This is a genomic window from Spiroplasma sp. DGKH1 (genome assembly GCF_040940205.1).
Lineage (GTDB): Bacteria > Bacillota_I > Bacilli_A > Mycoplasmatales > Mycoplasmataceae > Spiroplasma.
Window position 1 is genome coordinate 1 of sequence record NZ_JASTWG010000008.1, and the last position, 57,671, is coordinate 57,671.

Genomic DNA, 57,671 nt, shown 5'->3' on the forward strand with positions numbered 1-57,671 from the left:
AGGAATGAGTCCTGTTGAATACAGAAAATCATTCCTATAACTTATTTTTAATATGTCTACTTTTCTTGACATATTCACAAAACTATTTTTTTGCTTAGGTGTTATATACACTCAATTTTTAATTTTATATTTTTATTTTCCTAAAAAAAAAAAAAAAGCAATTAATAAATTTAAACAAAATAAATATAAAAAATTTTATTTTTATGGAAATTATCTATTTATACTATTTAAAAAAGCATCATTATCTGAACAAAAAATAATTTGTTAAACATAAAATTATAAATTAAATTTAATTTTTATATGATAAATAATATAATAAAGATAACGGCTCATTATTTATCCAATAACTAATAAAAAAACTAATAATATTAATAATTCTTTTTAAAAATCTCTTATAAAATTTAAGGACCTATTAATTTTAATAATTAAAAATATTCTATATAAATTCATACTATTAAAAGATAATCAAGACATTAAAATATAATAATAAAATATTAGCTACTAATAATTTTAATAATGTTGTATTTATTATATTTTCTTAATTCCTACATAATAAAAGTAATTATATAAAGGAGAAAAGAATATTATGAAAAATTTATTAGGCATACTTAGAAACAATAGTTATTGGAATAACACCAATCATAACATCAACTAATATTATTAATAATGCTACAAATCTAAATTTAAAAAATAATACAAAAAATGATTTTGATTTTAATTGACACAAAACAATATCAGAAAATAAATTAAAAGAAAATTTAATTGAATCTATCACATTAATAAACAGAAGAATAAAAATTAATTTGGAACTCCTTAATAAAAAAATATGAGATAAAAATATTTATAATATTATATCTAGTTCACAATACATTAGTAGTTTGGAATTACAACTAAAACTTAACTTAATTTCATTTGATATAAATAATAAAGTTAGCTTTAATCAAAAACTCCAAATTTCATATAGTGGAGTATGGACAGAGTCAAAATGGTATTGATTTGGATATTGGAAATTGCATATTGGACACGTTGAATGTGAAATATGATATGAACTACTTAAACTAGGTTCTGCCGGAATTGCAGCAATAAAAGAAGCAATGACTGCTGCAGGCTTTGGGTGGTTATCCGCAGTTTTAGCGGGACTTCTAGCTGCCTATTCTTTCATTTTAAACTTTAGATCAAGGTAATGGCATTTGAATAGACTTTTGAACTACTACTCCTGCCTTTGGTTGAGGAGTTGACTAATCAAAAGAAAAAGGAGAATAAAATAAGGAGAAAAAATATAACCCCATTGATCATTATTGTTCATAATATTGTCTATATTATTGGATCATTATTTCTAATTGGAGTAGGAATCAGTTTAGTACATTATTATTCTCTCTGATACATTTTCATTATTTGCTTTGGAATTGTTGCCACCATTTTAACTACAATTTGATTAATTACAGTGTTATACCATTTAAAGTATTTTGCCTTAGATGATGAGATTAAAGAACAAAAAATTAAAAAAATTCAAAGGATAGAAAAATGGACCCTTAATTTTATTGCGTGATAATACTTAAATTAGTGATAAAACACTTAGTTTCTTAAGTCTTTTTTAATGACTAATTACAAAAAAATAATTATTTTTTTTTCATAATTTTATTATTTTTTCATTGTTTTTTTTATTTTATGTTATAATTTTTTAGATACTAGCAAAACAACTTTTTCTTTCTTATCAGACAATTTTAATAACAATAATTATTAACAAATTAATATTAGCTAACTTATAAAGTTAGGTAGTTTTTAGATAATGAGGTGGAAATATATATGGAGAATGTTAAGAATAAAGTCGTAAATGAAAATAAACAGCAAGTCATTACAAGCAAAAATAAGCAAAATGAAGCTAGTGGCAATTTAAATCATGAAAAAAATAAAATTCCAACGAAAGTTTTTGCGTTGGGTGGTTTAGAAGAAGTTGGTAAAAATACATATTGTATCGAATATGATGAAGAATTAATTATGATTGATGCGGGAGTAAAATTTCCGAGTTCAACAATGTTGGGAGTTGATGCTGTCATTCCCGACTATACTTATTTAAAAGAAAATCAAAAAAAATTAAAGGCCCTTTTTATTACCCATGGCCATGAAGATCACATTGGCGGAATTCCTTATTTATTAAGAGAAGTTAGTGTGCCAATTATTTATGCACCACGGTTAGCAGCTGCTTTAATTCGGGACCGTTTAAAAGAACATAAGTTAGAAGCAACTACAATTGTCAAAGAAATTGATAATATGAGTGTTATTAAAACAAAAAACTTTAAAGTTAATTACTTTGCAGTAAACCACAGTATTCCTGATGCATTTGGAGTAGCAGTGCAAACACCAAACGGAAAAATTGTCTCAACAGGAGACTATAAATTTGACTGAACACCATTAGGTCATAAAACAGATATTGAACGAATGGTAATGATGGGTCAAGAAGGTGTGACCTTATTAATGGCTGATAGTACCAATGCGGAAGTTGAAGGATACACCCCTACAGAAGCTAAAATTATTAAAAATATTGCGGAAATCTTTGTGAAATCAAAAGGTCGGATTTTAATTTCAACCTTTGCTTCAAATGTTCACCGAATTCAGCATATTGTTGAAATCGCTAATAAATGTAACCGGAAAATTTTAGTATTTGGTCGTAGTTTGGATCGGATTATTAAAATTATTCGACAAATGGGACATTTAAAAATTTCTGATAAAGCGTTTATTAAAGCTAGTGATGCTAAAAATTATAAAGATCATGAAATTTTAATTATTTGTACTGGTAGTCAGGGTGAACCAATGGCGGCGTTGTCGCGAATTGCTAATAATCAACACCCTCACATTTCAATTATTCCTGGTGATACTGTTATTTTTTCTTCATCACCAATTCCGGGGAACCGCGCTGATGTTGAAAGAGTAATTAATAAACTAGCACGGAACGGGGCAATTATTTTAGAAAATAGTCCAGTTAACCAATTACATGCCTCAGGGCATGCTTCCCAAGAAGAACAAAAACTATTATTTACGTTATTAAAACCAAAATTCTTTATGCCAATGCATGGTGATTATCGTATGTTAAAACAACATGGCGAAACTGCCGTTAGTGTTAATGTTGAAAAAGAAAATGTCTTTTTATGTGCAAATGGTGATCAAATTAATATTTTAAATGGCAGTGCTTGAATTGGTAAACGAGTAGATGCTGATGCAATCTATGTTGATGGTAAAGACTTATCGGGACAAACAACAGCCGTGGTTCGGGACCGGGAAGTACTATCAAAAGATGGGTTAATTGCGGTGGTAATTTCAATTGATTCCCAAACTAATAAATTATTAGCTCCTCCGCGAATTATTTCACGGGGTAGTTTCTATGTTAAAGATTCGGGAAATATTATTAATGAATCAATCCGTATTACCCAAGAAGCTGTTAATGATGTTTTACAAAACCAAAAACCAACCTTTGGAGCGTTAAAAAATGCAATAAAACAGTCATTATCCCCTTTTATTTACCGTTATAAAAAACGAAATCCGTTAATTATTCCGGTTATCTTAAATAAAAAATAAATGTTAACTTAACATTTATTTTTTTTATTTCGCTGCTTGTTATTGATGATATTGTAAAACATCTGCCGCAATCTGACCATAATAATTTGGGATTTCGCGAATTTTAACAAATCCTTGTTGATAGTATAATTTTAGAGCATTTTGGTTATCAACACGAACTTCTAAGAATATATTATGGTATTGAAAATTATTAATTATATAGTTTAACATTTTACTCCCATAGCCCTGGTGGTGGTATTTTTTAGCCACGGTTAATTTAATAATTTCTAAATCATCCCCACTTTTTAATAAAATAAAATATCCTAAAATAATATTATCGCCCCTGGTTATTTTATAAAAATAATACTGGGGATTATTAATCATTTGAATTAAATTACGATATTTATAATAATGCTGGGGATAATTCTCTTTTTCAAGTTGAAATAAATATAAGGCATCAATATTATTAACGGGTTTAATAATTAGCATTTTAACCGACTGCTTTCTTTAAATATAATGGTTTAATTTCATTTATATCTTTAATTAATTCAAACTTATTTTTTAAGTTAAAATAATTATTTAAATAATCAAACTGGGGATCATCTAACTGATTTTTGATAATTGGAAACTCGGGATATTGTTTAGCAATTTCTAAAATAGTTGGTTCATCAAGAACTTGGCTAGGAATAACCTCATTACCCTTGCTGACAACAGCAAAATAAAACTTGCCCCCTTTGGCATCAAGGAGTGAAACCGCATCAATTCGCCCAACTTGGTAAAGCAGGCTTGTAATTAAGTAAACTTTAACAAGTGGGTTAATTGTTTTAATTGTTTTAGCAATAGTAACTCCTACCCGCACCCCAGTATAACTGCCGGGACCCTTGGTTAAATAAAAATTATTGACATTTTTTAGTTTGTAATGGTGTTTAGCTAATAAAGCATTAATCGCTGGGATTGTTTGTTCGGTATGTTTACGCTCTCCAATAATATGGAGATGGTCAATTAGTTGATCATCTTGTTCAAGAATTAAAGTAAGATATTTACTAGCAGTATCAATAAATAAATTTAACATTGTTATAAAAATTCCTTTCTAATTGCTTGTAATAATGCTTGGTCATTAGTTTCAATAGTAAAAAGACGTGTTTCTTGATCACGAAAAGTAATCGTCAGGCGAATTAGTTCATACTTGGTATCCAAATATTTTTTAATAATATCTGGTCATTCAATAATATTTAAACTATCGACAAACTCATCTAAATATTGGTCTCACTCTTCGGTAGAATCTAGCCCCAATAAGCGATAACTATCCATATGGTTAATTTTTAACCCTCCACGACCAAGATACTGGTTTAAAATCACAAAAGTTGGTGAAGTAACTGGTTCTTGAACATCTAAATATTTCAAAAGGTGTTTGGTAAAAGTAGTTTTCCCCGCGGCTAGTTCACCGGTTAATAAAAGACACTGGTTGGCCTTTACATATTGACTAAAAATTTTTGCTAAGTGCTCTGTTCCATTAAGATTTTGTATTACGACTTCCATTCTTTCCCCTTCTTTTAAATTATTATATCTTGAAAATGCATTAATCATACAATATTCTTAAAATTTATGTAATAATTAATAAGGAATGTATCGGATTAGAAAGGACTTATATTAATGAAAGATATTTTAATTATTGGCGCTGGGCCTGTTGGTTTATACGGGTGAAGTTGTGCTGGAATGTTGGGCTTAAATGGTTATATTATTGAAGGAAACATGTATGTTGGTGGGCAACCTATTGAGTTATACAATGAAAAAGAAATCTATGATATTCCTGGCTTTTTAAATATTAGAGCTAGTAATTTTGTTGATTTATTACATCAACAGGCCCTTAAAAATGGGAACAACATTGAATTAATGTTAGAAACTAACATTAAAAAATTAACTCCTATCCCCGACGGCTTTCACGTTGAGTTAACCAATAACCAAATAATTAATGTTAAAACCATTTTAATTACCACGGGAAATGGTGTTTTTAATCCTATTCACTTAGAACAATTAGATCCAAATCTTATTTATCAAAACCTCAGTTACCGGATGGAAAATGTTAATAACTACCAAAATAAAAAAGTTGTTATTCTGGGCGGGGGGGATAGTGCTTTAGACTGAGCAAACCACCTAGTTGAACATAATATTACAACAGATGTGACAATTGTTCATCGTCGAGACCTTTACCGAGCCAAAGAAGCAAGCGTCCAAAAATTAAAAGCAAATCATATTCAAGAACTCAAACCATATGTTATTAAAGATATTATGGTGGAAAATAACACCGTCAAAGAATTAATTCTTACTAATACGAATGATCAAAGTGAACACTATGTTAGTGCTGATTTATTTCTAGTTCAGTATGGTTCAAAAATGGGTCCAAGTATCATTTCCAGTTTTGACTTAGAATTTGATAAACTGCGTAAAATTAAAATCCAAGCTAATGGAAAAACAAGTAACCCCCGAATTTTTGCAGCCGGGAACATTGCTAGTTATGAGGGTAAATACTATAATATGATGACTGGCTTTGGCGAATGTATTAATAGTTTAGTTAATATTACAAAAGTATTATATGGGGAAAAATATCACCCAGGATACTTAGGACAACATAAAAAATAATAAGAGCTTGCTCTTATTATTTTTTTAACCCCGTAGTTTATATATTTCTTGTTGGGGTTCCAAGTCTTGGGCTCGGTCAAGTTTTTTCCGGGAAGCATCTAGTTTTTCTTCTCGTTCCCAAATTTTTTCATAAGGGTTCTCGGGTTCTTGCAGTTGAATTAATTCATCAACATATTTTTCTTTCCGACGAGTTCGTAATTTAGTTTGCCGTTTTGTTCAAATTCGATAAACAATTGGTAAACGTAAGAAAATCCCCCGGACCGATGTTGGTGCTCATAATAACGAGTTAATACATATTAAGACAATTGAACTTCCTAATATTCCAAAGAAAATTGTCAGTAATTTACCCCAACCCCACACCACACTAATTTGGGCAGGAATATTATTTCAATCCCGAAAATCAAAGATATTAATTGGGTTATATTCTTTGGTCATATATAAATAGTTAACTAAAATAGCAACGATGATGGGGATAATTAAAATCATCCAATTGCGAAAGACCCCTTTAAAACTACTATTATAAGTTAAGAAGATTCAGTTATAGAACCAGAGGTATCCAAACCGCGCAAATGAAATTACACAGGTAATTACCAAAATTGAGTATAATGCTAAGACATAGTTATTAGCCACAAAGCGGAAAATTACCGCAAAAAAGACTGATAAAATAACATTGATAATACCAAAATAAAAGATTGGTTTGGCTGTTTGTTTATAATTAGCTTTAGCATACACTAAAACATTGGCTGGTTCTGAAATTACAATAAAAACTGATGATAAGGCAACTAATAACGAAAAGGTTGGTTTATAAAAGATTTCCCGAAAAACTTGGTATTCTTGGTTTGTTCATTCTTTTAATCCGGAAATAATTTGGGGCGCGTATAAAGCATTAACAAAATATGGGGATAAAATAAACTGGTTAACAAACAAGAACCCGCCAATCATAAAAGCATATGTTTCAAATTTAACATAACTACTCCAGTTAATTCGCCCATTTTTTGCTGTTCACGAAGCAAAAAATTCTTTAAAGGAATTAATTAAAATTAGCATAATACTACGAACACCCACTGCAATTGTCATATATAGCGATAAGGTCGACGAAATGTTTAATCCTAATAATAACGCCACAATAATCACATCAGCATTTAAAAATAATGTTTCGCCAATATTTTTTAACGCGACAATATTACTTGCTTTTACTAGTTGCATATTATCTTTTTGTTTGTAAATTCGGATCCAGGGGTAATGCAATTTAACAAAGAGGATAATCAGACTGGACTTCATCCCCGAATATCCTAAGAAAATTAAGAACGCAAAAACTGGATCCACGGTAATTGAAATTAAATAGAAAATAATAGCATAGACAATTAAATCACAAATCATTAGGATTAACCGGCGCATATGATTATTTTGATCAGCTTGCATTAAATTTTCATAACAACCCGTTCAAAATAAGGCTAATAAGTTTTTTGAGCCAATTGTTAACATAATAATTAACATTTTTCAATAAGGATAACTATCTTTGGTTCCATTATTTCAAGCAACGCCAAAGTCTTTTTCAACAATAAAAGTATAGCCACTATAGACAAGGGCAATAATTGCTAATAATACTAATCCAACAATTCCCCCAATTTTATATTGGTGTTTAGCCGTATTAATAATTTCATTAGCTTTGCGCCAGTCCTTTTGCATTAACGGCTTCATCAGGAAAATCACGGTTAAGACCCCGATTCCCCCTTCGACACCACCTAAAAATGAGACAATGGCAATACTATTCTTAATAAACCCGTTAAACTGGGTTCCATAACTCTGAATTAATAAATACATTAAGGTAAACTGAAAAGCTGTCCCAATTAAAGAAGTAAAAGCACCAATAAAAATACTAATGATTCCTCTTCTGGTTGACATCAATTTCACCGACCTTTCTTATGTTTTATTTTATAATATTTTCCGGGATTTTAAAAACCTTTTCGTTTAAATATGCCAGATGACCAGTTAAATTTGCAAAAACTAACTGGTAAGCATATAAATAGATCATATAATCGGAGGTAATTTTTTTGGCCCCATATTTAACATCATTAACAATAGGATGATGAAGATAACTTAAGGTTGCTCGAATTTGGTGTTTGCGTCCTGTTAGTAAAGTGGCAGTTAGCCATGTTGTGTTAGCAATTATTTTCAGAGTTTTAAACTGGGTTGCACAAGCTTTACTGGTGTTATTCACGAGATGGGGTGTAAAAACCATCTTTTTTAAGTTTTCATTCTTAGTTAAATAACCTTCAACAACTAAATTATCAACTTGATAATTACCTTCACACTTTGCTAAATAAGTTTTATGGACCACATTTTTATTATTTATGTTGGCTAGAAGCACATCCAGAGTTATCTTATTTTTCGCATAAATTACTAACCCCCGGGTAAACTTATCTAAGCGGTGCAGATGCGAAATTACAAATGATTGTTCATGATCATGGTGATACTGATTAGTATTAATTAAATAATTGCGGACCATGCCATCTAAACTTTCGTGAAGATTAGAATGCATTTCAACCCCGTGGGGTTTATCAACAATTAAAATATTATCATCTTCATACACAATTGCTAACTCGCGCGCCGGTAGTTGACTTGGTTGGGCACTATTACGGTTCGTCACAACTAATGCTTTATCAAAAATTAAAATAACATCATTTTCTTGTAACGAATAACTGCGATCTTTAACTACCTTATTATTAACTTTAATTTTTTTATTCCGAAATAATTTATAAATAACTGATAAACTAGTTGTTTTAAACATTTTTTTAATAAAATTAAAGATTGTTTGGTGCGCATCATTTTTATTAACAGTTAATTTAATAATATTATCATTCATAATTAACTAGCAAGGGTGGGAACCGTTAAAATTAGGATAAAGGTAACCGTGTTTAATAAACTATGGGTCATAATTGTATAAGTTACATTTCCCCGGGCAATAATAAATAATGATGCTAACGCAATTGAAGCTCCTAAATAGCCAACAAAGTGTTCCCAGTCCCCAGTTTGAGAAACATGCATTCCCGCAAAATAAATAATTGAGGCAAAATAACTCACCCATTTATTTCCTGTTAAACTAAAGATTCCGTGTCGACAAGCTAATTCTTCAATAATTGGGGCGGTAAAAATAGTATAAACTGCTAAAATAACAACATTTCACCATTTATTTAACCCCGCCAGTAAATTAGCTTGGTTAACAGAAGTTCCGGGGGTAATTTGGGCTTGGGCTAAACCAAAAATATAATTAAACCCAAAGGTTACAATTAAAGCAATAATAACGGTCGGTATTAATAATTTATAGTTCTGTTTAAATGTTAATTTAATTTTCACAAAAATATAAGGGGAAGTTTTCGCTAAGATCACAATACAAATGACATCCGCAATTCATGAGACTACTAAATTAGCAGTCGTATCGGTTTGTACTTTTAAAATCCCCAGAATAACCCCCGCAATTAAACTAATAATATTGGGAATAAAATAAAAGTAATAAAAAGCAATGGCTCCTGTTCGTAATAATTTATCTTGTACCCGCGATAGGACAAAATAACAGCCAACCCCCACGACGATTCAGTTAACAATGTTCATTACTAATACGGCGTTAGGATTTTTGGCAAATAAATAAGTGATTAAAATACTAATAAAAAATGGGGCTAAAATCGCTGTTCCGACAAAGATATAACCAGTATTATTTAAATTAACTAGTTTAAAATCAAACGGATCAACGCGATCAAGCATTGTTTTTTTTAACTGAATTTTTTCATCTCAGCTTTGTTTAGGATTTGTCCAATCATTATTGTTATTAGTATTAACAGTATCCATATGCTTCTCCTTACTTTTCTAAATGTCCTAATAATTATATAATATAACTATTATTTTTTAAAAGTTAGTTTTTATTTTAAAAATCATTTTATTGTTTAAAATTTATCGCTAATTTTTCTTAACTTATTTTTGTTCTTAGGTTAAAATTATAATAATTAAAAACAATGAAAAAAAAAGATCTAGAAATGAGAATTAACGATGAAAAAAATCTTGAAAGTTAAAATTTATTTAACCGCCAATTATCTTAGTTCAGTTAACCAAACCATTAAAACCTTATTAGCCCAGGAAAATATTATTGATTTAGAAAATAATAATATTAATGATAATGGGGAAATTTTAAAAACAAAAACCGCCGCTTTAAAAACAAAGATGATTATTATAGTAATTAAAGTTCCAGCGTTTCTGAATAACAAGTTGGAATTAATTGTTGATCCGGTGGATTGATATATTAATGGTTTTATTACCACAACTGATGTTAAAAGATATTACTACTTTAGTGATGCTCGCATTACTAGTTTACCACCTAGTTTCAGAGCAGTTGCTACTAACTTAGGATATGCTTCTAACTATAATTATTTGGTTGGAAGTGATAATTTTGAAATATCTAATTATACTATTAGTGATGCCATTGCTAAACTACAAAAAGTTACCTTAAATACAATGTTTGAACAAGAAGTTAAAAAATCGCTAGCGATTGCCGCCTTAATATCAAGTGAAAGTTTACGATTCTTCTCAGTACGAAATGCAATTAATCGAATTTTAAATGCTGAAGAAACTAAACACTGGGCTACGGATTTCAAACAAATTGTTACTAATTGAGATACATATAGCAAACAATATTGAAATAGTGAAGATGATAAGAATGCCAAAGCGAATATTACCATCTTATTACGAAGAGATTTAATCCATCTGGATAATGAAAAAAACTAACTATGAATAGTTAGTTTTTTTGTTATTTCTCAATTAATGAAGGTTGCGTCATTTCGGATGGAATTTCTTCTCCTAGTAAGTCTAAAATAGTTGGGGCAATATCAGCAATTGCCGCATCTTTTTGGCGTAATTTTAACCCTGCTTTAGTAATAATAATGGGAACGGGTTGTGAAGTATGTTTTTTGTTTGGTCCGTTAGTTTCATCAATCATAATTTCAGCATTCCCATGGTCAGCAGTAATAATCATAATTCCATTAACTTTTTGCATCGCATCATAGATTTTACCTAAGCATTCATCAACTGCTTTCACAGCTTTAATCGCAGCTGGTAACACTCCAGTGTGGCCAACCATATCGGGGTTAGCAAAGTTTAAGATAATAACATCAAATTCATTACGGTTAATTTCGGCAATTAATTTATCAGTAATTTCATACGCCGACATTTCTGGTTTTAAATCATAAGTTGCTACTTTTGGTGATGGAATTAAATCAGCACTAGCTCCTGGTAACGTAATTTCTTCTTGGGTTGCTAAACCATTTTTAAAATAGTCTTTTCCCCCGTCAAAGAAGAATGTCACATGGGCAATCTTTTCGGTTTCGGCAATTCTTAATTGGCGATAACCTTTTTTACTTAATCATTCTCCTAACCCATTTACAACTTCAATTGGACGAAATGCAATGTGCGGTGAGGCCACTGTTGCTGAATATTCCATCATTGAAACAAAATAAATATCAGTTAATTTAGGATTAAAGAATTCACTAGCATGGTCAACTGGGAAATTAGGGTTTGTCAATGCTGAAGCAATTGCAATTGCGCGGTCGGGACGGAAGTTGGCAAATAGTACCCCATCCCCAGCTTTAAGATAACCATTAGGAGTATTAACATTATAAGCTGGGGTTAAAAATTCATCACTGCGTCCAGCTTGGTATTCCTGGTCAATAAATTGGTAAGGATCAGAAAATTCGGTCCCTTTGCGTGATACTAAAACATCATAAGCAACTTGGACACGATCATATTTTTTATCACGATCCATTCCATAGTAGCGACCACCAATTGTGGCAATTTCCCCAACTTTTAATTCTTTTTGAATGGCAAAAAATTGGTCAAGATAAAGTTTAATACATTCTGGTTTCGTATCACGACCATCGCCAAACAAGTGGAAGTAGATTTTAGTTAAACCTTCTTTGACTGCTAAGCGATAAGCAGCAAACATGTGGTTAATATGCGAGTGAACTCCCCCATCTGAGAATAATCCCATAATATGGAAGGCTCCGTTATTTTTTTTCGCATAATTAATGGCAGCTAAGATTTCTGGATTTTGATTAAATGTTCCGTTTTCAATGGCTTTATTAATTAAAGTTAATGATTCATATTTAATTCTCCCGGCACCAAGGTGAATATGACCAACTTCGGAGTTACCCATTTGTCCTTTTGGTAAACCAACTCATTCTCCGGATGCATGGGCTTCAACCCACGGATATTTTTGTTTTCAAGCTTCAACATTAGTCATATGTGCTTGGGTGACAGCGTTACCTTTACTATCTTTAGCAATTCCTCACCCATCCAAAATTGCTAATAAAATCGGTTGTTTAACTTTCATTATTTTTTCTCCTTTATTTATATAATTACTACTTCACCATTATATAATGTATTTTATGAATTTAGAACATATTTATTAATCATTTTTGCTACCCCAGCATTGGCGGCAATATCAGTAATATCTTTTGCCACATCTTTTAAGGGTTGTTGGGCATCACCCATCGCAATTCCTAACCCAACATTTTTAATCATCGTATAGTCATTCATACTATCACCAATTGCCATAATTTCACTATTATCAATTCCTAATTTCTTAGCAACTCATTCTAACGCAACATATTTACTAATTCCAGGCGCATTAATTTCCGCAGTTCCTGCAGCATCAATGGCAACTTCAATCCCATGTGATCTTACTTCTTTAACAAACTGATCAGTTTCTTTAACATTCATTGCTAAACATTTATATGATTCGTGGGTTATTTTTGGTAATTCCCAATATTGATAATATTTCCCAGTAAAAAAATTACATTCTAAATTATGAGTTCCAAGGGCATCAAAATTAACAATTACTTCATCTAAATTATCAGTATAACATCATAAATCAACATGATATTTATCAGCTAATTTAAATAATAATTGTAAATGTTCATTATTAATAGTTTGGGTATGCACAATTTTTTGGTTAGCAATATCATAAATACAAGCCCCATTAAAACCAATAAAATACTCATTATATTGGTCCATTTTAACTTTATATGCTTCTGGTAAGGAGATAATAACTGGTCGACCAGTTGCAAAAATTACTTTAACTCCTTTTTCTTGCGCACTAATAATTGGTTGGATATTACCTTCAACAACTCCTTTTTGAAATACACAAGCTGTCCCATCCATATCTAACGCTATTAATTTAATATTTGACATTATTTTTCTCACTTTCTAATTAACTTACTACCTATAAATAATACTATTTAATTAATAATTTGTATTGACCATTATTATCTACAAAATTTAAAATCCCTTTGTCTCTTAATATTTGTAGAGTTTTTCTAATTGATTCTTGAATAGTATGCGAATTGGGAAATATTTCTTTAAGTGTTTCTTCATATTTATAAATTTCTTGTAATGAAAAAATATCTCTTTTTATTTCAAATATTATTTTTAGTATCTCCTTATTTCAACCTCGAAATTGTTTTAAAATATATTCTTTATTATCAACTAATAAAATATTGTCACCTTGATTATCATTAATTACTAAATTATTTTTTAAATTAACATATTTTTTCATATTATTAATATTTTCGTAATCCAAATTTATTAATTTTTTCTCATTGTAGTCTAAATCATTTAATATTTCTTTTATTTTCTTATCATCATCTCATATAAAAGTTCCATATTCAAAATTTTTGTTAAATCCATTAAAAGTAAGATTTGATGAAGTAATAAGAGCAGAAGATTCATCAAATATATAAATTTTAGCGTGTAAATTTTCCAAAGCTAAAATATTAATATTATTTTTAATAAGTAATTCTATAGCTTCTAAATCTGAACTTTTATTAATAAAATTTGGCAAATTTCATGATGTAATTATTTTTAATTGAACATTTTTTTGTTTATTATTTAATATTTCAGAAACAATTTGTTTTTTAACATATGGAGAATAAATTATTATACTTTTTTCACATTTTCTAATATATCCCAAAAATAATTCTAAGGACGGATTTTTTATAAATTTGATCATAAAGTTTGCCTTTCGTGCATAATTATTTTAAAAATATTTATTAAATATTTTTATTCATATATAATAATTCTACTATATGGTAATTAAAAATGAAGAAATAATTTTATTATAAATAAAAATACTTTCTTAATTTAAAATATAAAAATAAAGTCAAACTTTTACATAAAAAGCAAATATTAACTTAAGTATTTTCTAAATTCAACAATTTACTTCTTATATTTTTTTATTTTAGTATTTTTATAAAATTATCGATATTTATAGATTCAATATTTGTTAAATCTATATCATATTCTATATATTTAATTTTATCTTCATCAACATTTACATATGTATTTATATTTTGCGCAGAATAAATGTTTATTTTATAATTTTCAATATTAATTTTAAAATTATTTATTAAATTAGAACTTAAAGAAAGCATTTTAATTTTATTTATTAATTTAAGAACATTATCATTTTCAGTAGTAATTTTATCAATTAATTCTATTATACTAATTCCTGAAATTAAATCTTCTACAAAATTAAAAGTTATTAAAAAAGTATTATTTTTATTATAAGTTAATTGCTTATCATGAATTCTGAAAATATTACCTTTAGTGAGCGTAGCTTTTATTTCTAAATACTTTGATATGTCTGTCACATAAAAATCAAATAGATCATTTTCTTTATTATGAAAATATTTTGAGATATTAATTCCTTTTTCATTTAATAAATATATAAAAAATAATTCACCAAAATATCCTAAGAGTTGGTTTTTATTTATAATATTTCCATACTGAAATCATTTTGTTAAATCTGAAATTATTGAATATAAACTTTTGTGGCTATCATTATAATATGCATATTCTTCAAGAATAATGTTAAATAAATGTTCAGATTCTTCTTCTGACAAATCTGTGTTTAATTTAATTATTTCAAATTTATTTTCAATATATTCTTCATCAGTAAAAAGAATTTTACCACTTATATTGCTTTCATATTTTCAAGAATCATATAACTTTTCAGTTACATCATCAAAATTTGATTTTTTAGCAATAATTTTTATATCTCCAATTGTAAACAAAAATAAATTAAATTCTACATTAACTTTAGTATTCATTTTTCTATTCCTTATCTGTTAACTTTATTGTTTTATATGTTTTTGCATAATCTTTAATTTTTTCAATAATATTTATTGAATTTTCAATAACATATTCTGAAAGTATATTATTATATAGATTATAATTAACAAAATATGCTTCTTCATAATTTTTATATACTTGTTGTGTCATAAAAATTTTCATAAATTTATAAAAATTGTTGTCTTTTCGATATCCAAATCATCTTGCTCTTTGTAAAAGAGTATCAATAGGTTGTTTTTGCTGTCTTGATAAAGTTATTACTTCTACTAATAAATTAGGAAAAGTGTAACCTCTTGATATTAATGTCGAACCTATAATAATTTGCAAATTGCTTTCTTTAATTTTATTTTCATAATTTTGATTCCAAATATCTATATTTTCAAACATGTCTGCTAAATTTTTTTTTGCAATATCATATAGCTCTTGAATATTACAATTTATGACAAGTGTTTTTAAAAAAGCACCATCTTCAATAACTTCATCAATTATTGTTTTAAAAATTTTAATATTCATAATTTTATTAAGATGATTAATCAAATTAGTTACAGAACTTTTTATAGATTCTTGCCCACTATTTTTGCTATCACAATTAATTAACATTTGAAAATTATTAAATTTATATTTAATATATTTTAATATTGATGATACTACCAAAAAATATTTAACTGCAGATTGAATATCCTTTTTTTCTATTATTTTATAACAATAACTATTTTTTTTAAAAAAATCTATTCCTGTATAATTTTCACTTGATTCTAATTTTAATATTTTTCTTGGTCAAAGAAAATTATTATGTTTTGCAATAATATTTGCATACGGAGTGGCAGTTATACCTAAATACTTTCCAGAAGACTTAATTAAAATATTATTAATTAATTCATAAATTTTAGTTCATTTTAAAATATAATTTCTTTTAAAATATTTATGGTTACTTTCATTATTAATATTCGGACTCTTTTTATATTTTCCAACAGTAGCATAATCGCATTCATCATCAATTAATAAAATTTTTTTATTTTTTAATAAATCCTCACTAAATTCTATTTCTCTATAAATCTTTTCTAAATTATCATCTTCTTTTAAAGATAAAATTATAACTCTCTCATTATTTTTCATATGATTAGAAAATTCTATTTCTGAATGAGAAGTCTCTAATTTAAAATATGATTTCCTATTTTCAAAAGTATTATACATTCTTGCTTTAAACTGCTCTAATAAATTATTATTAGTTCCACCTAACAAAATAATAAGATCATAATTTAGATCCATAGCTTGGCAAACCGCACCAATTATATTATTTGTTTTTCCAGATTGTACTTCACCTACAATAATTGCAGACTCGTGTTTATAATCTTTGAGTTCAACGTTTATCCTATTAAGATTATTCTGTAATTGAGAAAAATATTTTCTATCATATTTATTATTATTAATATCTTCAATAATTTTATTATAAAAATTATTTATAAAATAATTATTTAATCCTACATCTAAATTATATATTGTTTTATTATCAATAAAACCTTGAATTTCTTTAATTTTTTTAGTCATCTTCTTCTTCCTCTAAATTATATTTTCGAATAAATATTATGTTTGCCAAACGATCAATCAAAAAACTTTTATTATAGTTATTTACTATATCAATTAAATTATTATATGTATTTGAAAGAGTTTTAAGAGTATTGTTTTCTTTACCCTCAATAAAAATTGAAAAAATTAATAATACAAACGCCAATTTATGGAGAGCAATAATCATTTCATCAATAATATTTTCTTTTGAATCTAAAAGTCTAAATATTCTTTCTCAAATAGTATGCTGAATATTTAATCTAATTATATAATCAATATCAGGCTCTTCTGACGATTCATAAGTAAAAAAATCAATATCTTCATTTGGTTTAGTTATATTAATTAGCATAATAGTCATTTCTTTTACATTGTTAAATTGAACATCATAAATAAAAAATTCTGCATCATTAGTAGTGTTTAAAAATTCGTTATAAATTTTGTCTGTTTTTGGTCTATAAACAAAATTAGTATCATTTGAAAAAACTTTTGCTAAATTTTCTTCTGTATTTTTCCCTAAAGAAATCTTTCATTTTTTATTTTTAGAAATAAAATTGATCCACTCTTTAACATATAATTTTACTGATTCTTTTCATTCAATTAAAAAATTGTTAAAATTTTCTTCAGCCTTTTCAGATATTCAGTCAAAACCCTTCTTATTATCTTCTAAAAAGACCAACTCGTGTTTAACAGCTTCATCAAAATTAAATTCTCCAACAATACGAATATCAATTTGGCCAGAACTACCATACTCGGTTTTTAATGTTGCCACATAATTTTGTGAAGAATGCTTGTCTGCAAAATCATTGGGTCCATATCATAAAGCCCTATTCATTTCAAATATAGAAATTCCTTGCTCTTTAATAAAACTGCTGCTTTCACTATTATTTATTCCTACTCACCCATCAACAAATACTCCCTCACGTAATTTGACTTTTTGATGTCACTTAAGTTCTTCTCCTTTTTTAAAAGAATCCAAAAATTTTGCTTTAATTTCTTCTTGAAATTTAGTACTTATTGTTTTATTAATGGGTATATTCTTAATTGCACTAATAAATTGATTTTCTTTTTCTTCTTTTGGTTTAGTAGCAGTAACAAAATCTTCATAATTTTTATCTCAAAAATATTTTAAATTTTCACATGTTATTGAAAATGATGAAATTAAATCTCATTTTTTCCCATTAGAACTAATAAATATTTTTAATCCCTCTTTAATATAATGCGAATATTTTCAACCTAATGACTTTAAAATTTCTTCATATTTTTTTGAAGTTCAATTATATTTTTTAGTACCATGTATTTTAGAAATAATAATTTCTGTCCCATTTTCTAAAATATCGTTAGTTCTCAATAATTTTATTTGATGATTAGAATTTTGAACAGTATAATCAACTCTTCCTTCATCATTGTTATCAGCCATATCAATGTCAAAAATTCACTCTACTGATTCTTTAGAATCAAATGATTTAGAAAAAAACTCTATTTTATTACCAGCTCAAAATGATGCATTTTTCAAACCAACACCATGATGATTCAAATTAGTATTATTCTTTAAATTTATTTTATCTTCTTTACCATGTTTTATGGCATAAGACATTTCCTCTTTTGTAAGACCATACGCATTATCTATAATATGTAGTTCTCGTTTTTCTCCATGACCAATTATGCATATATTTATTTCTAAGCCCTTTACTTTCATATTAGGATTTTCTTTTTTGTTACCAATTCAACTAGAAATTGAATTATCAATATATTCTCCTAACATAACATAATCTTTAGTATTCTTTTGCCTTGCAGATAATAAATCTATAGTTTTTTTATATTCATATTTATCTTCTATTGTTTTCATTTATATAATCTCCAAACTCTCACTTAGTTTTAGTCAAAATAATAATTCGTATAATTTTGTCTCATTATAAGTTTTAAATTTTGCCTTGAATCTTTTATGTTCTAATTCAATAACACCTGCATCACCGTATTTTTTTAATAAATTTAATATAATATCTTTGTTTAAAATGCCATCAGTATTGTAACTAATAAATATATATTTAAAATTTGCATTTTTAATAATAGTTTCTAAAGAATTCAATACCTCATGTTTTTTATTAAATGTAGACTTAAAAACATCCTTTCTAATTCCAGTAATTGAATTCTCATTTATCTGAGGAAAATCATATTTTACTAAAGTTTCATATAAGTGATAATTTGTTGAGTATTGCCTTGAATTATAAGGAGGATCTAAATATAAAATATCACCTTTAATTTTTTTAATTAACTTTAATGAATCCTCATTATAAATTACATTTTTTGCCAACTTATTTTTAGAATTGACTCCATCAATTAATTTTATATTAATTCTTTTTTTAGCACTTTCTTTAAAAGATTTCAAAAAAGCTTCATGTACAGCAACAACATTGCTAACTTTATTCATGGCTTGTAATAAACAATTTAATAAATAAAACTTCTCAATTTCATTAATTATAGAATTTAAATAAAATTTTTCAATCAAAAACCTTGCTCCATCAATAATTTTTGCATTCTCTTCTGTAAAATAAAGCCTTTTAGATAAACTAGCATCTGAATAATTTTTATAAAAAAAACCTTTTTTTGAAAAATTATTTAATTTTTTTTCAATAAGATTTTGCATTTTTAAAAGATCTACATCCTTTTCAAAATTCATTTTATTTAAAATTACTTTGCTATACTCTTGAACATCATTTGATATAACATTCCATCCTTCCTTATAAAATTTAAATGATACATTCCCCATACCAGCAAATAAATCACAAAATATTTTATTATTTTTACATTTTAATTTTTCATCAATAATTAAATTAATATTATCAAATAAAAAATCTAATAAGCCTAACTTTGAACCAATATAGTTCACTCCCAATCACCTTTACTATTTCTATTTGTTTTATAATATTACCTATTAATTATTTTAACAAATAAAGACATGTTAAATTAATAAAATATCTTATTTATTTTTAAACTTACTTTTAATATTACCTTATTTTAAACATTTTTAATGAATAATGACACTAAAATTAAAAATAATATCCCTAAATAGATAAAATTTATAACATTAGATTAAATTATTTAGGTAATAAAAAAACAATTTAGATTTTAAAATTTATATACTAAGTAATTGTATTGTTCTTAAAACATTTAATAATTCTAGTAAAATTAAATTTTACAGTTATGGTTTAATAATTTATTTTTGTTAATTCATTAACTAAACCTAAATCTCATTGATATTCCCCATTCATAATATTTTTTCCTAACATTAAAAAAATTTACCTATTCAAATATATTATTACATAATTTTTATTAATTTAAAGTAGTTTTCTTAATAAAATGACAAGATATTACATTAAATAACAGTTATTATCTACAATAAGTTTTTATGCCGTAAAAGCTATACTCCTCATATTATTTTAAACTTCACATATTTTATTACTAACAAAGATTCCGGTTTAAAGTTCCTTGCTAATCATTGTAACAACGAGAGTTTTCCTAACGGGGATTTATCTAGTTGCCTACCATTATATTGCTCGCCAATCTTTTATCTTGGTACTAAATGATTAATGGAAAATTAAGAGCCTATTATTCAGAGAAATTAAAAGGATTCTTTATTTTAAAATTAAATAAAGAATTCTTATTTTTATAATCTTTTTAAATTAATGAAATAGGATTATTTAGATGAGAACTAATTTAAATATCATTTCTAAAAAACCTTAAATCTATTTTTAGTTCATAATTTATAATACACTAATAAGTTACTACTTTTGTTATTTTTTTAACTAACAAAATATTTAAACCAAAAATACTGATAATTTTTAATTAACGAGCAAATTCTTTTGCGATTTTTTTTCGGCAAGTGATAGACTAAGTAGTTCATCAACATTAAAACTGTCTTGATCGTTTGAACTTGTTTGTTCTGACTCTATACAAGCAGGTTCAAGGCTAAAATATTTTTCGAAATAAGCATTCATATCATTTGTAGAATTAATAATGTCCACTATTTTTGGATCTTTTTCTTCTAAATAAGGATCTAATTTTTCAGTAATTATATTATATGCTTTTTCAAGAATATTATTTTTTTCAAAATTTAAATCAAGTAATTTTTTCAACATTTTAATTTCACTAATATCTATAATCTGAGGGTTTCCATCAACATTGTATTGTGGTTTAATAAATTTGTTTTCAACGATTTCAATATTTCATAAATAAAAATAAGTCTCAAATTTAGTCGACATTTGTTTAGTAAGCGCATCAAGGTGTCCCTTATCTTTGGAAGTACCACTTCAAATTAATGATTGGTTACTATATTCTTCCAAAAGAATGGCTGGTCTTCCGTCCTTATCAATGCACTGCCCATTAATATCTTTCCGATTTTCTCTCCTTACAGCTACAATTTTAAAATAATTCGGAAGTGGTAAATTATCTTGTTTATAAGAAGCTTCTTCTGGTACTAGCTTTTTAAAAGATACTTTAACCCCATTTTCTAAAAATTCATCATCAGGCTGCATTAATTCATCTATATAGTCTTAATTAACAAAATTAAAAGTATTATTTTATTTTAAAATTAAAATAAAATAATACTTATTGTTTTATAATCTTCTTAAATTAATCTTTAAATGCTAAGACATATCCAATACAACTTGGAACAAAAATAATTCCTGAAAATAGCATTGGTAAGATCATTACTGAACGTAATGTTGTTCCTGAAACACTTAAGTCTGGGTTTTTTGTTCATGATACATAATAAGCTGATAGACCCATTACTACTGCACCAATTGCTAATGCTCCTAAGGCATTAATTCCAACTCACATATTTCCTTTTAAGAAAATTAAATTAGTAATTAACATTAAGATTCCACAACCAGCAGCAATCCCCATTAGAACAGCAACTCCGGTGTAGGCATCTGTTACATTATCAAAGTTATAGTTTCCAATTGGTGGAACAATATCATTTTTAATATATAACTGAGCAAATAAAATTATTGAAATAATTCCAGCTGCTAAAATAATCGAACTAAAAATTAATTGAATTAGTTTTTTCATATCTTTTTTTCTCAACTTTCTAATTATGAATAAATGACCTATAGTTCAATATATGAACTATCTTAATTATAAGTTAGTTATTTTAAAGTTGCAAATTAATCTCTTTTAATTAGATTAGCTAAAAAACCAAATAGTATCAATATTTATTTATAATTATCAAAAATTATTTTATTACAATTTTCAAAAAAGTTTATAGGGGCTTTTATTCATCAAAAAAAAGGATTTCTTTATTTAAACAATAAATAAAGAAATACTCATTCTTAATATTCTTATTAATAATCTTCTTTAAAAGCTAAGACATATCCAATACAACAAGGAACAAAAACAAGACCTGTAAATAGCATTGGTAAAATCATTACTGAACGTAATGTTGTTCCTGAAACACTTAAGTCTGGGTTTTTTGTTCATGATACATAATAAGCTGATAATCCCATGATTACTGCACCAATTACTAAAGCACCAATTGAGTTAATTCCAACTCACATATTTCCTTTAATAAAAACTAAATTGGTGATTAGCATTAAAAGACCACAACCGGTAACTATTCCCATCAGCACGGCGACTCCAGTATAAGCATCGGTAACATTATTAAAATTATAATTTCCAGTTGGAGGTACAATATCATTTTTAATATACAATTGAGCAAATAAAATTATTGAAATAATTCCAGCTGCTAAAATAATCGAACTAAAAATTAATTGAATTAGTTTTTTCATATCTTTTTTTCTCAACTTTCTAATATTAATAAATGACCTATAGTTCATTCTATGAACTACCTACATTATAGTTCAAGGCGTTTAAACTTACAAGTTTTTTCTATATTTTTATTATTTTATAACATTTATTTCTTAATATTTTATTTAATAATAGTTCGATTTCAAATATCACTAAGTACATTTATTCATTATTAATAAAAGCTTTATAATTAAAATTAGTATTTTTTAGATGTATAGAAAAGTTAATCTAAATATTGAAAAGACTGGGGAGGAGTTGAAATACCGAATTCTTTTAATTCTTTAGGTACAACATATTTATTAACATTTTTTAATTTATAAGCAATGGCTAGTTCTTTATTATCGTAATATTCAAAGAAAAATTCAATTGCAATGCCAGAAGATTTTTTGGTTTTATTTCATACGACTTCTGGTTTATCAATAATAATCTCTTCAATTTCAGCTTCGGCAACTACTTTTGAAATTGGAGATGTAGAATATATGATCATTTTAGTGGGTTTATGCTTAGTGATAACTTTACGAAATTCATATTCTTTTTCTCCGGATAAAATTTTTTCAACAAATTCTGGATGAATTGATAATAAAATAGCTTTCGACATTCTATATCCTCCCCTCCACTTTTTATCAAATATTAATCATTATATAACTTATTTAATATGATTTTTAATGTAATTAGTCAAATTTTCCAGCGCTTTTTTGCTTACTTTTTTCTGCAAAGCATTACCAAATAATTTACCTGGCATTCCTAACGCTTGGCTAGCTCATTTTTTAAAATTAAAACTATCATTGTGTTTAATGATCTTATCATTTTTAATTTCCATATTACTTGTAACAATGTTGATAACTTGTCGTCTTTTAGGTCCAAATAAATATGATGCTGTTCATACCACATATACATCATCATTTTCTTCTTTTAATTCATATTTAACTTTCATTTTGTTATTTTCTTTATTTGAAATTAAAGATTCTCACATGGCAGTTACATATTCATAATTTAAGTCAGTAAAAATTTCGTCATTAAAAACAACATTTCTATCATATAAATCATTCATCGTTTTTCAGTCAGCATTAGCAAATGCAGTATAGAATTTATTCATTATTTCTTGTTTAGTCATCTTGGGCATCCTTTTCTGATTTTGATTAAATTAATTGGCGGGTAGTTTAATAAAAATATTTTTTTTCAAACTGTTGAGTTAATTATTCCATAATTTTCTCTAAAATACTATTCCTTCCAATAAAATTTGTATTTGTTGAAAATGATTTATCAAAATTATTTATCTATTAAATATTCTATAAAATATTTAATTACTTCTTCCATATTTAATTGTTTTGGTTTTAACTTTCCACTTTGATTAAAATTCATAAACTTATTTTTATATCATTCTAATAAATGTTGGTATTTTTCTTTGGTAAAATCATGAAGGTTAACCTCTGATTCTTTTAAGAATTTTAAACTTATTTCATACCAAGTCAAAGTTGTGTTATAAGGTAAAAACTCTTTTAAATCTCATTGGACACAGCATTCTAAAATTAAAAAGAAATCAGTTTTTACTACTTGAAAACTATTATTTTCAGCATAAAAAGTATGAAAAGTGTTAACATAATGACCCCGGTTGCGCATTTCAATAACTCAGTGATGCATTAATAAATTAAAATAGTTTCTCTTTAAATCTAAAAATGGTTGCATTGCTTTATTATGCGGGTTTACATTCAAACAATAATCATGCATTCCAAATTCTTTTCTTAAGGCAGTTAAGGAAAGATCAGGAGCATATTGATATAGTTCATGAGGAATAATGCGCATATTAATAAGTCCTTTCTATCAATAATGTTAATTAAATTATGATCAAAAATAGTTTTTCAAATTAAAAAGTTATCCTTTTAATTATAATCAATTTATTTTAATTTAGGTAAAAATAATGATAATAAAGATAACTTTTATTAGGAATGTTATTAATTAGTTAGCTTTCCATGAGATTAATTTGTTCTTGAATACTACTGTGATTAATTTTTTGAATTAAAATCCCATAGGCAATACCATAAATAATGCCAATTAATACAAAAGTAATTGGAATTAAGATTCAAGGTAAGTTTAACGGTATTACAATGTTTGCCACATCTAAACTAGTCATTACAATTGCTTTAATTATAAACCAGGTTCCAAAAACGCCAATTAACCAAGCTATGAACACAAATGGGGTAAAGATTCCTAAGGTCATACTATTAATCTCTCGTTTCCGATAACCCATTGTTTTTAATACAGCAATAAATTTTAGATAGGTTGTTAAAAATGCTTCAGTAATGATAAAGACAACAATAACTGCGGCAATAATCATTAGGCAAACAAATAAGGTCGATAAAATAATGGAAATATTAGCTAATTTAATAATGATGTCTTTTTTGATTCCAATATAATCACTAAGGCTACTATTAACCGCGGTGGTAAATTTTCCAGTAAAGAAATTGCTTAATAAGAAATCACCATTGGGACTCACAACATTATAAACTGTTGTTTGGGTATATGGTTCATAATCTTTACTATACTGCCCATTAAACCATGCTTTAGTATTAGTTTGCTGGTCATTCACTAAATTATAACCCATAATTTGGTTGGCATAGGTTTGGTCTAAGAAGATGCGAGGACGATCATATGATTCTTGAACTCCCACGATTTGGTAATGCACTTCTTTGCGGACATTATTAACTTTTAAAAATGGATTTGTAGTATGTAAAATATCGCTACTCATTGCCACATGGTATCAATTATTAGGAAAAGTTTGGAAAGATGATAACGGGTCATTAATAATATAATCATAATCAGTATTATATGGTTTAATCACATAATACTCTTTTAAGCCGTTCCCATCATCATAATTTACTTTATCGACTACCTTTTGTTGAGGATTTGTCGGATTAGTTTCAAATAATTTTGGTAAACTAACACCAGATGTATCACTAGTTAAATTCATATTCCAGTCACTAGCATCTACTTCCGAAGTGGGAATTAATAGTTCAACATTAGATAATTGATAATACGGCCTAATTTTGTTATCTTCTTGATAACCAAATTGAACTGGAAAGGAATTACTATCATTATTAATAGTCAATTTTGATAAATCAAGGTTTTCTTTTTGTAAATCAATTAGATTACTTGTATCATGGAAATCTCCACTCGCATTATAGAATCAGTAGGAACTACTACTATTATTTTCGCTGCCAATGGTTTGATAACTTTTTGTGCGGGAATTATAAAATTGCAAAGTTGGAACTTCAACAGTTGTTGTAATTTGATCATCTGGTTGTCAACCATATTTTTTTTGGGCAATACTATTGACCACCACCGGAATTGTTGGAGGTAAACTATTACGATCATTGTTAAATAAATCATTACGTAATTTATTTTTCATTAAAATTGTTTTATTATCGGCACTAATACCATAAGTATCAACACTAAAGTTATTAAACTGCGAACGGTATCTTGTAAATAAATCATCTTGGGTTACTTGATAAGCCTGGGTTCCAAAGATAAAGGCAAATTCACGTTGACGTTCTTCATTCCCATTTCAAATTTGTTTAATGTCCGGGGGCAAAATACTTTCGGTTGCCACCGAAAAACAATAGCGCCAACTTTCATATGGTTTTGTATTATCAAAGGGAATTGGTTCTTTCCCGAAAGCAGTTGGGACAACTGTACATAATAACGTGGAAATCGTGTAATTTAAATCATCATCTAAGTAATGGTCGGATAATGCTTTAAAAATTCCTAATGATAAAGCTGCACCCCGGGCTGTTGCAAAATTATATAAAACTGCATTTCGTAAATCATCTTCATAATATTTAATGGCCGCCGGAGGCAAGTTTCAAATATCTAATCAATATTTTTTAGCACTTCCAATCGGGACAATATTACCATTTTCATCTAATGTATTCCCATCTTTATCATATAAATATTCTTTAATATAGTTAGGAAAAACACTATTATTCCGAATTGGGTAAGTTGGGTCGGCACTCTCAGCACTATCAGGACCTGTTCAATTATATAATTGGTAACGCGTTAGAGGATTATTCCCAATAATCCCGTTGTAATTAGTTTCATTATTATAATCAAGATTTTTATAATAATCTTGACTTACTTGTTTTAAAGAAGTTGGAATAATAATAGCGCCGGTTAACCCAATCGTTGCTAGTAATAGAACAATAAATAATAACCCAATGTTTTTTAATGAGACACTTAATAAAATTACTTTAAACCGATTAGTAAATTTTTTAAAATGAATACGTTTTAGTAAATGAGTCAACTTATTCTCAGAATTTAAATTACTATTTGGTTGGATTAATTTTAATGGGTTATCTTTTAACTGGATGATCCCCATCAACAAAATAATAAAAATTGTTAATCCCAGGGCAATAATAATATTGTATAAAAATGATCACCCACTAATAGTAAAATTAACTGGTAAAATAAAGAACTTATTAAAAACATTCATAATTGGAATTTGCATTACTAGTCCTAATCCTCATCCCACTAGACCACCAATCAGAGAAATTATTATTCCATATGAAAGATAAGATGTGGCAATTTGATAAATACTAAATCCATTTGCTTTTAAAATTCCGTTTTCAACTCTCCTTTTGTTAATAATTTTTTTCATAATAAAAACCAAGGATAACACTAAAATTGCATAAAAGAAAATTATTAACCCATAATTTATTAACTGGTAAATATTGATGACTGTCCCCAACATCGTGTTCCGATTAGTAATGGCTGCTGTTTCGTGGTTACTTTTAATTTGGGCATAATTATTTTGGTTTAAATGTAAAAAATCATCATTTAAATAATATTTAAAATTTTGTAAATCAGTTTGTTTATCAACCCCATACGATTGTAAAAAAGCGGTTGAGTTTTCTTTAATACTATCCCCAATAAAATATTTGGTTAAAGTTTGACTATAAGCAACCGGATTTAAATAAATGATTGCTTCGGTTTGCTGATTAGGGATGGTATCAGTATCATAAATGGTTGGATAAATATTGCCAACATCCCCACCAATAGCACCAACATATAATGAACGAGTTTGGTCATCTCCAAGACTAATAGCATCCCCGACTTTAACATTATAAAGCCGTTGGTAACTTGGTGAAACAACAACATAAACATTATTACCTGGTTGGTTTCAAGTGGGATCGCGTTGATAGGTTTCAAATAATCGCATTTGATTATTAGCAAATAAATCTTCCCAGTTAATAATTTTATATTTTAAATTCTTTTGATAATCCCACGCGTAATACTCATGGCGATTGAAAATGTTAAAGTTATTCACATCCCCTAAAATTTGGCTATAGGTATTAAATAAATCAATAATCCGAAAGAACTTTGCTGACGAATCATAAGCATATAAATTTCCCACTTGGTAACTAGCAAAATTACGAGGATTACTTAAGCTATCCAAACTAGTTCCAAGCTCAGATTCAAAAAGATAACTATATGTTTGATTATTATTTGTACGATTATTATCATACACCAGTAACCCTAACATCCCGCCCATTTTATTAGTAAATAAATAATTAGGATCACCTTGCTTATTACTTGGAATTTGATTATTTGTTTTATCTAAATAAATTTGCTGACTTCATTTGGTCCCGTTATCATCATTTAGATAATTAACAATTTGGTTGAGATCAGTCGTACTGTTAGTTTTGGCATAAATCTGCATTAACTGTAAAATATTGAACGAAGTAGGTGCTTGTTGTAAGATTTTAAAATAATTATCTAAATCCGTTTGATATTTTTGTTTTAAATTATCATAAGTTGCTATGCTAATTTTATTAACTAATTTACCAACTAACGAATTTTGAAAGTGTTTACTTGTTAGGTTAATATTATTTAAACTATAAATATTAACCATTGAATAACCAGGCGCAAAAGATACTGTATAATTACCATCAGTACTAATTGTAAAATATTCAGCTTTTAAAGCTTGGAGCACATCATCTGGCTGCGCACCAATTGAAATTGTTGGCAAACTGTATTCTAAGCGATAACTTTGGTCCGGATTCTTTTTATAGACTTCAATTTTTTCATCTGTAAAAGAACTCCAGGGCGTAATACTCTGGGTATTTTGATAATTAACTAGTGAATTATAACGAAAAGAATAATCATAATTAAATTCACCATTACCCATATAGTTATATGCTGAATTTAACCGTTGATTAATGGTATAGGAAGAAACAAATAAAATTAAAGATAATGCTACTAAAATAATTAATATTATCAGTTGAATTTTATCTTTTAAACTACTTTTTAATGCCTGCTTAATTAATAACAGCATCTTGTACCTTAACAACAAAAAAATTATTAGTTATCACTAACTAGTAAGTTTTTTAAAATTTTAATAGTAACCTTTATTATTAATTGTTCAAATAAAGTTTCCCATTTTGGCAACTGCTCCCTCCGGAGTAATGTCAAAAGAAACAGTATAAGTATTTTTAACAGGATTAAAAGTAGTTCCTAACCCATCATGATTTTTTCAATCTTCTAATGAGTAATTAGGATTATTAGCGTCACCCGTTGGTGCCACCCCTTTTAAGTTACCAGAATTATCAGAAGTTAATTGAATATTTAATGAGGTTGAATGGTATTTATCTAAATTTTGTTGGTTATTAACCATACTATCTCCCAGACCATTATAAGTCATCGTATAAGTTAAGGTTGACCAACCTCCGCCAGTATCAACGCGTTGCACCAAATTCGGATCAATATCTCAGATATCATCTCGGTATAAATAATCAAAATAATTATTTGTTAAATCACTTGTTGCTTGGTTAGTTCATTTTGTAAATAAACTATCTGAACTTTTAAACATTGCTTTTAAGAATTCATACATTCCCCCACTCGTATTTCATTTAGCCATATATGACATCATTGACCCAGGTGCAACTTGATAAGCACCCGTCGCATCTTTTGTCATCCCCAGTTTCATTAATACTCAATCATGGTAAGAAATCATCTTTCCAGTTCCATCATCAACCGCCTTGACTGTACCATTTTTAGGGTCAGTAAAATCATGTAAATTATAATTTACTTCATCACTAAATCCCGCAATCGCTTTTAGTGCTGCAACATTTGCTTTTTGTTCAGCTGATTGTTCAGTTCCATCATTTGCTGATGAACCAAACATTGCTCCAAAATCAGCAAAAGCACCTAAGAAAGTAAGGACTAGAATTTGATTATATTTAAAAGCATTAACCATCATAATTAAAATATCTCATAAACTCCCTTGTACTTGGGCATTACGTAATTGGTCAATTTTGGCCATCAAGTTTTTATAAGCCGCTGTTGATAAAACTTCATTTAATTTTTGTTGGTCAACATTTGGTGAGGCTTTGATTGCTAAATTGAAAGTATCATATAACTCCACAAACTTAGCATAGACATTAATTCCCCCGCTTAAACTAGCTAACTTATCCATTGAAATTGGCGCAAATAACCCTGCATTGGCAATTTTATTTGGTAGCGCATCAAATTCTTGCAGAACTTCAAATAGTGATTTTCCAATCGTAGGATCTAATACTTTTGTATAGTTTTCTCCTAATAATGAACTATCCGCTAATTGTCCAAACACATCATTATCCGTTTTCGTTCCAAACAAGGCAGTTACCGCCGTGTTTAAATGTTGAAAAATAAATTTTCGTAATTTATCATCTTGGCCACCTAAAAAAGTATCTTGACGAACAAATGGTAGAACTTTTGATATACTTGCTAACCCCGTAATTGCATTTGTTTGACTCATCATACTAAATCCTTGCCCTAAAAAATTAACAGTATTTAGTGCATACATATTTGTAGCATTTTTTGTTACATTATACACATTAAAGTTATTGGCGTTTCCAAAAACAGTTCCATCATCAGTAACATAACCATTACCCTTAACTTTATCATTTAATAATAGCAGCTGGTATAAACGTGAAGAATCAATCACATTATCATTGGCCCCAGCACTAGCATATCCCCCCCGGAATTTGGTCTTTTAAATCAGCATGGAACAAGTAATTTGATAAGGCTCCCGTATCTGAATAAGCTCAACTAACTGGATTGTTTCGTGCTAAGATATTAACTAAATTATCTACCGTATACGCACGGTTTTTACGATGAAAATTAGCTTTGGCTTGGGTTAAGTCAACCACAGCCCCTGTTTTAGTGGTAAATTTATCTTTTGTTGAATTAACAAATCAGTTTAGCATATCCTGGGCATAAACATTTAAATTCTCATGGCGAGAAGAAATTAATAATTTTGAAATTGCTAATGAATTTTTAACTAGCTCTTCATTTGTTTTATTAGCAATTTGGTCAAGTTCATAGTCAAAATATGAAACATTTGTTTTCCCATTGTTTGTTTTATGGCAAGCAACAACACTAACAGTTGATGAACCAACTAATGTCACTACTCCTAAAATACCTAATAATTTTCGCATATTTTTTTAAATCTCCCTCATTGTTATATCTTTCTTTCCAAAGATAAAATAATTAAAACAAAAAAAAAAAAAAAAGCAATTTTAACAAATATTGACATTTAGAAAATTCATAAAAGTGCTTATTATTTAACTTTCAATGGGCGAGCAAAAAAGTAAAATTATCTCAAAATTAGAAAATAAATTACGATTTTTTAAATATTTTCTCTAAAAATAATTGCAAAAATTCTTTCCCGCTATATAATGAAATTAGGATAAGATTTTACTTGATTATTTTAAAAATAAACAATAATAAATAATTTTTTAATTTGTGAAAGAAGGATAATAACTATGAAAACTCTATTAACATTCCTAGGGAGCAGTATCATTGGGGCAACAAGTGTTGCTAGTGGTACTGTCCAAATTCATGAAAATAATATTACAACAAATAATGTAACTAACGGAGTATACTCTTTTGATGTAAGTGACAGAGATGACTATATTTTTGGTTGGCATTGACAAGATAGTAGTACTTTTAATAACAATAGTGCTAACATCAACTATCATTGAGGAAGTAAAACATACCATGGTGGTTTAGACTATACCACAGTTGATATGACAAATGCGCCCGTTTCAGAACAATGAGAACAATATAAAACTGTTTATCTTTTCTCACGCGATGTGTTCATTGGTTTAGCCGAAGTAAGAATGTTTATTACAATGGATTACCACAAAGGATATGATGGTAAATATAATATTAGATATCATGCTTTAAATTCAAAAACTGATTGATCTGGTTCATATGCTCATTTTTGAGGAAGTTTATAATATTTTAATAATCTATTTTTAAATGTAATTTGAGTAAAATTTTATCTCGAAACTAAATGCGATGCTACTTTAGTTTAAAAAAGAATTACTATATTAGTAATTCTTTTTAGCGTTCATCTTTAATTTTATTTAAAACAGCGAATTTAATTTCCTCATAAACATTGGGGTTATTGATAAAATACTCTTTAACTTTTTCACGACCCTGACCCAGTTTATTTTGTTGGTAAGAATACCAAACTCCGGCCTTATCAATAATATTATAATTAACAGCTAAATCAATTAGTTCTGTATACTTATCAATTCCTTCGTTATAATTGATATCAATACTTGCTACTTTAAAAGGCGGGGCCACTTTATTTTTAACAACTTTAATCTTAACTTTATTGGCAATGGCTACTCCTGAATTAGTTAAAGTTTCAGCCCGGCGAACTTCTAACCGCACCGAAGAATAAAAGCGTAAGGCGCGACCCCCCGCCGTTGTTTCGGGATTACCAAACATTACCCCGACTTTTTCACGAATTTGGTTAATAAAAATAACAATACAATTAGTTTTTGAAATAACGCCGTTTAATTTTCGTAAGGCTTTACTCATTAGTCGCGCTTGGGCGCCGACTGTTACATCACTCATTTCTCCTTCTAACTCCACTTTGGGAACTAATGCCGCTACTGAGTCAATAACCACAATGTCAATTACCGTTGATTTAACTAAGGTTTCCAAAATATCTAAGGCTTGTTCACCAGAATCGGGTTGGGCAATAATTAATTCATCAATATTAACCCCTAACCGTTTTGCATAACTAGGATCTAAGGCATGCTCAGCATCAATAAAAGCTGCTTTCCCATTTAATTTTTGGACCTCAGCAATTGCATGCAAAGATAAGGTTGTTTTCCCCGACGATTCCGGACCAAAAATTTCAATAATCCGCCCTTTCGGATAACCACCAATGCCAATCGCATTATCTAACACTAAGCTACCCGTTGACACTGCTTCAATCGTTAAATGTAATTTATCCCCTAATTTCATTACCGCACCCTTCCCATAAGTACGCTCAATTTCCTTCATAACATTTTTTAAAATATTATCGGGATCACTATTAGTTACTTTGGTTGGTTCAGTTAAAACTTTATCATCATTCATCTTCAATGCCTCCTTCTATTTTAGATTTACCTAATTCACTAGCTTTTTCCTTTAATTTTTTTCAACAATTTTTAATAATTCCTTACAAACTGCTTGGCAAACTGCTAACTTAATTTCCCCACGAGTTAAAGTGGGATTAAAATTAAATGCTAACGGATAAGTTTTATCATTATAACATATACAACAATAAACAACACCAACTGGTAAATTATCTAACACCCCTGGCCCAGCATTGCCAGTAAAACTAACACTAATATCACTAGCAAATAGTTTTTGACATGCCTGGGCCATTGCGAAGGCAGTTTCAGCAGAAACAACTCCGTATTGATCAATAGTTTCAGCATTTACATGTCCGACCTGAACTTTTATGGCATTAGTATAAGTTACTAACGAACCTTTTACTGTTAAGCTAGCATGGGGAACATCAGTTAATAATGAGGTAAATAACCCCCCAGTTAATGATTCATAAGTCGCAATTGTTAACTTTTGTTTAATTAAACTTTCTACTAATTCTTTAAACATCTTTGCCCTCCAAAACTTTTTTATATTATATTTTTCTTTTTAATTATTATAATATAATTAGAGAAAGAAAATGAAAAAGAAATGAGGATGTCAAAATGAATTGAGCTAATCGCATTACCCTAGTTCGGATAATCTTATTACCGATTATTTTAGTCTTATTATTAATTTATCCGTTTGGGGAATTATTATATCATGGTTGAACTGATACCATTGTTGCCAAGAGTGAACATGTTACTTATACCTTACCAATTAGTTATTTAATAGCTGGTGTTTTGTTTGCCATTGCTAGTTTAAGTGATGCCTTAGATGGTTATATTGCCCGAAAATATGGACAAGTGACTACCTTTGGTAAATTCTTTGATTCAATTGCTGATAAAGTATTAACAAATGGAGTCGTTATTGTCTTTGCCTGTGCTAATATCATTCCAGTGTGAATGTGTTTAATTTTAATCTTACGTGATTTTTTAATTGATGTTGTTCGCCAAATCTTAGCTGCTAAAACAGTTGTTATGGCCGCTAACTGGCTAGGAAAAATCAGAGCAGCCTGTGAAATGCTAGGAATCTTTATTTTATTCTTTGTTGGATATCGCATGTTTAATGGTCAACCTCAGACAACTGGTGAATTTAATGAATATGGTTGGGTTAACCAAATTATTATGATTCCAATGTACTTAGCAACTCTTTTATCAATTACTTCTGCTGTTAATTATATCTATTTAAACCGCACCGCATTATTTGATATGGCAGTTATTAATAAACCAAAATTAACAACAATGAAAGGTGAAACTTCGCCAAATGAAAAAAAATAACTTTTCCCCCGAACAATGAGCAATTATTACCGGGGCTAGTAAAGGCCTTGGTTATTACTATTGTGAAGAATTATTAAAAAAAGGTTATCATATTATTGCGGTCGCTCGAAATACTAGTAGTGTTAATGAATTAGCAAAAAAATATCCAGCTCAAAAAGTAGTATTATTAAACCTTGATTTAAGTATTCTTGATAATTGTTATCAATTATTTGAACAAACTAAAAAATATTTTGTTAGCGTTTTAATTAATAATGCTGGTTATGGGGTCTGGGGTTACTTTAAAGATTCTGATCTTAGCCAAGAATTAAATATGCTTAATTTAAACATTAATGCGTTACATATTTTAACAAAATTATTTGTGCAAAGATTTAGTGACCAACAAATTGGACGAGTTATTAATGTTGGCAGTTTAGCTGCCTTCACCCCAGGCCCGGTATTTGCTAGTTACTATGCTTCAAAAGCATATGTTTATAGTTTAGGTGTCGCTGTTAATACTGAATTAAAAAAAACAAAATCTCCGGTTCGGGTTATCACAGTTTGTCCCGGGCCATTAAAAACTGACTTTTGAAATCGTAGTAGTAACCAACAAAATGCCAAATACCATTCCACAGTAAAAGTAATGCCTACCGATAAATATGCCAAAAAATCATTACGTAAAGCTTTATCAACTAAACGAAAAAACTATATCATTACAGGGACAACTAATAAATTCGTTAAAAAATTAACAAAATGAATACCCCAAAATTGAGTGCTAACTTCTGTTTATAATTATCAGCGGAAAAGAAAATAAATGAAGATGTTATAATAACATCTTCATTTTTATTTATGATTTAATTCATATATTTTTGCATTATCACCATATGTTCCAACTAAAATAGTACCATCATGAAGCTGACAAAGAGCCTCACTAAAAAATATTTTATCAATACTTTGGGGTGGAGAAATTACCATTTTAACTGAGCCATCTTCATTTAACTGTATGGCATCACCATTGACGTCAACAACAAGAATAGTACCATCTTGAAGTTGAATTCCTGCAGTAAAGCGAGCGACTCCAAGCAAGGGAAATTGGGTAATTAGTTTAAAAGTACCATCTAACCCAACTTGAAAAATACTATTAGAAATAAGTCCTAGAATATTTCCATTTTTTAATTGTATTAAGAAACCATCAGAGTCATTTGTAGTATTTTCTCCCTTGACAGTAGGAAATGACCACAATTGCTGTTTAATACTCCCGTCAGGATTTAATTCAAAAATATTACGATCAAAGCCAGACAATAAAATTCTGCCATCGTTTAATTTGCTTATTTTTCTCAAATTTTTTCCTTTAGCCTTTTCATCAACAATAGTTTTTTTAATGGTTCCTTTTAAGTCTGTCACATAAATAGTCCCATAATTATTAGGAATTAATAATGTATCTGGTGATAATTGAAAAATATCAGTAAGTGGTTCTTTATAAGTAGCCAATTTTTGATGAATAGTGCCATCAGAATTTAACTGATATAAACTGTAAGAACCTATTGCCAAAATTTGCCCATTTTTTAATTCTCTTATAGCAGCAACATAACTCTTGAAATTAGTTTCAACTAATTTTTTAATAGTCCCCACATGAGGATTGTAAACTCGATAATAAATTCTTATTGTAGTATCACTAATATAAAAATTGCTCTTATCAATAGCTGAAACATTTGCTTCGGTACTAATAATCTCACTAACAATAACATCCGACATTTTTAGATAAGGATTTTTAGCTTGCAAAGCATGGCGAATAGTATCTTGAGTATTATCCAGAATATCACCCAAATTAGAATCGGTTAAATCATCAGTAAGTAATTTTTTATTTTGAACATTTAAATAAACTGTGGCCTGGTCAGTAGCAATGTAAACCATACTTCTTTTTGGATTAACACTAATAATAGCTTGGTGTAAAGATGTTCCGGACTTTGTTACATTTAACTCACTAATTACTAACTGGGGATTATCAATTTTAACCGCATTCAAAATATCAATCGCGGAACTTATTGTATTAATTGCACTACTTATAATTTGTTTTTGCAAATGAGTTTTTAAAGTTATTTTATCTACTAAAAATTCGACTGTTAACTTTGAATCATTTTTGTAATGGGTACTACCAGCTTTCGTAAAAATAACAGCTTGGGTTTGCGAAATGTTTTTTAGTAAAACATCATTGATCACAACATCTGGATTTTTTTCTTTGACTGCTTGCAAAATTGTAGTACTTTTATTATCAGATAATTCACCTAATTCTAAATTTTTAACATCCGTACTTAAATCAATTCGTTTGAAATTTTGCTGGCTAATCGCACTTGCAACTTCTTTTGAAATAGTAAAATAAAGTCCTAATCCTCCTGCTAAACCAGTCGCTGCCAACACAATTAAAACTAACAAGACGATTAAAAAGTTACGACGCATCTTTGTCATATGCTTCATATTATGAAGATGCATCACTCCTAACTGGTTAATCTTATGATCCATATTCTTCATAAAATTCATATTAGCTTCATTTAAATTTGGAGTTGTTAAATCATTTGTGGGCGGAATAATAATTCCAGGATCATCAAAATTATTATTATCATGGACTAATGTAAAAGAGTCTTGATTAGAAATTGAGGATTGACTATTATTAACAACATTTTCTAAAACAATGTCTTTGTAAATTCCCCGTTTATCAAATAAGGTACTTTTCACAAATAACCCAAAATGACGATTAGCACAGCGCAAATACAGGACTATTTTAATGTCATACTCTTCTTTTAATTCTACTAAACTCTTATCTTTAATTTCTAAAAAGATTAAATTTTTCAAAAAATCTGGTCTTGTTTCCTTAACAATTTTTAACTTATCTTTTAACTCCTGTGCACATGAGCGACACAAAAAATTAACATCCGCATTCTTCATAATTAATATGTTCTCCCATTCAAAAATTAATATTGCAATAAAATTAATCTAAAGTTATTTTACAAAAAAAAAAAAAAAAGCAAGATAATACATTAACTTTGCTTTTTAAATATAATAAAAAGTTTATTATTCCTTGGTAAAATACTTTTTATCTAGATCCTATTCATTATTCAATTCATATATTCCATTACTTGTTCCCATCAAAATAGTGCCCGTGTTAGTTTGAAATATTGATACGGGAATTGCAACTAAGACATTTTGACCAACTTCCGTTTTAATTGAACCATCATCATTTAATTGGTAAATTTTACCACCATTTCCTTTGTTTCAATAACCAGCAGCTAAAATAGTTCCATCTTTAAGTTCAACTATAGTGTGAAAAAAACTAAAATTATCTACCTGATCTACCACTAATTTAAATGTTCCATTTAAATTAACTTGATAAATTTGGTGACCATTCACTACTAAAATAATCCCATTCTTTAATTTTACTAAACCATTTATCCCATATTCATTTGGTAATTTGACTATTTTATTTTTGATTGTTCCATCAGAATTTAATTCATAAATATTTCCCTTTGCTCCTCCTAGAAGAATCATCCCATTTTGTAATTGAATTATCGCTTCTGGAGTTTCAGTAATATTAAATCCTAGTTTTTTAATGGTGTCATTGACTAGGTCTAATTCAAATATTTCTCCTCTTATATCAAGAATTCATATTCTACCATCCAATAATTGGATCATATCCGCAATGCTTTCGTCAACATGGGAACTTAATTTATGTTTTACTGTCCCATCTAAATTTAATTCATAAATAAACTCTGCACTAGAAGCAAGTATTCTACCATCTGTTGTTTGGATAAAGGCGAATGAATCAAATACCTCATTAATCTTGCGTTTAACAGTACCAATATGAGGATTATATATTCGAAAATAAACTTGTACTTGTTGTCCTGATATGTATGATTGACTATCTTTTTTAGGAGTTAAAAGGACTCCATTATTAGTAATTGAATCATTAATAATTTCTAATTGATTAATATCTACTTTGGGATTTTTATTTTTTACAGTCGCTAAGATTGTCTCTGGTTTGTTATCATGCAGATCACCAATGTTAGTTTCTGTTAAATCATTAGAAAGTATTTTCTTCCCACTACTATTAAAATAAACAGTTATTCTATCGTTTGGTAAATATATTGTACTATTTTTAACAAAAATATCAGTTTGAGTCGCCGTACTTGATCCCAGATCAACTGCTAAATCTTGAATTATTACTTGTGGATTTTCTTTTTTAATGCCAGCTAAAATATCCTGCTCTTTTGTTGGTTCATTAACTTCGTTAGTAATAACTTGATTATGGATATCAGTTTTTAAAGTTATTTTATTAGCTAAATATTCCACACTAACTGTTGAATTATAATTATAATGACTACTAGAAGATTTGGCGACTAAAGTTGCTCTTGTTTTTGAAATATCTTTTAGCAAAATATCATCAATGATTATTTTATCATTAAGAGCTTTAACTTTAGCTAAAATTGTTATATCTTTATTATCAACAATTGATCCTAATTCTAAATTTTTAACATCTTCGCTTAAATCAACCCGGTTAAAATTTTGCTGACTAACGGCACTTGTAACTTCTTTTGAAATAGTAAAATAAAACCCTAATCCCCCTGCTAAACCAGCAGCAGCTAACACAATTAAAACTAACAATACAATTAGAAAATTACGACGCATTTTAGACATATGCTTCATATTATGAAGATGCATCACCCCTAACTGGTTAATCTTATGATCCATATTCTTAATAAAATTCATGTTCGCCTCATTCAAACTAGGAGATGTTAAACTATCTGATGAAATAGCAACAATACCAGATTCGTTAAAGTTCTCATCTGGCAATGTTAGATAAGAATCATTTCTAGAAATTACTGGTTGCTCATTATTAATAACATTTTCCAAAACGATATTTTTATAAGTACCTTTTTTATCAAATAAGGTGCTTTTCACAAATAACCCAAAATGGCGATTGGCACACCGTAAATACAACACAATTTTAATATCATACTCTTCTTTTAACTCTACTAAACTCTTATCTTTAATTTCTAAAAAAATTAAATTTTTTAAAAACTCTGTTCTTATTTCTCTGATAATTTTTAGCTTATTTTTCAACTCTTGTGTACACGAACGACACAAAAAATTAATATCCGCGTTTCTCATCTTTAATATATACTCCCATTCAAAATTAATATTTTTGCAAAATTAACTTAAAATTATTTTACCAAAAAAAAAAAAAAAACCAATTAAGTGCATTATTCCTTAGAATAAAGTTTTAGGTACCGGTTATTTCACAAAAATTCATAGTTTTTGAAAAACTCCTTATATTATTTAGTTAAACGTCTACAAAATTAAGTTTCTTTAATTTTCTGATTTAATTTAACCTTAAAATAACTTTTTTTGCAACCTAAAAAGTAATTATTTTAAAATAATTTATTTAAAGACTAATAAGTTATTATAGTTTTTACTGCTCTAGCTAATGAATGATTACCAGAATATATAATTGGTGTACTTCCTTCATTAATTTTATATTCAGTTATATTCTTAGTATTAATTCAACGAGTAGTCTTATTAAATTGGTCTAATTCTTTTAACTCTGTTAGTTCATTATCAATTAATGCTTCAATTGGTTTAAATCCATTTAATTTTGCAAGTCTTAAATCTATCATATTACGTAAAATTTCTTCATTCAAGATTTTAGCTCCATAACCTAACGTTTGTTTAAAATTATGTGAAATTTGTCCTTCAGCACAAACTCCTAGGCATCATGAATATTGATATGATTCTATCCCTTTTCTATTACGTTTAATATAATTATAAACTTGTTGAATCTTATCTTGTTTATGAATCAGCGGATCACCTTTAAAACTATTAATTAATTCAAGCAACCTATCTACATCACCTTTTGAAAAAAGTTCTCGTGCATTCTTAAAATGGTTTTTATGATATTCAGAAGTTCTAATTGAAAGAAGTTTTTTTATCAATCGCATTGCATGAAATTTATCTAATACATATTCTGCTCCTAAAATATTAGCAACTTCTGATATCCATTTTGCGCCATCTCCACCAACTATAAACTTTGTATCAGCATTAATAATATAATATTTATTAATATGTGCTAATATTTCATCAACATAATCAACGGTTTTTATTCCTTCAGCAATTTTAACCATTTTATAATCAGATTTTTTATTTTCAAGAATTTTACGATAATAAAAACTTTCATCTTTATCATGGCCAGTATAAGTTGTTAAAGAACGAATTCTAAATTTTGATTTTTTCTTTTTTTTATTAAATGCTTTAATGAAAGTATCATCTAAAGCTATGTGTATTTTATTTTCAACTAATGCTGTCACATCAATTTTAGTAATTTCAGAATTATCAATATGATCAGCAATTTTTACTCTTTTAATAACATTACTAATAGTTTGAGTTGTTAATAAATCTTTTGGAAATGCTAATAAAATATCTTTATGTCGGAGTCCATCACCAATCATATTTAAAATTGTTAATCTTAAATCATGGGTTAATCGTTGATATTTTTGAAGTTTAATATGTTGTAAAAATAATACTGTATATCGTCATTTACCATATTCTTTTGTTTTTGAATTATACTTTTCACTATCTCAGTATTTATAACGGTGCAAATTTAATTGAATTTCACCAAAAATTGATATTAGTTTTCTTTTCCGATATCCCTTTAGTTTATATGTTGGATTTGCTTTTCTAATATATTGAAATAACTCTTCATCTATCTTTTGAAATTTACTCACTAGTTCTTCCTTATATTTTTCAATGGCAGCTCTATTAAAGTCAATAAAAAAGTCATAAGGATTAAAGTCGTATATCATATATATAGCCCTATCTAATATTTATACTTACCCTTTTGTATTTAATACGTTTACTATGTATATTATAGCATAAAAAATACTCTAATTTTAAGAGTACCTTGGAAATTATTAACTTAATGATTCCATAAATTATGATTCTATTCCAAATACATAAAAATATTAAAAGTTGTTTACAAAAGAAAAATATGTATTATAATAATACGATGTTTAATATTGAACATGGTTGGTTTGGGAATGAAAGGAATATTGAAAATGAAAAAATACATATATACCCCAAAATCAAAATGAAAACCTGCTCTTAAGTTAGTACTTGCAATTATTATACAAATGCAAAGAAAATTAAAAAAAACTGCAAATGTAAAAATTACTTTTAATTGAAAATTTGTTGGAAGTAAAAAGAAAAAAATAATTACAAATATAATTAATGAACCTTTTGATTTTGATATTAATTTAGAACTCGGGAAAAAAACAAAAGTTATTGATGAGGATAGGATAATTAATCTTATAAAAAAATCAATACCATCGCAAATAGAAAAATATAAAATAGCAATTCATAATAATAAACGAAGTATTAGTATAAAAATTTTAAATAACGATAATACCACTTATTTTAAAATTGATTTTGCAGTAACAAAAATTAAAGATAATAAAATTGAAATATTAGTAAAAGATAAAAATAGTTATATATGAAACGTTATAAATGAAAAACTGGATAAATTAAAAATCAAAGAAAAAGAAATTAAAGCATATAAGGCATCGCCTTTACTGAGAGATGAGTATATAAAATTAAAAAATACTGATGATTCCTTAGATTCATATATAATTTATATAATGGCTGTAAATAATACTTTAAATAATATTCAAAATCAAGAAAAAGAAAAAAATTCATAATTTATGAATTTTTTTCTTTTTCAAAAATATCATGATATTCTTTAATATTATTAAAATGTTTTAATTTCTCAGCTATTTCTTCAGCTGAATTAGTTATTCACTCTGGTTTAATTCTTAAAGCTTTAGGCGGATTATTATGAGTATCATAATCATTTGTTAAAGAACCCAATTGATTCATAATAAAAGTTAACATATCATCCATAATTAAATCTCTTTTTAAAGTTTCTGCATTATTTTTATCTAAATATTTTATTAATGCATTTAATTTATAATTTAAAATATTATTTAAATTAGTTTTTATCAATTCATTTATAGTTGAAGAATAATTCTGAACCATTTCATTATCTATTGCTGATATTAATAAATCGGATAGTATTTTATTTTTAGTACCCACTGTAGTTTTAGAAGAAATAAATTGATTAAATTTTTCAATTTGTTCTTTATTATACAACCTAATTCTTATCTCAACTCCATTTGCCATATTAATTTTCTCCTTTTAAACTTTTTGGTTGTTTATTTTTATCAATCGGCACTTGTCATTCATCATTGTATTCCATATGATCATTACCTGATAATATCTTAGCTTTTCCTTTTTTCTTTGGTGGCTTTATTTCATTAGCAGTTCCATTCATTTTTTCAAAATAATTATTAGGCATAATATACTCACCATTTATAAAAGCTACTTGTTCTTCTGAAGTTACATTTCGATGTAAGAAGTGTCGATTAAATGAAGATAAAATAAATAACATATCACCACGTTTTGCTCTAGCAATATTCTCACGTTCTGCATCTGAAATTCCACCAAATGGCCTAAACAATATACATAATTCTTCTAAATCATCAGGTGCTAAATGCATAATTGACATGGTTTGAATATTATTTAATATTGCAGTTGTTTTTTTATGTACTAATTCATTACCCCCACCACTAAAGTCTTTTAAGTTCTGAGTTGTTAGTAATAATCTGGCACGGTACTTACGGCCACGTTTTGCCATTTGGTAAATGAAATTTAACCCTACCGGATTATCTGGATCAATACATCTATGTGCTTCATCTAAAATAATAACTATATCACTATTTTGTTTTTGTCGATTAAGTTTTATCTCATTTTTTACATAGTTAAGAATTAAATATAATTGAGCTGCAGTTACATTATCTACTTCTTGATCTAATAAATCTTTAACATCTATTACAGTAAAAATATTATTTAATTGTAAAGTGGTATGGCCATTCCATAATTTAGCATATTGACCATCATTAAGGAAATCAAATTCTAATAAATCTTTTAAATCTTCTAAAATATCTGTTTTACGTTCATTCAAAGTATTACAAACAGTTTCATATAAATCTGACATTGTTGGAAAACTAGTTGATGATAATTTACTAATATCTGTTTCATTAGTAATATTTTTTGCATGATAAGTTTTTTGACATTCTGCACTAAGAACTCTTAATTCTCGTTCGCTAAGCTCTTTATATAAAGTTTTAAATCATTGTGTTATAAATCTTAAATGATTTGATAACGGTTCTTCTTTTTCTAATTCATCCATTTCTGTATGTTCATTTTTATCTTCATCTGTAATTAGCAAACTATTATCAAATATTTGAAATGGATTGATTCTTATTGTTGAACCATTTGAAGCATTTAAATATTGTCCATCAAAAAAATTACAAATATTTTTATATTCACCTTCTGGATCAATGATAATAACTCTTCTATTTTTAGAAAGATGATGAATTGTTTCTTTATATGTTGTTCATGATTTGCCATAACCGGATTTCCCAAAAATTACAGCATTATAATTTGTTCGATGTTCATCTAATTTAAAAGGATCAAACATAATACTATCACCTAATAAGTTATCACCTAAATAAAATCCATTATCATCAGAAATTCCATTATTAACAAATGGAAATGAATTAGCTATGGTATAACATGGCATTGGATGCCCCATTATACCTGTTAGAGCATCATCTGGTTTTGGTAAAATTGAACCATAATATTCTAATTGGCGATATACTAATGGATCAACTATAATATCCATATCCTTTAATTGTTTTTTTAAAAGCTTTTCCGCTTTTTGTAAGTCTTTTAATGTTGCTGCACAATTTAAAAACAATATGTTTACTGTTTTTACTACATCATTACCAGATGAAATTTGTTCAATTAATGATGTCAAAACTTCTTCATCATATTTCAAATCAGTTTTATTAACAAAACCTCTAACCATTACTTGTTTTGTTAGTAAATTATTTAAAGCTGATTGAATTTGTTTTTTAATTTTATGATTCTGTTCATGTTTAATATTTCAAAATACAGGACAATCTAAATTAGCTAATGTTGCCCCTCACCCATTTATGGGATAATTTGGATATGAATAAATTCCATTAATAGAATAATACATTCCATCAGCTTTAAAATAATTTTTGTGAAAACTAACTTTTTTAAAAGTTACTAATCCATCAATTATATTAAAATCATCTTTAACTTGTTTTTCAGTTAGTAACTCGCAAAAAGGATTAAAAAGTTTTTTAATAGAGTTTAACATTTCATAACCTTCTAATTGCTTTAATTTAATGTTGGCACTATCAAATTGATTGATAACATATGGAATCTGATTTGTATGTTCTAATTTATTAAAATATAAATACATAATAAATACTTTACGAGTTTTAATATCATTTTCTTCATCAATTATATTATTTCGTAAATATTTTGCTGAAGATAGTAATTGATACTTTCTTGCATTAAATCCCTTTTCTGAAATCCTATTTTTCTTAAATAATGATTCTGCATTATCTAAATTCTTTTTTACTTCTGATAATGAGTTTGTGAAATCAACAGGGATTTCAATTTTCCGAAAACTTACTTCAAATTCTAATGATTTTAAGGCATCACGAAATTCCATAATTTTAGTTGCTTGAACTCTTGGGTCTAGTAATGAAATATTATATCCTGTAACTTCAAACGCCGTAATATATCTTACCTTTCCATTAATTGAACGAGTTTTAATTACGTTGTCATTTACTAATCTATCATAAGGAAATAATAAAGTAGTATCATTACTTGTATATTCTTTAAAATTCTTCTTCTTAGCTGAAAATTTAAACATTAAAACTAAAGCATATCATCCTTTGACACCAGGATAAACTTGAATCAATAAAGGAATTATTAATATTAAAGCAATTAATCCCAGTGCAGCTTTAAATGTTCATGGTGTTGGTAAAGTAAAAATAATAACAGCAAGAATTCCTATATATACTAAAATAATAAGTAATTCAATTACTCCAATTCCTCGTCAAAATTCTAATTTAGTTTTTTTAATATTTTTAGGAATTATATTTTCATTCATAATATCATCTTCTTTCTATCTTCTAATTCGGTTTTTACCACCTCATCCTTTACGTTTTTTATATCAAAAGAATAATCCAATAGTCGTAACAATAAGTATACTTATTACAATTACTGCTGCTATTCATGCTTTGTTTTTTTCAAAATAACTAGGTTTGGGATGTGGGCTTGGGTCTGGAGGAATTGGCGGTGTTGGGGGCTCTGGAGGAACTGGTTCTGAGCCTGGATCATTAGTTATTAAATATGTTGAACTACCAACTGCTAAGTCTGATGCATCATCGGCATAAGTGACTATTGTCATAGTTTTAATCCCAGTTGTAGTATCCAAAAAGTCTTTTAACAAATTATCTGATAAATCACCAGGGGTATTATGGTGAGTAATTGGATCTTGCTCTGGAATTTCATTTGCTGAAATACCATAATCTGTGTTTAAAATAATATCTGTATAATTATAAGCATCTAAATAATTTTGAGAGTTTTTAATAATTCAATTTCTGAGTTGCTCTATTGTAAAATCATTAAAATTATAAGTATAATTCTCAAATTTTATTTTACTTAAATCATCAGCCCTATCTGGGTCATAATTTGATGAATTTCTTACTTGCATACTTGCTGTACCAATTAATAAGGTAGATGTTGAAGTTGCACGTACTGAGATTTTTAGATATTGTGGTTCAATTTCATCATTTAGTAATGAATTTAATCCACTTGAATCAACATTAATATCTTTCCCATCTGGTGTAAAAATACTATAATCATCATTTAATTTTGCCTTATCATTTTTAGATTTAATATATAAAGCGACAGAATTATTAATACTATCTCTAATTTTAATAACATCTTCTTCATTAAGTTTTAATTCTTGAATGTTACCTGTAATATCTGAATAATTAGCTGGTTCTGGATCTGGGGGAATTCGTTGTGCTATAACATCACTGGTATATTCTTTTCAATAGCTAGCAACTTGTTCAAAATTTAATTTATTAATATCTCCTGAATCCAAATTTTTATATGTTGATAAATAATTTTTTAAATGAACACCATGAATAGTCGTTCAAAAATCAACTGCGATGTTTGAATTATTAAGAACATCTAAAAAACGAGGATATTTATTTTGATATTGTGCGCCAATTAAAACATATTTTTCATATGCTAAGCCATCACTTGTTTCAGTAATATAATGCCAAAATCCTTCCCAACTTCAATACTTATTATCTGTATCAGGGGCAATAGCAGTTAATTTTTGTTTTGAATCAGGTAAGTTGAATGAATTTAAATTATTGTCAACTCCTTCTCGCAAAACTTTATCAACTTGTGATGAATCAAATAACTGTTGCACTCCCATTCCAGCAACTGATCCTTCTGCTAGAAAACCTAAATCATAATCTTCTGGGTTTTTAGTAGGGTCAATTACTTCTCCATCTTTGTTTAAAGGATCTAAGGGAAAAGGATAATCTGATTTTTTCTTTACTCATAAAATCTGTGTTTTTGTTCCAGTATCTGGATTTACTTCTTTATCATACTTTGAATTTGGTTTGCCATCAATTGTTGGTTGGATTAAAACATTCTGATCAGGATTATTTTGAGGATCTCAAGCATATCACTTTTCTTGCAACGTTGGTACTAAATTATTAATTGTATACTTAATTTCATATTGGGATTTGTAAACTCCATCATCATGATAAACAATAATATCATAAACATTATTTGCCTTTAATCCTTGTTCAACTCTATTATCTGTCATGTCATAAATGAATTTATTATTTAAAACTTGAACTGGTTTTCCATTAACAGTCATTCATTCTGATGAATCAGCTAATCCATCAAATTCAATATGAGCTGTTGTATGATATTGAATATTACCACCATAGTTGTCAGTCACCTGACTAGGTTCAAGTTGAATTCCAGTATCTGGCACCATTCCTTTTGTTGAATCTTGGGGATTCACAATTTGACCTGGCATAATATGTAGTCGTTCACGTAATGACTTACTTCAGTAATTCTTTGATAAAGTAATATTAACTGGTGTTGTAAAAGGTCATACGACTTGTTGTTGTGTTACTGGGTCAGGAAATTTAAAAGTTACTGTCGCAGTTCGATTAGTATCACTAAAAGCATATGGTTGAATATATTGTTTTCAATCAGTATATTCTGCCCCTAATACTTTTGCAACAATACTATTAATTTTTGTAGTTTCATCATTTCCTTTTCCAGTTGGATCAATAATATTTCTTTTGTCTTCTAAACTACCTGAATAATCACTAACTAAGTTAATTGTGCTTGATAGCGCATTAGTTAAGTTATTTTTAATTGTGTTTAAATTTCATGATGATGAAATAATCCCACCGGAATATTTAATATATGCTTCTGTTCAAATTGAACCACTGCCATATTGATATCCCCTAGTTCATAAATAAAATCGTAGCTGTATGCTAGAACCAGAAACAATTGCATCATAATAAACGCCAGATTGATCATAACTTCCTCATTGAAAGTCATGGCTTGTATATGCAAGGCAATATGGCGAACCGCTTGCTCTTAAAGCATCATTATTATGCCAACTACTTCTTTGATCAATATTAGCAACTGTTATATATGTATTACCAAAAGAATTTTTAGAAGCGCTCTTACCATCAACATATCCAGTTGTATATAAAGTAATTGTTTTATAATATTGTTTAAACTGTTCCCATGAATTAGCATAATTTGTTCATTTTATCTCAGTTCATCCTGGATATGCTTCTTTTGTTGAACCCTTATCTAAATTTCCTTCTTGGCGATTAGTATTTTCATCAGTATTAGTAATTTTAATGTCAGGATGAAACGGTGTTCCTTTTAAATTACTATACATTGAGATTAATTGCTTTGTACTTAATGGCAATAATGGTGTTGTTAAAAGTGTGCTTGTTGTAATTAATGATAATAGTAATTTCACATTTATTCCTCCTTTATAACATTATTTGCTTTATCAAATTTTTTCATTGTTGCTTTGTTCTGAAGATATATTCTTTTACTTCTGGCTTTTTGTCGCTCCACTATCTTTTGCATTTTTTCTAAATATCTTGCTAATTCATAACCAGTTATTTTTTTACTAAATAAAATTCCTTCTCGATCTCAATACATATATTCATAATTTTTTGCAATTCCAACTTTGATATAATGTTTATCAAATTTATCTGGATAAACGCATTTAGAACTAATTTTAATAATCGCAAATGGAGTTGCCAAGTTCATTATTTTTAAAGGAATTTTTATATTTCCATTACCATCTGTTTCTGCTTTGCTTTTTATTAATCATTCAGTTTTTAATTGAAAATTAATTCATTCTGTATTTTGCGTCATAATACCACCCTCCTTAAATATAAATTGCCAAATAAATACCCATAAATAATAATGCTAATAGAAAACAAGAACCTATTATGGAAATTAAAATGTAGAATGTTTTTTTAGGTTTTTTCTCTCACTGTTTAATTTTTAAGCCTGTGAGTTTTATTTGCTTTGCTCAAAATTTAAGTAAGAAATAACCAATCACAAAGATAGTTATAATAAAAATGAATATAAATATTGTTAAAACATATTTCATATAATTATTTCCCCTTTCCTTTATATAATTGTTCAAAAATAGATTTGCTCTGTAACTCATAAAATGTTGATAATGAATTATGTCTTTCTTCAGCAATAGTTCTATTAAATGTCACCATTAGTTTGTCAAAGATATTTCATTTTATTGTTTTCTTTTTATTTAAACCAAATCTTTCATTAAACATTGTGTTACTTGTTCTTGCAATTGATGGTGATCGTTTTCCTTTCCTTGAATCAGGTATTTCTTTTTTAATAAACTTTAAAATATTATTGGCAATTGCTGATTTTAGATGTTCAATTCGATTACTTTTATAATTAATAGCTAAATCAGTTCTAACTTTATTAGTAAGTGATTCATCAATCATTTCTTGCTGTTGATTATCTAATAATGCTTCATATTCTTGATAAACTGTTTTAATATTTGTTGTATTAATAAATTCATCTAAAAAACTATCCATATATTTTCTAGCTCTTTTAAAATTTGAACTATTGTATTGTAACCTTCCTTTTGCCGGAATATGTTCTAACAGTTGATTAAACTTTTTAGACAACTGATTGTCTTCATCTCCTTGATAAATTTTTTTAATTTCATTTCATGTTAACGTATCTTCTTTTTGCTCCATTGCAATGGAATTACGTAATGAATTTAATTTATGATACATAAGAGAATTGTTCTTAATATAGCTATTAATTTTATATTTAAATTCATCTCAAGCTTTATTTCTTGAATTTTTACTCATTTTACCAGAATCAGTAAATTCATACTTACCAGTTTTATAATTTAGCCGTTTTGGTTCTTTTTCTCAAATTAGAAAATGAACATGCGGATTATCAGTATTCTTATGAAATGCAGCTCGTCAATTAACATTGCTTGGTTCCATCCCATATCCTTTAATTAAAGTTTCAATACAACTTTGAGTTATTTCCATTGCTGCTTTTTCAGTTGTTATTTCATATTGTGCTGCAAAGTCACTATCTAATGATCAAACTCCATCAATAAAAGTTGCTTTGGTTTTGCGCATTGATTTTTTAGTTTCTTTAATTTCATCTAAAGATATTTTTCCTTCTGGACCAAATAATCCAGTTGAACCAGGTCTTTTTGAATAATAATCAAATACTGTTCCATATTCTTTTAGTGGTTGTTGTGCTATATCACTTATATTTAATAGTTGTTCATGAGTATGTGATTTATTAACAATATCAGTTTCAATTTCATTACAAATAGCTTCTTCACGAGTTACATAATCATATCATCCATTATCTGAATAATATTTATATGTATCACTACCATATTTTGAATAACGAATTTGTCTTCCAACCACTGGTGGTGTTGATTTATTTCATTTCATTTATATCACCATAAGTAATATTGTTAATAAAATTATTAAAATGACTGATATTCATATAGTAGTTAATGATAAGTTTTTAATTAAAACTAATTTTCTCGTTTTATAAACTAATGCATTATTACGACATTTTAAATACAATATTAATGCAATTAAAAATGAAGTAAAGAGCAACACATATCCAATTGAAATAAATAACATAACATCAACTTCTTTTCTATGTAAAAAATAAAAAATCGGATACCAGCATAAACTTATACTAAAAAGTATTTGTTTAATTGCCGGTACCCGAAGTACACTTTGGCATATTTATTTTTACAAATAAATTATACCATTTTAACTATTTTCTTTTTTTCTTTTTTCTATTTTTAATATTTTGTTTATTCTTAAATTTTTGAATATCATTTAAACCTTTACTTTTATGATTCATAATATTTTTTACAATATTCGGTGAAGATTTTAATAATCAAAATCTTTTTACCTGATATATAATTTCATTTAAATAAACTACAGTATACATTATTTTCATACACATATATGCTAAATCAACTAGAAAAATTCTTATATTTGTTTTTGATTTTTTTGAATAGTACGTCAGAGATTGTTCAATTCAATCAATATGATAATCTCTATGAGCAAAAGCATTACGTAATTCAGAATCAAAAGTTTCTATTATAAACTTGTCAAACTCTTCATCTCCTAAAAATTTTTCTTTTAAAATTGCACCCTTACCTTTATCTTTTTCAATAAATTCAGTAAATGTTTCTTTTGTTGTATCTCTTAACTCATCATAATTATTTCTGTGTCTTATATTATTTAAACCAATAAGAATCATACTAACTTCAATTAAATTTTCATATGCTTTTTCATAAAATGAAATTAATTCATAAAATGAAACTGAAGTCATACCATAGTTTTCTAAATTCAAATCTTTAAAATAATCAAGCGAAAATACAGGAATTATTTTGATAAAAATTGCATTAAAATCATTCATGATATCAATTAGTTTATTTTCATAGTTATCTAATAGATTTGATGATGAAAAAAAATCTAAAAATATAATTCCTGATTCAGTTGTAATTAATTTTTTAATATTCTCTTGAATATATTCAATATTCTTGTAAAACATTTTATTTCCCAAAATTTTAGCAAAATAATAAAATTGTACATAATGCAAATATCTATGTATTTCAAAAATCTCATTTTCATTGCCAAGCTTAATCATTTCTTTTAAGAAACCTCATTTATCCAAAATTTCTTCAGCATATTTTTGTATATATTCATACTGTTTATTCACTCATAAATCATTAATAGTTTTTATTTTCGGTCAATCTAATTGGTATACCAAAAATAACATTATTTTTTTCATATATTCATCATAATTTTTATGTTTGATATCAGAAATTGTATTTAAAAAAGGAGTCTCAAAAGTTGTATTTTTAATGTTACTATATTTCTTCATCTTTGTTGTAAAAAAGTCTGGTGCTAATTCAATAAAAAACAGTTCTTCATCATCAGAAGAATCATCAAGTGATTTAACTGGAGAATATATTGAATTTGATAGTAACTCAACTTCAACATCCGTAATTTTAATTTTAATTTCTGTTTTACAATTTCCACAATAAATTATTGCAATGTATGAATCAACAAAAGTACTAACCTGTGATCTTATAGAAATTAATTGATTACATACAGAACATTTTAAATTATATCTTGTATTCATATATCATATCTACTTCTTTCTTGAAGTATTTTAACATAGCTTTCACTATTTTAAAACTCCAAAGCAATAAACCCATAGTTTCGTTTATCTAAAACACCAAAGCAGGAAAAGAGTTGTCCACACTTTATTGAAAACACCATATAAAATATGGCGTTTTCGTGTGTCCAACTCGTATTAAAGTATGCCCAGTTTTGTTCCCACATACTGCAAAAACTTAATAAATTAAGTATTTTTTGTGTGCCTAAAACTGGGCATACTTTGGACAACTTGGAAAACCAAGTTTCAAAAAAAGGACATGAGTCCTTATTATTCGTTTATTTCACTACTTTTATTCTGAGTATTTAATATTGATCTTTTAATAGATAAATTTATATCATCAATTTCAATTCGTATTTTAGTAATTTCTTCTTTAAGTTCTCGAGTAGAATGAAATTTCTCTTCCTCAATTAACTCATCTAGTAGTTCAAATAATTCATTTTTTCGACTAATCAAATTACTTGTATTTAATTCTTCTGATAATTCATTTAAAGTTACTGAATCATTTACTATGCTATTCTTAGTGAAACTAGTTAAATCAAAGAAATGTTTATTTGTGAATTCTTGATCTGTCATAGGCATATTAATAATATTAGGAACCATACCTGTTACATAACTCTCCACTTTTCACATAGGAATAAATTTAGTTTTCATAGGATTTTCTTTTGTATAAATAACTATTGCTTCGTTTGGTGGCATTTTTAATAGCTCATCAGTTCCAAATAAGTCTACTCCTTTCTCTGTAGAGGATTTATTTTTGTCTGAATATGAGTGAGAAATGATTGTTTTCTTACCAATAAATTGATTATAAAATTTAGCAGTTTCAGTATCCATTGTCTGAATAACGATATGCATATGGCAATTATCAAAAATTACTTTTGACATATTTCGATAGTTATTTTCTAATTGAGTTTTACTTTGAATAATTAGCATAAATCAGATATTTCGCCCTCCAGAAATTGACATTTTTCTATCCATGTCTGGAATTTGCAATGTTGGAAATTCATCTAAGATAAAGTAAAAAGGACGTTCTAATTTCCCATTAGATTTATCAGTTTCTTCTACTAATACTTTATATAATTGAGTAACAAATAAACTTACAAAGATATCCATATCTCTTCGTTCATCAGGAGAAACAATGAAAAACACAGTTGGTTGATTTGAAGAATTAGATAAATCTATTTCATTTTTAGCTATTAAATTTCTAATAATAGAATCTCCAAATTTGCTAAGTTTAATTTTTAGAGTTGATACTACATCATTTAATGCATTCTCTGAAGCACTAATAGATCCTGCTGCTATTCTCGCTGGATGTGTTGATGGTAGGCTTTCAAAATATTGTTTTAATGAATTAACATCATTTACTATTGGTATAATCTCTGCCATGTTAAATTTATTAATATCAAGGCATTTATTTTCTTTCATTTCATATAAAATACTAATTAATATACCTTTAGTAATATCTCTTGCTCCATTATTTCAAAAAGCATCTTTTTCATTTGTTGAGAAAAATAAAGTTTCACATATGTCATTAATATATCCAAATGCTTTTTGCTTAAATAAATATGATTGTAAATCTTTTTTGGTTTCTAACTCTTCATCTTCTAGCATACAATATTTTTCCCAGTTAATAAAGGCATTAGCTAATACATTTCATGAACATGAATATTCTGGATTTCTTAAGTCCAATTTTATTACTTTATAACCATTATTTTGAAACATTAATGAATCTGCTGCATATAATTCACCTTTTGGATCTGAAATACATAAACTGGGTTTTACACTACTATGCGCCATTACCTGTAACGTTGGTTTTACAAAACCTTGGGTTTTTCCTGCTCTAGTACCAGCAATAATCATTGTATGTGCCTCATTTCTAATATTAACAACTACTTTCCCTTTTTTTACTTCTTCACTTCGTACTACAACTCCATAATTTTTACCAGGATTAGTCATCTCAACTTTTATATAATTTCTTTCAATCTCTTTTTCAGTTAATCATCTAGCAGAACCATAAGTCTTGCTTTTGGAATCATTAGAAAAAGATTTGTTTTTAATAGATAGTAATTTTCAAGTAACAAAAATTATATATAGTACTAAAGCAATTAATTCAATATAAATTAATGTGTTATTGGGATTAGTTTTTATGTATTCCATAACGATATTAATTCCCAATTGTTTAGTTTTAATAAATGCTAAGACAAAGCTAGTTGCAAATAAGATTGAAATTAAATAAAATGGTAATAATATCATAAAAAAGATCAATAGTTTTTTATTTTCTTTTAGTTTAGTTTTCATTATATTGAACGTCCTTTTGATTTATTTAATTTAATCTCAATACATTTAAGGCATTCTTGTTCAAACTCAATTGATCTAGTATTTGAATTAATATATGGAGTTGTTAAATCCTTGTTACAAGTAATACATTTTGGAATATTATATTTATTAATTCCTTCAGTTAATACATCGACATACATATTTTGAAAATCATGAGTAAAATCTCTTTCAATTTTGTTTTCTCTTTTTAGTTGCTTATTTTCTATTTCAAGCTTATTTACATAATCAGGTGCTAACGACAACGTATTAATATGCACATCATATATTTTATTAATAATTTCTTGTTGAATTTTTTTATCATTTATCACATTGTATTTATTATGAACTTTATCATTACACTCAATTTCACTATCTGTAACTGACATCATTGCAGATACATCCAATAATGATTCTTTACCCTTATTGTTGTATTTAATATGGATTTTAGGCTTATATTTTAAAACTTTACCATTTGCTTTATTTACTGTTTCAAATGGGATTATTTTATATAAATAACCAGTTTGACCAACTATAACACCTGGTCGTTTTTTAACATATGTAACATCTCATTGTTCTTTACCATTAATAGTTACTTTATTAATTTGTATTACTTTAGTATTTTTATTATTTAATTCTTTAGCTAGTACATCACGATGAATTTTTCAAAATCATACAATGTTATACATGCGATATTTTTTGCTCATCTGAAACCTCCTTACAAATAAAAAAATCACTTTACTAAGAAGTGATTTTACTCGTGCGCACTTATTTCTAAGTACATAGCTCATATGAGCAACTCGCACTTATATTATACTACACATTTTGTTTTAAAGTAAACCACTTTTTAGTAATTTTTATGTAAAAAATAAAAAATCGGATACCAGCATAAACCTATACTAAAAAGTATCTGTTTAATTGCCGGTACCCGAAGTACACTTTGGCATATTTATTTTTACAATAAAATTATACCATTAACTTGCAAATATACTATTATATAAATTTAACTACCTTTAAAAAGCTATCTAAATCTATTTTCTCCATATTATATCTAGTCCTAAATTTATTAATATATCCTAAATTGGCAGTGATTAATTCATTATTATTTTGATCTTCTTTAAAAAAAAGGTAATAAATTTTAAACATATGTTCTTTTAATAATTTTAAAATAAAATTATTCAATTGATAATCTGATTCACCAAATGAGTATCCAAAAATAAATATTATTTTTTGCATATGCTCATTTTCATATAATTTAAATTTAATTTTTTCATAAATTTCTTGAAGCAAATACAATGGATAATTATTTAAAAATAAATTTGGGCTTTCATTTTTAAAAAGAAAATTATAATTTTGATCTGTATATAAATCAACATTTGTATTAGTAGTTCCTAAAATAAGTAACTGATAATATTTTTTATATCCAATTGTTGTGATGGTATCAACTCTATTGCATTCCGCACATGGTTCAGAATCCTTGTTTTGAATGTTTGTTTTTTTATATACTATTTGTGGCTTTGAATAAGATACTCTCGCACTTTTATTTAATGAAAAATTTTTAAGACTTAAAATTTCTGGCGCTGATCCAAAAGTCGCAAAATTAAGAGAATTACTAGTTGATTTTGAATATAAATTTGCAACATAATCAAAAAGATCTGTTCCAAAAGCAATATAATGAAGATAATGAATTCCAATAGTTGTTGAAAAAAATGCATTACTATTTGGATGAATAAAATCAGCTAATGAAGTATAATTTAGTGAAATTATTTCATTAAAATAATTATTACAAAAGGTATTTAATCTACTCAACTTTTTTTCTAATTCTAAATTAGCTTTTTGAGATGCCTTTTGATTAATTTCATTAAAATAATAATACTGCATTGAAAAACAGAATACTTCATAACCAATCTTTAATTTTTTATATATGGAATCTTTTTGGCTTATTTTTTTTATAGTTTTTTTTAAGAAAGATACATAATCAAGTTCAAATTCTGTAAAAAACTCAATAATATCATTCTCGATGTTTGATCAATTTTCGTTCAGTTTTTTATTAGAAGATAGTCAATTTTCGTAACTTTCTAAAAAATATTTTAATTCATCAAATTTAGTTTTTGCAATGCTTAATTTATTATATGCATTTGAATTAATAACACTTTTTAGTCAATTTAAAAAATCATTTATTTTTGTTTGTTTACCTAATGCAATATCTAAACCATTTCCAAAAATTGCAATAGAATAAACATTAATTTTATCTAAAATTGTACTATCTGAATTAATAACTTCACTCATAATTAAACATTTTAACCTCAATAAATTATCTTTTTTTATTACGTTCTCTTTCCAACTCTAATTTTAATTCTAAAATTTCTTTTTCTTTATTAAGTAATTCTATTTGTTTATTATCTTTATTATAATTATTTTCTATACCAAAGTATTCGTAAAAATTCTTATTTGTACGTCTGTCTTTGATTTCTGGATAACATGATCAAGCATATTTTACTTCATCTTCATGCTTTCAATCTAAAACTCTAGATTTATATCCAATTAACTCAATTCCTTCTAAATGTGCCCGAAAATATTTATTTTCTTTTTCTAATTGTTTTTTATATCCTTTTTCATTAATACCAAACCCTAGCATTCTACCCAGTCCCATAAAAACACCAACTTTCTATATATAATTATACACAATAAAAATGGGAAAATTTATTTTTTCCCATTTTTTTCATTTGACGTAGTATATTTGTCGCCATAAGAAAATTTATTTTTTAAATCACTACCAGTTGACGTTGATTTTTTGCCTCCTTTTTTTCATTCTCTTTCAACTTCAGATCTAATAATATGATTATCTATTTTATTTTTAAAGTCATTAGCATTCTTTAGTTTATTCATGTACTTAGCATATTTTTTGTCATCAATATCATATTTATTTAACTTACTATTAAATTTTTCAATTTTACTATTTGCATTTTTTAACAATATTTGCTTTGTCTCTCTGGTACCCCTAACTTCTGTAAGAATTGCTGGATTTAATGCTCTTCCTAACTTAACAAATGGTTTACTTACTCCTTGCCCTATTTGTTTTACTACTCCTTTTACACCACCTGCTTTTCCTGCATGATACAA

At 27.2% G+C, this 57,671-nt stretch carries 45 protein-coding genes (1 of these 45 running past the window's edge); 7 read left to right on the forward strand and 38 right to left on the reverse strand.

What is annotated here, in order from left to right; all coding sequences use genetic code 4:
- Positions 1-1,806: 1,806 nt before the first annotated feature.
- On the forward strand, positions 1,807-3,573 hold the full coding sequence (locus QPK10_RS06060) for a ribonuclease J (protein WP_368487109.1): 1,767 nt from the start codon (positions 1,807-1,809) through the stop codon (positions 3,571-3,573).
- A 39-nt stretch (positions 3,574-3,612) separates the two neighbouring features.
- Here QPK10_RS06060 and QPK10_RS06065 read toward each other — a convergent pair whose 3' ends face one another.
- Genes QPK10_RS06065 through tsaE form a run of 3 tightly spaced genes read right to left on the reverse strand, consistent with a single transcriptional unit; the run spans position 3,613 to position 5,091 of the window.
- Entirely contained in the window at positions 3,613-4,041 is a 429-nt protein-coding gene (locus tag QPK10_RS06065; protein WP_368487110.1) for a GNAT family N-acetyltransferase, read from the reverse strand.
- Between the two features lies 1 nt (position 4,042).
- Positions 4,043-4,624: a tRNA (adenosine(37)-N6)-threonylcarbamoyltransferase complex dimerization subunit type 1 TsaB gene (tsaB, locus tag QPK10_RS06070; RefSeq protein WP_368487111.1), complete on the reverse strand. Its 582-nt coding sequence runs from the start codon at positions 4,622-4,624 to the stop codon at positions 4,043-4,045.
- A 2-nt stretch (positions 4,625-4,626) separates the two neighbouring features.
- Complete coding sequence (gene tsaE / locus QPK10_RS06075; RefSeq protein WP_368487112.1) at positions 4,627-5,091, reverse strand: tRNA (adenosine(37)-N6)-threonylcarbamoyltransferase complex ATPase subunit type 1 TsaE; 465 nt, start codon at positions 5,089-5,091, stop codon at positions 4,627-4,629.
- A gap of 114 nt (positions 5,092-5,205) precedes the next feature.
- On the opposite strand from tsaE, the gene QPK10_RS06080 reads away from it, so the two are divergent.
- Complete coding sequence (locus tag QPK10_RS06080) at positions 5,206-6,192, forward strand: NAD(P)/FAD-dependent oxidoreductase (protein ID WP_368487113.1); 987 nt, start codon at positions 5,206-5,208, stop codon at positions 6,190-6,192.
- A gap of 24 nt (positions 6,193-6,216) precedes the next feature.
- On the opposite strand, the gene QPK10_RS06085 is transcribed toward QPK10_RS06080, so the two are convergent.
- Genes QPK10_RS06085 through QPK10_RS06095 form a run of 3 tightly spaced genes read right to left on the reverse strand, consistent with a single transcriptional unit; the run spans position 6,217 to position 10,038 of the window.
- On the reverse strand, positions 6,217-8,097 hold the full coding sequence (locus QPK10_RS06085; RefSeq protein ID WP_368487114.1) for a transporter: 1,881 nt from the start codon (positions 8,095-8,097) through the stop codon (positions 6,217-6,219).
- A 25-nt stretch (positions 8,098-8,122) separates the two neighbouring features.
- The gene (locus QPK10_RS06090; RefSeq protein ID WP_368487115.1) at positions 8,123-9,058 is read right to left on the reverse strand and encodes a pseudouridine synthase; all 936 of its coding nucleotides are present in this window, start codon (positions 9,056-9,058) and stop codon (positions 8,123-8,125) included.
- A gap of 2 nt (positions 9,059-9,060) precedes the next feature.
- Entirely contained in the window at positions 9,061-10,038 is a 978-nt protein-coding gene (locus QPK10_RS06095) for a lysostaphin resistance A-like protein (protein WP_368487116.1), read from the reverse strand.
- Positions 10,039-10,236: 198 nt separating this feature from the next.
- Between QPK10_RS06095 and QPK10_RS06100 the strand changes: the two genes are divergently transcribed.
- Positions 10,237-10,968: a ribosome-inactivating family protein gene (locus QPK10_RS06100; protein ID WP_368487117.1), complete on the forward strand. Its 732-nt coding sequence runs from the start codon at positions 10,237-10,239 to the stop codon at positions 10,966-10,968.
- A 22-nt stretch (positions 10,969-10,990) separates the two neighbouring features.
- On the opposite strand, the gene gpmI is transcribed toward QPK10_RS06100, so the two are convergent.
- The 16 genes from gpmI to QPK10_RS06180 all read right to left on the reverse strand — a co-directional run bounded on the left by gpmI (position 10,991) and on the right by QPK10_RS06180 (position 31,205).
- Positions 10,991-12,568, reverse strand: coding sequence for a 2,3-bisphosphoglycerate-independent phosphoglycerate mutase (gene gpmI / locus QPK10_RS06105; RefSeq protein ID WP_368487118.1), 1,578 nt, complete (start codon positions 12,566-12,568; stop codon positions 10,991-10,993).
- Between the two features lie 53 nt (positions 12,569-12,621).
- Positions 12,622-13,428, reverse strand: a complete 807-nt coding sequence (locus QPK10_RS06110) for a Cof-type HAD-IIB family hydrolase (protein ID WP_368487119.1) — start codon at positions 13,426-13,428, stop codon at positions 12,622-12,624.
- 43 nt (positions 13,429-13,471) lie between these two features.
- Positions 13,472-14,245, reverse strand: coding sequence for a phospholipase D-like domain-containing protein (locus QPK10_RS06115; protein ID WP_368487120.1), 774 nt, complete (start codon positions 14,243-14,245; stop codon positions 13,472-13,474).
- A gap of 223 nt (positions 14,246-14,468) precedes the next feature.
- Positions 14,469-15,344, reverse strand: a complete 876-nt coding sequence (locus QPK10_RS06120; RefSeq protein WP_368487121.1) for a hypothetical protein — start codon at positions 15,342-15,344, stop codon at positions 14,469-14,471.
- A 4-nt stretch (positions 15,345-15,348) separates the two neighbouring features.
- The gene (locus QPK10_RS06125) at positions 15,349-16,914 is read right to left on the reverse strand and encodes a Z1 domain-containing protein (protein WP_368487122.1); all 1,566 of its coding nucleotides are present in this window, start codon (positions 16,912-16,914) and stop codon (positions 15,349-15,351) included.
- Complete coding sequence (locus tag QPK10_RS06130; RefSeq protein WP_368487123.1) at positions 16,907-18,778, reverse strand: ATP-binding protein; 1,872 nt, start codon at positions 18,776-18,778, stop codon at positions 16,907-16,909. The genes QPK10_RS06125 and QPK10_RS06130 overlap by 8 nt, the downstream gene beginning before the upstream one ends.
- The gene (locus tag QPK10_RS06135; RefSeq protein WP_368487124.1) at positions 18,779-19,819 is read right to left on the reverse strand and encodes a DNA adenine methylase; all 1,041 of its coding nucleotides are present in this window, start codon (positions 19,817-19,819) and stop codon (positions 18,779-18,781) included.
- A 952-nt stretch (positions 19,820-20,771) separates the two neighbouring features.
- Entirely contained in the window at positions 20,772-21,464 is a 693-nt protein-coding gene (locus QPK10_RS06140) for a hypothetical protein (protein WP_368487125.1), read from the reverse strand.
- A 97-nt stretch (positions 21,465-21,561) separates the two neighbouring features.
- Entirely contained in the window at positions 21,562-21,999 is a 438-nt protein-coding gene (locus tag QPK10_RS06145; RefSeq protein ID WP_368487126.1) for a hypothetical protein, read from the reverse strand.
- Positions 22,000-22,271: 272 nt separating this feature from the next.
- A complete protein-coding gene (locus QPK10_RS06150; protein WP_368487127.1) occupies positions 22,272-22,715 on the reverse strand; it encodes a hypothetical protein in 444 nt (147 codons plus the stop codon).
- Between the two features lie 242 nt (positions 22,716-22,957).
- The gene (locus QPK10_RS06155; protein ID WP_368487128.1) at positions 22,958-23,332 is read right to left on the reverse strand and encodes an ASCH domain-containing protein; all 375 of its coding nucleotides are present in this window, start codon (positions 23,330-23,332) and stop codon (positions 22,958-22,960) included.
- A 48-nt stretch (positions 23,333-23,380) separates the two neighbouring features.
- Positions 23,381-23,848, reverse strand: a complete 468-nt coding sequence (locus QPK10_RS06160; RefSeq protein ID WP_368487129.1) for a nuclear transport factor 2 family protein — start codon at positions 23,846-23,848, stop codon at positions 23,381-23,383.
- A gap of 155 nt (positions 23,849-24,003) precedes the next feature.
- Positions 24,004-24,537: a hypothetical protein gene (locus QPK10_RS06165; RefSeq protein ID WP_368487130.1), complete on the reverse strand. Its 534-nt coding sequence runs from the start codon at positions 24,535-24,537 to the stop codon at positions 24,004-24,006.
- 157 nt (positions 24,538-24,694) lie between these two features.
- On the reverse strand, positions 24,695-29,062 hold the full coding sequence (locus QPK10_RS06170) for an ABC transporter permease (RefSeq protein ID WP_368487131.1): 4,368 nt from the start codon (positions 29,060-29,062) through the stop codon (positions 24,695-24,697).
- A 60-nt stretch (positions 29,063-29,122) separates the two neighbouring features.
- Positions 29,123-30,712: a hypothetical protein gene (locus tag QPK10_RS06175; RefSeq protein WP_368487132.1), complete on the reverse strand. Its 1,590-nt coding sequence runs from the start codon at positions 30,710-30,712 to the stop codon at positions 29,123-29,125.
- 19 nt (positions 30,713-30,731) lie between these two features.
- Positions 30,732-31,205: a lipoprotein gene (locus QPK10_RS06180; protein WP_368487133.1), complete on the reverse strand. Its 474-nt coding sequence runs from the start codon at positions 31,203-31,205 to the stop codon at positions 30,732-30,734.
- A 327-nt stretch (positions 31,206-31,532) separates the two neighbouring features.
- Here QPK10_RS06180 and QPK10_RS06185 point away from each other — a divergent pair, with 327 nt between their 5' ends.
- On the forward strand, positions 31,533-32,009 hold the full coding sequence (locus tag QPK10_RS06185) for a hypothetical protein (RefSeq protein WP_368487134.1): 477 nt from the start codon (positions 31,533-31,535) through the stop codon (positions 32,007-32,009).
- Between the two features lie 106 nt (positions 32,010-32,115).
- Here QPK10_RS06185 and recA read toward each other — a convergent pair whose 3' ends face one another.
- Positions 32,116-33,147, reverse strand: coding sequence for a recombinase RecA (recA, locus tag QPK10_RS06190; RefSeq protein ID WP_368487135.1), 1,032 nt, complete (start codon positions 33,145-33,147; stop codon positions 32,116-32,118).
- Positions 33,148-33,198: 51 nt separating this feature from the next.
- Positions 33,199-33,669 (reverse strand): CinA family protein, encoded by a 471-nt coding sequence (locus QPK10_RS06195; protein ID WP_368487136.1) that lies wholly within the window; start codon positions 33,667-33,669, stop codon positions 33,199-33,201.
- 95 nt (positions 33,670-33,764) lie between these two features.
- On the opposite strand from QPK10_RS06195, the gene pgsA reads away from it, so the two are divergent.
- Both pgsA and QPK10_RS06205 read left to right on the forward strand, forming a co-directional pair.
- Positions 33,765-34,478: a CDP-diacylglycerol--glycerol-3-phosphate 3-phosphatidyltransferase gene (pgsA, locus tag QPK10_RS06200; RefSeq protein WP_368487137.1), complete on the forward strand. Its 714-nt coding sequence runs from the start codon at positions 33,765-33,767 to the stop codon at positions 34,476-34,478.
- Positions 34,465-35,268 carry an SDR family NAD(P)-dependent oxidoreductase gene (locus QPK10_RS06205; RefSeq protein WP_368487138.1) on the forward strand — a complete coding sequence of 268 codons (804 nt, stop codon included), beginning with the start codon at positions 34,465-34,467 and terminating at the stop codon, positions 35,266-35,268. Before pgsA ends, QPK10_RS06205 begins: the two co-directional genes overlap by 14 nt.
- A gap of 29 nt (positions 35,269-35,297) precedes the next feature.
- Here QPK10_RS06205 and QPK10_RS06210 read toward each other — a convergent pair whose 3' ends face one another.
- The 3 genes from QPK10_RS06210 to QPK10_RS06220 form a co-directional block, all read right to left on the reverse strand.
- Positions 35,298-37,397: a hypothetical protein gene (locus tag QPK10_RS06210; protein ID WP_368487139.1), complete on the reverse strand. Its 2,100-nt coding sequence runs from the start codon at positions 37,395-37,397 to the stop codon at positions 35,298-35,300.
- Positions 37,398-37,556: 159 nt separating this feature from the next.
- Positions 37,557-39,617, reverse strand: a complete 2,061-nt coding sequence (locus QPK10_RS06215; protein WP_368487140.1) for a hypothetical protein — start codon at positions 39,615-39,617, stop codon at positions 37,557-37,559.
- A 281-nt stretch (positions 39,618-39,898) separates the two neighbouring features.
- Entirely contained in the window at positions 39,899-41,305 is a 1,407-nt protein-coding gene (locus QPK10_RS06220; RefSeq protein ID WP_368487141.1) for an Mbov_0401 family ICE element transposase-like protein, read from the reverse strand.
- 234 nt (positions 41,306-41,539) lie between these two features.
- Here QPK10_RS06220 and QPK10_RS06225 point away from each other — a divergent pair, with 234 nt between their 5' ends.
- On the forward strand, positions 41,540-42,196 hold the full coding sequence (locus QPK10_RS06225; RefSeq protein ID WP_368487142.1) for a hypothetical protein: 657 nt from the start codon (positions 41,540-41,542) through the stop codon (positions 42,194-42,196).
- A gap of 1 nt (position 42,197) precedes the next feature.
- On the opposite strand, the gene QPK10_RS06230 is transcribed toward QPK10_RS06225, so the two are convergent.
- From QPK10_RS06230 to QPK10_RS06280, 11 genes are all read right to left on the reverse strand, one after another.
- The gene (locus QPK10_RS06230; protein ID WP_368487143.1) at positions 42,198-42,677 is read right to left on the reverse strand and encodes a hypothetical protein; all 480 of its coding nucleotides are present in this window, start codon (positions 42,675-42,677) and stop codon (positions 42,198-42,200) included.
- 1 nt (position 42,678) lies between these two features.
- Positions 42,679-45,549, reverse strand: coding sequence for an Mbov_0397 family ICE element conjugal transfer ATPase (locus tag QPK10_RS06235; RefSeq protein WP_368487144.1), 2,871 nt, complete (start codon positions 45,547-45,549; stop codon positions 42,679-42,681).
- A 15-nt stretch (positions 45,550-45,564) separates the two neighbouring features.
- A complete protein-coding gene (locus QPK10_RS06240; RefSeq protein ID WP_368487145.1) occupies positions 45,565-48,483 on the reverse strand; it encodes an Mbov_0399 family ICE element protein in 2,919 nt (972 codons plus the stop codon).
- Positions 48,484-48,485: 2 nt separating this feature from the next.
- Positions 48,486-48,890 (reverse strand): hypothetical protein, encoded by a 405-nt coding sequence (locus QPK10_RS06245; RefSeq protein WP_368487146.1) that lies wholly within the window; start codon positions 48,888-48,890, stop codon positions 48,486-48,488.
- A 245-nt stretch (positions 48,891-49,135) separates the two neighbouring features.
- Positions 49,136-50,479 (reverse strand): relaxase MobL, encoded by a 1,344-nt coding sequence (mobL, locus tag QPK10_RS06250; protein ID WP_368487147.1) that lies wholly within the window; start codon positions 50,477-50,479, stop codon positions 49,136-49,138.
- A gap of 337 nt (positions 50,480-50,816) precedes the next feature.
- Entirely contained in the window at positions 50,817-52,199 is a 1,383-nt protein-coding gene (locus QPK10_RS06255) for a hypothetical protein (protein ID WP_368487148.1), read from the reverse strand.
- 306 nt (positions 52,200-52,505) lie between these two features.
- Positions 52,506-54,533 carry a VirD4-like conjugal transfer protein, CD1115 family gene (locus QPK10_RS06260; RefSeq protein WP_368487149.1) on the reverse strand — a complete coding sequence of 676 codons (2,028 nt, stop codon included), beginning with the start codon at positions 54,531-54,533 and terminating at the stop codon, positions 52,506-52,508.
- Positions 54,533-55,237, reverse strand: coding sequence for a hypothetical protein (locus tag QPK10_RS06265; RefSeq protein WP_368487150.1), 705 nt, complete (start codon positions 55,235-55,237; stop codon positions 54,533-54,535). Before QPK10_RS06265 ends, QPK10_RS06260 begins: the two co-directional genes overlap by 1 nt.
- A 304-nt stretch (positions 55,238-55,541) precedes the next feature.
- On the reverse strand, positions 55,542-56,837 hold the full coding sequence (locus QPK10_RS06270; RefSeq protein ID WP_368487151.1) for a hypothetical protein: 1,296 nt from the start codon (positions 56,835-56,837) through the stop codon (positions 55,542-55,544).
- Positions 56,838-56,862: 25 nt separating this feature from the next.
- Positions 56,863-57,201 carry a hypothetical protein gene (locus QPK10_RS06275; protein ID WP_368487152.1) on the reverse strand — a complete coding sequence of 113 codons (339 nt, stop codon included), beginning with the start codon at positions 57,199-57,201 and terminating at the stop codon, positions 56,863-56,865.
- 50 nt (positions 57,202-57,251) lie between these two features.
- Positions 57,252-57,671, reverse strand: the final stretch of a protein-coding gene (locus tag QPK10_RS06280) for an Mbov_0396 family ICE element transmembrane protein (protein ID WP_368487153.1). Its footprint extends 1,263 nt past the window's final position; the window shows 420 of its 1,683 coding nt (coding positions 1,264-1,683); the start codon falls outside the window, past its right edge; the stop codon is at positions 57,252-57,254.